Origin of the sequence: Photorhabdus sp. S10-54, from assembly GCF_963878145.1 — a bacterium.
GTDB classification, from domain to species: domain Bacteria; phylum Pseudomonadota; class Gammaproteobacteria; order Enterobacterales; family Enterobacteriaceae; genus Photorhabdus; species Photorhabdus kayaii.
The window spans coordinates 57672-115342 of record NZ_CAWNXG010000010.1; the positions used below are offsets into that span (position 1 = coordinate 57672).

The 57671-nt window shown below is 40.7% G+C and carries 51 protein-coding genes and 1 pseudogene (2 of these 52 cut by a window edge); 11 read left to right on the top strand and 41 right to left on the bottom strand.

Annotation, left to right across the window (positions count from 1 at the left end; translation table 11 throughout):
- From AACQ83_RS07765 to AACQ83_RS07780, 4 genes are all read right to left on the bottom strand, one after another.
- A protein-coding gene (locus AACQ83_RS07765) for a Tc toxin subunit A (protein WP_158537763.1) crosses the window boundary here: on the bottom strand, positions 1 to 437 show its beginning. The gene continues 2452 nt to the left of window position 1, outside the view; only the first 437 of its 2889 coding nucleotides appear in the window; it begins with the start codon at positions 435 to 437; its stop codon lies beyond the left edge, outside the window.
- Between the two features lie 134 nt (positions 438 to 571).
- A complete protein-coding gene (locus AACQ83_RS07770) occupies positions 572 to 2893 on the bottom strand; it encodes a COG1470 family protein (RefSeq protein WP_112877062.1) in 2322 nt (773 codons plus the stop codon).
- A 390-nt stretch (positions 2894 to 3283) separates the two neighbouring features.
- A complete protein-coding gene (locus AACQ83_RS07775; protein ID WP_112877063.1) occupies positions 3284 to 4258 on the bottom strand; it encodes a threo-3-hydroxy-L-aspartate ammonia-lyase in 975 nt (324 codons plus the stop codon).
- A 112-nt stretch (positions 4259 to 4370) separates the two neighbouring features.
- Positions 4371 to 4997, bottom strand: a complete 627-nt coding sequence (locus AACQ83_RS07780; RefSeq protein WP_112877064.1) for a TetR/AcrR family transcriptional regulator — start codon at positions 4995 to 4997, stop codon at positions 4371 to 4373.
- 352 nt (positions 4998 to 5349) lie between these two features.
- Here AACQ83_RS07780 and AACQ83_RS24575 point away from each other — a divergent pair, with 352 nt between their 5' ends.
- From AACQ83_RS24575 to AACQ83_RS24585, 3 genes are read left to right on the top strand one after another with little or no spacing between them, the layout of a single operon-like run.
- Complete coding sequence (locus AACQ83_RS24575; protein ID WP_445260524.1) at positions 5350 to 5493, top strand: Tm-1-like ATP-binding domain-containing protein; 144 nt, start codon at positions 5350 to 5352, stop codon at positions 5491 to 5493.
- A 4-nt stretch (positions 5494 to 5497) separates the two neighbouring features.
- Positions 5498 to 5770 (top strand): Tm-1-like ATP-binding domain-containing protein, encoded by a 273-nt coding sequence (locus AACQ83_RS24580; RefSeq protein WP_445260525.1) that lies wholly within the window; start codon positions 5498 to 5500, stop codon positions 5768 to 5770.
- Positions 5721 to 6008, top strand: coding sequence for a Tm-1-like ATP-binding domain-containing protein (locus AACQ83_RS24585; protein ID WP_240000732.1), 288 nt, complete (start codon positions 5721 to 5723; stop codon positions 6006 to 6008). Before AACQ83_RS24580 ends, AACQ83_RS24585 begins: the two co-directional genes overlap by 50 nt.
- Positions 6009 to 6356: 348 nt before the next feature.
- Here the strand turns inward: AACQ83_RS24585 and mtr are convergent, their stop codons facing one another.
- The 3 genes from mtr to tnaC form a co-directional block, all read right to left on the bottom strand.
- On the bottom strand, positions 6357 to 7601 hold the full coding sequence (gene mtr / locus AACQ83_RS07790) for a tryptophan permease (protein ID WP_112877065.1): 1245 nt from the start codon (positions 7599 to 7601) through the stop codon (positions 6357 to 6359).
- A gap of 79 nt (positions 7602 to 7680) precedes the next feature.
- Positions 7681 to 9081 carry a tryptophanase gene (gene tnaA, locus AACQ83_RS07795; protein WP_112877066.1) on the bottom strand — a complete coding sequence of 467 codons (1401 nt, stop codon included), beginning with the start codon at positions 9079 to 9081 and terminating at the stop codon, positions 7681 to 7683.
- Positions 9082 to 9203: 122 nt separating this feature from the next.
- Positions 9204 to 9302, bottom strand: a complete 99-nt coding sequence (tnaC, locus tag AACQ83_RS24590; RefSeq protein WP_112877067.1) for a tryptophanase leader peptide — start codon at positions 9300 to 9302, stop codon at positions 9204 to 9206.
- 1516 nt (positions 9303 to 10818) lie between these two features.
- Here tnaC and AACQ83_RS07800 point away from each other — a divergent pair.
- The 6 genes from AACQ83_RS07800 to AACQ83_RS07825 all read left to right on the top strand — a co-directional run bounded on the left by AACQ83_RS07800 (position 10819) and on the right by AACQ83_RS07825 (position 17605).
- Positions 10819 to 12159 carry an MATE family efflux transporter gene (locus AACQ83_RS07800; RefSeq protein WP_112877068.1) on the top strand — a complete coding sequence of 447 codons (1341 nt, stop codon included), beginning with the start codon at positions 10819 to 10821 and terminating at the stop codon, positions 12157 to 12159.
- 901 nt (positions 12160 to 13060) lie between these two features.
- On the top strand, positions 13061 to 13837 hold the full coding sequence (locus tag AACQ83_RS07805) for a HisA/HisF-related TIM barrel protein (protein WP_112877069.1): 777 nt from the start codon (positions 13061 to 13063) through the stop codon (positions 13835 to 13837).
- Between the two features lie 2 nt (positions 13838 to 13839).
- A complete protein-coding gene (locus AACQ83_RS07810; RefSeq protein ID WP_112877070.1) occupies positions 13840 to 15021 on the top strand; it encodes a phosphoribosyltransferase in 1182 nt (393 codons plus the stop codon).
- Positions 15022 to 15046: 25 nt separating this feature from the next.
- Positions 15047 to 15709, top strand: a complete 663-nt coding sequence (locus AACQ83_RS07815; protein WP_112877071.1) for an HAD family hydrolase — start codon at positions 15047 to 15049, stop codon at positions 15707 to 15709.
- 190 nt (positions 15710 to 15899) lie between these two features.
- The gene (locus tag AACQ83_RS07820; protein ID WP_112877072.1) at positions 15900 to 17159 is read left to right on the top strand and encodes an adenylosuccinate synthase; all 1260 of its coding nucleotides are present in this window, start codon (positions 15900 to 15902) and stop codon (positions 17157 to 17159) included.
- Between the two features lie 17 nt (positions 17160 to 17176).
- The gene (locus AACQ83_RS07825) at positions 17177 to 17605 is read left to right on the top strand and encodes an NUDIX domain-containing protein (RefSeq protein WP_112877073.1); all 429 of its coding nucleotides are present in this window, start codon (positions 17177 to 17179) and stop codon (positions 17603 to 17605) included.
- A 245-nt stretch (positions 17606 to 17850) separates the two neighbouring features.
- Here the strand turns inward: AACQ83_RS07825 and AACQ83_RS07830 are convergent, their stop codons facing one another.
- The 17 genes from AACQ83_RS07830 to AACQ83_RS07910 form a co-directional block, all read right to left on the bottom strand.
- Complete coding sequence (locus AACQ83_RS07830) at positions 17851 to 19011, bottom strand: hypothetical protein (RefSeq protein ID WP_112877074.1); 1161 nt, start codon at positions 19009 to 19011, stop codon at positions 17851 to 17853.
- A 147-nt stretch (positions 19012 to 19158) separates the two neighbouring features.
- Positions 19159 to 21801 (bottom strand): fimbria/pilus outer membrane usher protein, encoded by a 2643-nt coding sequence (locus AACQ83_RS07835; RefSeq protein WP_112877075.1) that lies wholly within the window; start codon positions 21799 to 21801, stop codon positions 19159 to 19161.
- A gap of 81 nt (positions 21802 to 21882) precedes the next feature.
- Complete coding sequence (locus tag AACQ83_RS07840; RefSeq protein ID WP_112877076.1) at positions 21883 to 22629, bottom strand: fimbrial biogenesis chaperone; 747 nt, start codon at positions 22627 to 22629, stop codon at positions 21883 to 21885.
- A 91-nt stretch (positions 22630 to 22720) separates the two neighbouring features.
- Complete coding sequence (locus tag AACQ83_RS07845; protein WP_240000733.1) at positions 22721 to 23386, bottom strand: fimbrial biogenesis chaperone; 666 nt, start codon at positions 23384 to 23386, stop codon at positions 22721 to 22723.
- 102 nt (positions 23387 to 23488) lie between these two features.
- Entirely contained in the window at positions 23489 to 24016 is a 528-nt protein-coding gene (locus AACQ83_RS07850; RefSeq protein ID WP_240000734.1) for a fimbrial protein, read from the bottom strand.
- A gap of 44 nt (positions 24017 to 24060) precedes the next feature.
- Positions 24061 to 24759 carry a fimbrial biogenesis chaperone gene (locus tag AACQ83_RS07855; protein ID WP_240000738.1) on the bottom strand — a complete coding sequence of 233 codons (699 nt, stop codon included), beginning with the start codon at positions 24757 to 24759 and terminating at the stop codon, positions 24061 to 24063.
- A 138-nt stretch (positions 24760 to 24897) separates the two neighbouring features.
- Positions 24898 to 25455: a fimbrial protein gene (locus tag AACQ83_RS07860; protein ID WP_112877080.1), complete on the bottom strand. Its 558-nt coding sequence runs from the start codon at positions 25453 to 25455 to the stop codon at positions 24898 to 24900.
- 914 nt (positions 25456 to 26369) lie between these two features.
- The gene (locus AACQ83_RS07865) at positions 26370 to 26675 is read right to left on the bottom strand and encodes a helix-turn-helix domain-containing protein (RefSeq protein ID WP_112877081.1); all 306 of its coding nucleotides are present in this window, start codon (positions 26673 to 26675) and stop codon (positions 26370 to 26372) included.
- Between the two features lie 29 nt (positions 26676 to 26704).
- On the bottom strand, positions 26705 to 27520 hold the full coding sequence (locus tag AACQ83_RS07870) for an MrpH family fimbial adhesin (protein WP_112877082.1): 816 nt from the start codon (positions 27518 to 27520) through the stop codon (positions 26705 to 26707).
- Positions 27521 to 27547: 27 nt separating this feature from the next.
- Positions 27548 to 28093, bottom strand: a complete 546-nt coding sequence (locus AACQ83_RS07875) for a fimbrial protein (RefSeq protein ID WP_112877083.1) — start codon at positions 28091 to 28093, stop codon at positions 27548 to 27550.
- A gap of 11 nt (positions 28094 to 28104) precedes the next feature.
- Positions 28105 to 28596 carry a fimbrial protein gene (locus AACQ83_RS07880; protein ID WP_112877084.1) on the bottom strand — a complete coding sequence of 164 codons (492 nt, stop codon included), beginning with the start codon at positions 28594 to 28596 and terminating at the stop codon, positions 28105 to 28107.
- A gap of 14 nt (positions 28597 to 28610) precedes the next feature.
- A complete protein-coding gene (locus AACQ83_RS07885; protein WP_112877085.1) occupies positions 28611 to 29201 on the bottom strand; it encodes a fimbrial protein in 591 nt (196 codons plus the stop codon).
- Positions 29194 to 29787 carry a fimbrial protein gene (locus AACQ83_RS07890; protein ID WP_112877086.1) on the bottom strand — a complete coding sequence of 198 codons (594 nt, stop codon included), beginning with the start codon at positions 29785 to 29787 and terminating at the stop codon, positions 29194 to 29196. Before AACQ83_RS07890 ends, AACQ83_RS07885 begins: the two co-directional genes overlap by 8 nt.
- Positions 29788 to 29811: 24 nt before the next feature.
- Positions 29812 to 30561, bottom strand: a complete 750-nt coding sequence (locus AACQ83_RS07895) for a fimbria/pilus periplasmic chaperone (protein ID WP_112877087.1) — start codon at positions 30559 to 30561, stop codon at positions 29812 to 29814.
- 95 nt (positions 30562 to 30656) lie between these two features.
- A complete protein-coding gene (locus tag AACQ83_RS07900; protein ID WP_112877088.1) occupies positions 30657 to 33212 on the bottom strand; it encodes an outer membrane usher protein in 2556 nt (851 codons plus the stop codon).
- Positions 33213 to 33231: 19 nt separating this feature from the next.
- Positions 33232 to 33780, bottom strand: coding sequence for a fimbrial protein (locus AACQ83_RS07905; protein WP_112877089.1), 549 nt, complete (start codon positions 33778 to 33780; stop codon positions 33232 to 33234).
- 83 nt (positions 33781 to 33863) lie between these two features.
- On the bottom strand, positions 33864 to 34403 hold the full coding sequence (locus AACQ83_RS07910) for a fimbrial protein (protein WP_112877090.1): 540 nt from the start codon (positions 34401 to 34403) through the stop codon (positions 33864 to 33866).
- A gap of 683 nt (positions 34404 to 35086) precedes the next feature.
- Between AACQ83_RS07910 and AACQ83_RS07915 the strand changes: the two genes are divergently transcribed.
- Positions 35087 to 35659, top strand: a complete 573-nt coding sequence (locus tag AACQ83_RS07915; protein ID WP_112877091.1) for a tyrosine-type DNA invertase — start codon at positions 35087 to 35089, stop codon at positions 35657 to 35659.
- Between the two features lie 396 nt (positions 35660 to 36055).
- On the opposite strand, the gene AACQ83_RS07920 is transcribed toward AACQ83_RS07915, so the two are convergent.
- The 7 genes from AACQ83_RS07920 to AACQ83_RS07950 form a co-directional block, all read right to left on the bottom strand.
- Positions 36056 to 36652, bottom strand: a complete 597-nt coding sequence (locus tag AACQ83_RS07920) for an AidA/PixA family protein (RefSeq protein ID WP_112877092.1) — start codon at positions 36650 to 36652, stop codon at positions 36056 to 36058.
- A gap of 39 nt (positions 36653 to 36691) precedes the next feature.
- Positions 36692 to 37273 (bottom strand): AidA/PixA family protein, encoded by a 582-nt coding sequence (locus tag AACQ83_RS07925; RefSeq protein ID WP_112877093.1) that lies wholly within the window; start codon positions 37271 to 37273, stop codon positions 36692 to 36694.
- A gap of 470 nt (positions 37274 to 37743) precedes the next feature.
- Positions 37744 to 38340: an AidA/PixA family protein gene (locus AACQ83_RS07930; RefSeq protein WP_112877094.1), complete on the bottom strand. Its 597-nt coding sequence runs from the start codon at positions 38338 to 38340 to the stop codon at positions 37744 to 37746.
- 39 nt (positions 38341 to 38379) lie between these two features.
- Positions 38380 to 38961 carry an AidA/PixA family protein gene (locus tag AACQ83_RS07935; RefSeq protein ID WP_112877095.1) on the bottom strand — a complete coding sequence of 194 codons (582 nt, stop codon included), beginning with the start codon at positions 38959 to 38961 and terminating at the stop codon, positions 38380 to 38382.
- A 536-nt stretch (positions 38962 to 39497) separates the two neighbouring features.
- On the bottom strand, positions 39498 to 40088 hold the full coding sequence (locus tag AACQ83_RS07940; protein WP_112877096.1) for an AidA/PixA family protein: 591 nt from the start codon (positions 40086 to 40088) through the stop codon (positions 39498 to 39500).
- Between the two features lie 36 nt (positions 40089 to 40124).
- Entirely contained in the window at positions 40125 to 40646 is a 522-nt protein-coding gene (locus AACQ83_RS07945; protein ID WP_112877097.1) for an AidA/PixA family protein, read from the bottom strand.
- 956 nt (positions 40647 to 41602) lie between these two features.
- Positions 41603 to 43180 carry a phosphoethanolamine transferase gene (locus tag AACQ83_RS07950; RefSeq protein ID WP_112877098.1) on the bottom strand — a complete coding sequence of 526 codons (1578 nt, stop codon included), beginning with the start codon at positions 43178 to 43180 and terminating at the stop codon, positions 41603 to 41605.
- A gap of 672 nt (positions 43181 to 43852) precedes the next feature.
- Between AACQ83_RS07950 and AACQ83_RS07955 the strand changes: the two genes are divergently transcribed.
- Positions 43853 to 44467: a plasmid pRiA4b ORF-3 family protein gene (locus AACQ83_RS07955; RefSeq protein WP_112877099.1), complete on the top strand. Its 615-nt coding sequence runs from the start codon at positions 43853 to 43855 to the stop codon at positions 44465 to 44467.
- 990 nt (positions 44468 to 45457) lie between these two features.
- Here the strand turns inward: AACQ83_RS07955 and AACQ83_RS07960 are convergent.
- The 10 genes and pseudogenes from AACQ83_RS07960 to AACQ83_RS08005 form a co-directional block, all read right to left on the bottom strand.
- Positions 45458 to 46119, bottom strand: a pseudogene (locus tag AACQ83_RS07960) (transposase); the annotation flags it as partial.
- Positions 46120 to 47193: 1074 nt separating this feature from the next.
- Positions 47194 to 47868 carry a type I-E CRISPR-associated protein Cas6/Cse3/CasE gene (cas6e, locus tag AACQ83_RS07965; RefSeq protein ID WP_112877100.1) on the bottom strand — a complete coding sequence of 225 codons (675 nt, stop codon included), beginning with the start codon at positions 47866 to 47868 and terminating at the stop codon, positions 47194 to 47196.
- Positions 47855 to 48601: a type I-E CRISPR-associated protein Cas5/CasD gene (cas5e, locus tag AACQ83_RS07970; RefSeq protein WP_112877101.1), complete on the bottom strand. Its 747-nt coding sequence runs from the start codon at positions 48599 to 48601 to the stop codon at positions 47855 to 47857. Before cas5e ends, cas6e begins: the two co-directional genes overlap by 14 nt.
- 10 nt (positions 48602 to 48611) lie before the next feature.
- Positions 48612 to 49646, bottom strand: coding sequence for a type I-E CRISPR-associated protein Cas7/Cse4/CasC (gene cas7e, locus AACQ83_RS07975; RefSeq protein ID WP_112877102.1), 1035 nt, complete (start codon positions 49644 to 49646; stop codon positions 48612 to 48614).
- Between the two features lie 20 nt (positions 49647 to 49666).
- Complete coding sequence (casB, locus tag AACQ83_RS07980; RefSeq protein WP_112877103.1) at positions 49667 to 50248, bottom strand: type I-E CRISPR-associated protein Cse2/CasB; 582 nt, start codon at positions 50246 to 50248, stop codon at positions 49667 to 49669.
- Entirely contained in the window at positions 50248 to 51852 is a 1605-nt protein-coding gene (gene casA / locus AACQ83_RS07985; RefSeq protein ID WP_112877104.1) for a type I-E CRISPR-associated protein Cse1/CasA, read from the bottom strand. Before casA ends, casB begins: the two co-directional genes overlap by 1 nt.
- Before the next feature lie 14 nt (positions 51853 to 51866).
- Positions 51867 to 54584: a CRISPR-associated helicase Cas3' gene (cas3, locus tag AACQ83_RS07990; RefSeq protein ID WP_112877105.1), complete on the bottom strand. Its 2718-nt coding sequence runs from the start codon at positions 54582 to 54584 to the stop codon at positions 51867 to 51869.
- 520 nt (positions 54585 to 55104) lie between these two features.
- Complete coding sequence (locus tag AACQ83_RS07995; RefSeq protein WP_240000735.1) at positions 55105 to 55377, bottom strand: hypothetical protein; 273 nt, start codon at positions 55375 to 55377, stop codon at positions 55105 to 55107.
- 382 nt (positions 55378 to 55759) lie between these two features.
- On the bottom strand, positions 55760 to 56314 hold the full coding sequence (locus tag AACQ83_RS08000; protein ID WP_112877106.1) for a dihydrofolate reductase family protein: 555 nt from the start codon (positions 56312 to 56314) through the stop codon (positions 55760 to 55762).
- 631 nt (positions 56315 to 56945) lie between these two features.
- Positions 56946 to 57671, bottom strand: partial view of a hypothetical protein gene (locus AACQ83_RS08005; RefSeq protein ID WP_112877107.1) — the 3' portion only. It continues 306 nt past the right edge of the window; the window shows 726 of its 1032 coding nt (coding positions 307–1032); its start codon lies off the right edge, out of view; it ends in the stop codon at positions 56946 to 56948.

Below are 57671 nucleotides of genomic sequence, written 5' to 3' on the forward strand. Positions count from 1 at the left end.
CGGCGCTCATCTATTTTAATGGCCTCAGCACCCGCATTGTATTCAATATCCATCGCTAATTTATAAATCTCTGCTAAATAAGCAACCGGTGAATTATTTGCTTCCGGTGCGCCATTTGGACAGTATTGCTGCCAATTATCTTGAAATAAGGATTGATATTGGGGACCTTCTTTTAATGAAAGAGAAGAATAACTCCTGGCATATGTATTATGAGTGTAATGCTGCTGGCGAAATTTACGCGCTATTTGTATAGCATAGCTGTTTGCTGTATCATAAATATCTTCTGCCTGATGATTTGAATTATACTTATCTAAAAATAGATTACGGGGTATTCTTATAATATCAAAAATAGATTTACAATCTGATTCAATTATCTTATCGGTAAAGTTATATTTATTACCTAATTTCTTTAGCAACGGGCTGATATCATTATTCATAGGATCGCCTTTATTCATCGGAAATATATAGGATGGATGTTTTTTTCTAAAAAATAATAGATTAGAGAACAGAGATGCAATAAATAATAAGAAATTTATTGCATCATCTGGTGGTTATTAAAAGTCGTTAACTATTAACTGATTTTCGGCTCAAGTGTAATCAAAGCATATCCCGCACGATTGGGTTTATTTTTATGTGTCACTCTGAGTAAAACAATTTCTGAACAAGTAATATCACTTGGTGCAGTATAAGTTGCAGTATACTTTTCGATGTCATTACCAAACTCATCTTTTATAACTTCTGGCTCACCTACCTTAATATTTCCTCTTGCAGGCATAAGGCTCCATTCACTTGGAGAAGTCAAATCATTACCCATAGAAGAGAATTTCGTTACTTCATCGGGTGTTAATAACTCTTTACTATAACTCGGATCAATCTTGAATTCTGCTATAGTACTTTTACTAATAAGCAGAATATTAACTTTATCTAAATCACCATTATCAGCAACAGCCGTCACCGTAACCATATTATATCCGGCCGGAAAAGAGGCTGGAGGCGTATATTTGCCATTCGCATCAACACCACCATAACCAGTACCCGTTTCCACACTCCAATTCACTTTCTTATTGCCATAAACAGTAAAATTGACATTCTTATTAACATCATTTTCATTAATAACAACAAAAGAAGGGCTAATCGATACTGAGGAAGGCAACAGAGTGACAACCGCTGAAGCTTTAGCATTTGTGCTTGAGTCTGTCGCAGTAATTGTCACAATTTGACTATTCCCTTTTATCTTAGTCGGTGCCATGTAATCTCCTGTATTTGCATTAATACTCCCCAATTCTGCTGGAGTAATAGACCAATTTACCGTTGCATTGGTATTAGTTGTAAATTTATGCTTAGTTTTCACTGGCATAGTTAATTGAAGATCATTGATTTTAAAAGCGGTTGATGTTGGAGAAATATCACCAAATAGCACCATATCCCCAGGCACATATACTTTATCAAATTCAAGATAATTGCTTTCAGGGAATAAAAGGTGATTAACGGCAAATAGACTAATGCTATCTAATTCAACCTCTGCAACTTTGGTTAATTTATTTTCAACAACACCTTTAACAATTTCTGCTGTTTTATCAATAAACTCTGATTCAAAATCAGGGCCTATAAGCCCTCCCCAACCAGATGAGCCTTGTTTGTCATATTCGGTTCTCATTCCATAATTTGATTCCAACTCAATTTCATCATTAGAGATAACTTTAGGAGTAATATCAATTGAACCGTCAACATAGAAATCAATTTTTTGTTTAGAATAATGACCACTTATTAGACTATTTTCCAAAACACCGACATTTTGAGTAAAGTGATAGGGCTGGCTATTATTACCTACTCCAGAAAAAATGATTTTTTCTTTTCCAGGTTTAATATACATTCCAGAATAAGGGATTTTTACCTTTTCTGGCCAAATACTAGTGGTACCATTATATTCAACCAATCCTGTCCATACTGTATAATGTCCTCTTTTATATTGTACAGGCTCGTCACTTTCAGAATATCCGTTTGTTATATTCAAATATTTGGCTGAGTCATCTTTCTGGCTATCAATCTTGACCAATTCTAAATTTACACCCGTTGAGCTAGGTAATAAATGTTCATATTGAGGCTTAAGAATATTCTCAAAAAGTATCTTATTACTGATAATTAATACCGCAGATCGATTATCCGGTATCAAATAAGGGAAATTATTTGAGCTAGTCGGTAATACCCCACCGTTAGGATTATAGTTTGTTGCAATAAATAACAACACCGCCCCATGACCATAATTATCAGAACCATATAAATTAGCACCGGGTGCAGGTTGAGTTCTAATCTTAAACATTTTTGGAACCAGTCCAGCCGTATTATCCAGCTTTAAAATACCTAACTCATAAGTTACGTCATTATCTTTGAGCCAATTACGGAAAAACTCCCTGACTTCGGCTGGCGCATCGTCAATAACATTGACTACCCCCAAAGCTCCTGTTTTAAACTCCACGACAACTTTTCCATCATTACCAACAGAACCTGTCGCCGCAATCAAGTCTACGGTTATTGTCATATGGTAATCATTATTCGGCGTAATTCTTTGATAATTCTTTACTCTACCATCATCATAAAGTTCTATTATCGTGCCAGAAATAAAATTTAATTTTACCGTTGCCTGAGAACGTTCAATTGATGAATTTTCAAAGGAAATTAACGGCACTCCCAATATCAAGTTGTCAAATTTTATCTTTTTATTTCCGCTTTCCCAAAAAATAGGTGAAAAATGTGTACCTTCACTCACTTTTCTCACATATTGCTGTTCAAAAAGCATATTTATTTTAGTTCTATCATAGGCAGCAACAATATCCCATCCAAGAGTCTTCGTTTTACCGTTAAAATCATTAATAATGCTATTTTCTGTGATCATATAGTCACCTATTTTAGACGTCATAAAAAATTTGTTATTAGAGGAAGCGTATTAGACAATAGCTGCCGCCATCATATTAATTCAATAATATGAAAGTAATCACTAGAATAATTTATATTTGTGCTCTATTGCCAACTTAGACATAAGTTGAATGAAAAATATATATTATTCAATTTACCCTGATAGATTAATAATCAATTAGGATATATATGATAAGCATAACATATATTAATGAAAATATAATACAGGGAAATATTAACAAAAAACATGTAACGGGTAATATATAATATTAGCCATATAATTAATATTCAAATACAAAAGGCAATAATTACACTATAAAACATAGATTATAATTTCTGCGAATATCAAGAACCCCTTCTGCGTGACTTATTACGTCTGAGGTTGTTTTGCCAGCAACGAGCAGTAACGTTCGATATCCACATTACCGCCACTGACAATAATCCCTACCCTCTGGCCTCGCAATAGTTCACACATTTTGCGGGCAGCTGCAAAACTCAAGCAGCCAGTCGGTTCGACAACCATTTTCATTCTTTCCGTATAAAAACGCATTGCATCCACCAATTCTTCATCAGAAACAGTGAAAATATCATCAACATTTTTCCGAATAATATCGAAAGTATATTGCCCAAGATGTTGAGTTTGTGCGCCATCAGCAATAGTTTTAGGCGTATCGATGTGAATAATTTTGCCCTGACGAAATGATTGCTGAGCGTCATTACCGGTTTCCGGCTCTACACCATAAATTTTACATCCAGGAGAGAAATGGCGAGCTGCAAGCGCACTTCCTGAAAGCAGCCCTCCTCCACCAAGACAGACAAACAACGCATTCAGTTCACCGACCTCTTCAAACAACTCTTTTGCCGCAGTTCCCTGTCCGGCAATAATATGCGGATGATCATAAGGAGGAATTAAGGTCAATCCCTGCTTTTCTGATAATTCACGGCTAATTTGTTCACGATCGTCCGTATAACGATCATAAAAAACAATTTTACCACCATAACCTCTGGTCGCCGCTACCTTAGCCACTGGCGCATCGAACGGCATGATGATTGTCGCCGAAATATTCAGTATACGAGCCGCCAATGAAATCGCCTGAGCATGATTACCCGATGAATAAGTCACAACCCCATTGCGGCGCTGTTCATCATTAAATTGTGATAACGCATTAAAAGCACCACGAAATTTAAAGGCTCCCATTCGCTGATAATTTTCACATTTAAAAAATAACTTGGCTTCTGTCATTTCATCAGCAGTGCGGGAAGTCAGGACCGGAGTACGGTAAGCACAAACTTCTATTCGCCGGGCAGCAGCAATGACATCATCATAAACAGGAATATTTTTCATAGGAATAACCGCAAGTTATATAAAATATCAGACAAAATATCCACACCAGAAAAATTCGTCAATAGTAAAGGTTGTGACTAAATTGACTTACTACAATACCTATAAACAATACCTATAATTCAGAATCTCTGTACGCTTGATTAATTATCGCTTTTGCCATCCATTTAGTGATCTCAATAATTTCCGCATTATCCATCTGCCAGATATCTTTCATCACCAGAAAGACCTCGGAGCCATAAATTAGGGAAAAAGATCGAATGACATTTTCCAAAGTATCCGGCGGAAAATGCCCTTTTAATGGTTCAACAACCATGGCAAGGATATCTTTACGATGCCCACGTACCAGTTTCTTTTCCTGCTTACCCTCAGATAAACATCCCTGAGCCCATTGTTGCAAGGAAACTAACAGGGCAGCACGCAACGCGCCTTCGTATTGAAACATTCGAGGATAAGCAAAATCCAACAACTCAGCAATCCGCTCCTCGGTCTTTTCACTAGCAGGCTGCCAAGTGAGGATCGGCCCAAGGCTGGCACCAACAATCGCATCAATTAAATCACTTTGTGTCGGAAAATAGCGGTATGCTGTTGCCCTGGAAACACCAGCATGCATTGCCAATTCAGAAACCGAAGGTATCGCTCTCTGTTCAAAAAGCTCCAATGCCGCATTGATTAGCAATGTATAAGTTTTTTTCCGAGTACCAGTAAAATGAGTTTTCGTCTTCGAATCTATCATTGCCATAACTCTTCACCATAAAAATCGCAACATTAACACTTATGGTTAAAATATTTTCGCTATCATCACTCTACTCAACCATCTACAAAACGACCAAATTAATTCATTTTATTTATGTATTAAATGGGATGACAATCTCAATTTGGTAATACTACAGTGATACTTAAGTCTCATCTTGACTATAATCTGTCCATGAATGAGTCGTCAGCACTAGGGAAGTATTCACAATTATACCCTATGGATTTCAAGATGCATCGCGACGGCAAGGGAGTGAATCCCCGGGAGCATAGATAACGATGTGACCGGGGTGAGCGAGTGCAGCCAACAAAGAGGCAACTTGAAAGATAACGGGTATATAATGAAAAAAAGCCAAGGCTATGTTTATATCGCTACTATTTTTGATACCAAGCGCGCAGAAATTTTCTACGTCAGGGATCTGATCAAAAAAGCGGGCCTTGCCGTTCGAACTGTGGATTTGTCTACTCAATCTGACTCACCGTAAAGAGGTGCGGATATTACACAGTCCAAACAGTAGCAGAGCATCACCCGCAAGGCAAAGAAGCTGTTTTTGTGGTGATCAGGGGAAAGCCGTTTCCGCAATATCAGTCGCCTTCAATCTTTTTTTATCAAAACAAACTGATGTTTTAGCAATTCTAGGTCTGGGAGGCTCCTGCGGGACCGCACTGATTACACCGGTAATTTTACCGTCACAATTCGCAAGTAACATTAATGCGCACCATACAGGAAGAGAACCGACAAATGGAAACCTGGATTGCTGAAAAACTTAATCAGTGCGAAGGAAAAGTAAAATTTATTATTCCAGAAGGTGGTTTTTCCGCTCTGGATATTAAAGATGAGCCGTTCTATAATCATGATAATAATCAATCACTTATCCAAGATTTTGCAGCTACATTGATAGAAACGGAAAATAGACAACTAATTAAAAGCCCTCATCATGTGAATTCACCTGATTTTTGCCAACAAGTGATTAACGAATACCGGCAAATGATGGTTTAGCACCAGCGGTAATACCGTTGCAAAAACAACACTGACACTGAAAGATTATATACAACTAATTAATGACTAGGCAAAAAGTTGCCAAAAGAGGGCATTCTAATGCTATTGTTCTATCAGTGATGAACTTACGACGTGTCTGTCAGGACGTTGTACTAAAATAAATTAAAGCAGTTTATTATTCGTGTTCTAAAGGGAAGCCATAAGAACTTCCTGTTAATAACCCTGCTGTAAGATGTTAGGAGTTAACAAACTAAATTAAAACATAAACATACCGGCTTTGTTTTCTCCCTTTCGGAGCTTATTTCCGTCAACACCAGGCTCCTGCGGCCCCCCACCGCAGGAGTTTTTTTATGAATAAACAGGCAATAGGTTAAAATTTGATAAGATATGAGCAGCAGCATTTAGTACGCCAAACAGCAAAATTAAGCCGATCATCACATTGCCTCCCCACACTCGATACATAGGGCTACCAAATCGTTTACGGGATGCTCTGGCAAGTAATGCGGGAACGATAGCAGCCCAAACGGTTGCAGCAAGGCCAGCAAAACCAATCGCATAAATAAAACCATTCGGATAAATCATTCCACCAACCATTGGCGGAAGAAATGTCACTAATACCGTTTTAAAGCGCCCTAGCTTGGTATCGTCAAACTTAAGCAGATCAGCTAGGTAATCAAACAACCCAAGCGTGACACCAAGGAATGAGCTGGCAACCGCAAAGTTAGAAAAGAGAGTCAATAATAAGCCCAGAGCAGAACTGTTCAATCCTCCACTTAATGATTGAACTAAAACATCAATATTGCCCCCCTTTGCTATGATTTCGGCAAAATCAAGCCGGGAAATATTTCCCATTGTTCCAATCAACCAGATCAAATAAAGCACCAAGGCCATTGATGTCCCAATAAACAGGCATCTCTTTATTTTTTCTGGCTCTTTTCCATAATACTTCATCAGGCTAGGAACATTGCCATGATATCCAAAGGAGGCCAGACAGAAAGGTAAAGTCATTAATACATAAGGCCAGTAAGTCGGATTTACTTCAATTGTATTAAATAATACCGCCGGTTTAACGTTATAAACCAAACCGCCAAACGTCATAAAGAAAGTTAATACCTTAGCACCAAGAATAATCGATGTTATCCGACTGACAGTTTTAGTACTTAACCAGACAATAAATGCAACAACAAGGGCAAATAAAAAACCAGCAAGCCCAGGTGAAAAATCTATCGATACTTCTCGCATAGCATGTTGAATAATCGATCCGCTCGCGGAAATATAAGCGTAAGTCAGTATATATAAAACAAAAGCAAGGGTAATACCATTAATGATATTCCAACCATTGCCTAATAGATCTTTTGTTATAGTACTGAAACTTGAGCCAATTCGATAATTAAGATTGGCTTCCAATATCATTAATCCTGAGTGCAACATGCAAAACCAGGTAAAAATCAAAGTGGCAATTGACCAGTAAAACCATGCTCCTGACATGACAACCGGTAAAGAAAACATGCCCGCACCAATAATCGTTCCACCAATGATCATGGCGCCGCCAAATAGAGATGGAGACGATTTTTTTATCGGCAAAGTAGCCATATATGTTACCCTAGCGTGGCTTTATATGATAGGAAGTATAATGGAGGATGCCCTTAAACAAGAAGCATCCCGATTTTTATTATTTAATTGGTTTTAATCTTGCAACGAAATGCCGTAATACGGATGGCTCATAAGTAAACGTTAATCCTTTAATCTGAGGAATTCGCTCCTTCAAGGAAATAAAAGCTTCTACAACATAATCCATATGATCATTAGTATAGACGCGACGAGGAATCGTTAATCGCAAAAGTTCCATTGGTGATGGTTTCTGTTTTCCGGTTGTTGGATCACGCCCCAATAACAAAGAACCAATTTCCACACTTCTTATTCCCGCCTCCAGATATAATTCATTATTCAGTGCATGAGCAGGGAATTGTTCCCCCGGAATATGCGGTAATAATAATTTAGCATCAACAAATACAGCATGACCACCGGTTGGATATTGAATAGGAATACCTGCATCTCTTAATCTATTACCTAAATAAGCCACCTGATTAATACGATATGCCAGATAATCCTCATTCATCCCCTCTTCAAGACCAATTACTAATGCCTCCATATCGCGTCCGGCGAGACCGCCATAAGTCACAAATCCTTCCATTGGCACACAGCGGGTACGCACTTCATTAAAGAGATCTTCATCATCACGAACACAACAAAGACCACCAATATTAACCAAGGGGTCTTTTTTAGCTGACATTGTTAACATATCGCCATATTGATACATCTCCTTGACGATCTGTTTAACGGATTTATTTTCATAGCCCTTTTCTCTTTGCTTAATAAACCAGGCATTTTCACAGAAACGGGCTGAATCAATTACCACAGGAATATCATGTTGCTTTGCAATCTCATATACGGCTTTCATATTAGCCATAGAGATTGGCTGACCACCAGAGCTATTACAGGTAACGGTTGTAATAATCGCGACAACATTATCAACGCCATGTTCTGCTATCGTTTTTTTCAATTCATCAATATCAAAATCACCTTTCCAATCATAATAGGTGGTGGTATCAAAGGCTTTTGGTGTAACAACATTAATCGCTTTCGCGCCATTTAATTCCACATGAGCCGCAGTCGTATCAAAATGGAAATTAGAAATAAAGACCGGATGCGTTGCACCACCTTGTGCTTTTTTACGGGCAATTAATGTCGGAAATAAAATCTGCTCTGCTCCACGCCCTTGATGGGTTGGAATAGTATATTGATAACCAATCAGTTCATTAACTTTATCACATAGACGATAATAGTTACGGGAACCTGCATAAGCCTCATCCCCCATCATCATCCCCGCCCACTGGCGATCGCTCATTGCTCCGGTACCAGAATCTGTCAGCAAATCAATATAAACCACATCACTGGGCAATAGGAATGGATTATATCCGGCTTCTTCCAATGCTTTTTCACGTTCGGCACGAGTAGTCATGCGAATATTTTCTACCATTTTAATACGGAAAGGTTCTGGAATACGTTTCATATATATATTTATCCAATAGTTGGCTATATTTCATTATTCAAGCAAATTTCCAAAAACAGACAGAAATACGCCAAAATAAATGTAATGATTAAAATATTTAATTTTAAATATAACCAAAACAACTAATCAGGGATAAAATGAGAAATACGGTGATCGACATTAAACCATGCTTGCATATTACAAGAACAAATAAAATAATAACGTAAAAATATATAAATCATAAAATGAATTTATTCCCTGATTAAAATCAGCCATTAAGATATAGATAATATTTAAATTATCCGTGACCAATTCCACAAAAATAGAAAACATCAGAAATATAATTTTCTATATAGATTCAACTTAATGAATCAGATAAATCAATAAGAAAAACAGATAATAAATTGATTTTAATAAATATATACCTTATGGATTTCAAGATGCATCGCGACGGCAAGGGAGTGAATCCCCGGGAGCATAGATAACTATGTGACCGGGGTGAGCGAGTGCAGCCAACAAAGAGGCAACTTGAAAGATGACGGGTATAACAATACAATTAACCATATCAATTAAATAAATTACTAACACAGAAAACTACCCCATAAGGGCTTAAAAGAACAAGTTAAATAACATAAAAATTAATAGAATTATTTACCAGATTTTTACGGGAATAAAAAATAGCTTTATTAGACTAAGAGCCTATCCCAATAGGCTCTTAGTCAATTAACATGAAAAATATAAACCTTGATAGCTAAAATATACCTCACAATTTACTCTATTTTTAAATCATATACCCTATGGATATAAATCACTTTATAAAATCCCGCCCTTTATTAAAGGGTGGAAAATAGGAAAAAAAGAGGCAGAATTCTGCATAACGCAATAATGTTAAACAATAGTATTACACAATAATTATACTAACTGAATATTAATAGAATTCCATTTTCGATTAGCTATTTTTTTCAGATCCAATAGACATTGGATAATTAGAAGCTAAATGATTAGGCGTTTGAGAACCGATAATACATGTTGCAGTATGAGATGAAAAAATAACACATTTTGCCGCACATATAGGAAAGTGCGGGTACAATATACAAGCATGGATAGATGTAGAAAAAGCAGAAAAGAAAGTCAATGTTAAAAGGGCCAAAATTAACTGGTGTTGTAGCCTATTTATCATCATATCACCTCGTTGAATGGTATATTTTCATTTCCCTATATTCGATTCCTTTAAATTAATTATAGAACAAAATTTAACCACAAAAATTTTTCTATCACTTCGTTGATAAATCGTTTAAGTTATTATAAAAAATTGAATGATCAAATTTGTCCCCCATAATCCAACAAAATTATTCATCAATATCAAACCATAAATAATATTTAAATAAAATTACCTAATGATTTATTAAACACATAAGGCATCCATTGGCTGATAAAGTTGGTATCTCATAAATACTAATAATATATTAAAATAATTATTTTAAATATTTTTAAAATTTGGCGTCTAAATTTTTTATCAATTAAGATAATCATTTAAATATCTTAAGTATTTACGACTAAATGTATTTACTTACCTATTGGTTTGCACTCCCTGGCAAAAAATGTACCGGCAGTATCGTAATGGCAAAACCAACCTGATGTTCATCTTGTCTCTGTTAACGGATAAATAAACCATGTACAATGCCTGAATATTTCCTGAGTACGCCGCCATCTCAAGAAACAATTTAATTTACCTTTTTCAATAAGCAGGTTTTTCAAATGCATCAAACTGATGTTACTGAGCGCTCGCTCTTTTCGCTAAGCTGGCCGATTTTTATTGATATTCTTCTCCATCTGGCCACTTTATTAATTAATACTTATATGGTGAGCCATGTTTCTACTTCTTATCTGGCTGCTATGGCTGTAGGTAATCAGGTATTTGATCTGTTTATCACTATCTTCAACTTTATCAGTGTTGGTTGCAGTGTCGTTATTGCTCAATATATTGGTGCAGGCAAACGGGATAAAGCCAGCCAAGCGATCCATATTTCTATTGCATTCAACTTTTTGCTTGGGTTTAGCTGTGCGCTGATTACTATCTTCTTCGGCTATAAGCTCTTATCTATCATGAATATGCCGGAACATCTGATGGAAGATGGTTTTAACTATCTGCACATTCTGGGTATCTGTCTTATCCCCGAAGCTATTTCGATTATTCTGGCTGCTTGTTTGCGGGTTTATGGGAAATCAAAACCGGCAATGTATGTTACTTTGATTGCTAACTTGCTGACAGTGCTAGGTAATATGATCGTCCTGTATGGTTTCTTCGGATTACCTAAATATGGTCTGGAAGGTGTCGCCTGGTCTACAGTCTTTGGCCGGATTGTTGCCGTGATCCTATTATTCTGTCTGCTCAGTTATGGCCTGCGGATCAAATTTACGCTGGCAGGTTTCCTACGCTGGTCACAGGGTATGTTGGGCAAAATCTTATATATCGGTTTACCCGCTGCGGGTGAAAACGTAGTGTGGATACTGCAATATATGGCGGCCATAGCATTCATTGGACTGATGGGTGAAATTCCACTGGCAGCACAAACACTCTATTTCCAGCTATCACTGTTTGTGATGTTATTTGGCATTGCCACCAGCATTGGTAACGAAATTATGGTTGGCCATCTGGTCGGTGCAAAGCGGTTTGAAGATGCTTATATTCGTGGCATTAATAGTCTGAAAATCGGCTGTATCGTCACTATTGGCGTGGTCACTGCTTTCTGGCTGCTCAGAATGCCGATTCTGCATTTTCTGACGCAAGATGAAGCCATTATCAAACTGTTGTTACCACTATTCTTGCTATCCGTTTTTCTGGAGCCAATCCGTACCGCAAATATTGTTATGGTGAACGCATTGCGTGCTTCCGGTGATGCTCGTTTCCCACTTTATGCAGCCATATTCTTTATGTGGTGTATTGCTATTCCAGTGGGGTACTTTTTAGGGATCAAAATGGAAATGGGCATTTTAGGTATCTGGATCGGTTTCTTCTGTGACGAATGGTTGCGTGGACTCACTAATATCTGGCGTTGGAAATCTAAAAAATGGCAAACTAAGCGACTCGATATTTGAATGATTAAAATAATTGTTCAACCAGTCGCCTTAACGTAGTTTCTTCCCGTTAAACTCCCACAACAAGAGGTACCCAATAGGTGCCTCTTGTTAATTTAAAGTCATAAATAAGCACTATCGCCAACGTCCAAAATAGTCAGTCATTAAAGAAAACCAATTCTCAGAGGTTTCTCAGAAGCTGACTGGTACTATTATTGAATAATAACCTCAGGTTAATAAGCGAAATTCTACATGCTAAATGTTGCGATCAATATCATTGTAAATATACAACCATATAGAATCACCGATAAAATTATATTATAAATTATTTTTACCAACAATAAACCATTTTATAAAAACCGCCTATGCAACATGCATATATACAATATAAAAAATAATTCCACAGAATGAATAGTATGTAATTACATATTAATCATCGTTACTATTTTAAACTCTCGGTAATTATATTTCCATTATAACTAAAATTAACCAATCTAATAAACTCAATCATTAATTACGTTTATTTTATATAAATCAGAATATATTATAATAATTACCTAAAAAAAAAGATTTATATTATTCTAAATAATTAAAATATTAGATAAATAACACGAAATTTTCCCTATCAACATTAGCGGAATTCATTTCCGACATTCTCTATTCACCTCCCCCTAAATTAACTCTTCTTAAGTAAAAATAAGATTAATTGGCTGAACAAAGTTATCCAAATTGTTATATTTAGCTAATAACCTTATTGAGAAATTTTTTCTTTTCACTATTATGAATTAATGAATGGTTATTAAGCTCATTAAATTAACCCCTCTATTCCTGGGCATATTTATTGTGTTACAACTTGTAATTTCATTAATCACAAATGTTATTAATTTTCAAATAATTAATTAGGATCATTTAGGTGCGTTCAATGACAAGTAAGGAAACATTTGAGATATTTCCCTCTGTGGATATTGTTGACGGAATAGCAATGACATCGAATTCCGCAATTCGATTAACCCGAGGTGAAAGCCCAACATTACGGAGACCTTTAGGTACCCCGGCAGAAGTAGCACTAGCCTGGCAAAATGCCGGGGCAAAATGGATTCATGTTGTTGATCTTGATGCTGCGTCAGGGCGTGGCTCAAACAGCCATCTTATTGCCGATGTCCTGGCTGCGGTCGATATTAACGTACAAGTCTGTGGCGGAATCAGAGATGAAACCATCTTGCGCAAAGTATTAGCAACTGGATGCCAGCGAGTTAATTTGGGGACCGCAGCATTAGAAAATCCAGATTGGTGTGCCCGAGCCATTGCAGAATATGGCGATAAGATCGCCATTGCTCTGGATGTAAAAAGCACATCGGAAGGTTATCAACTGGCAACACATGGATGGAATGTCAGCAAAGGTAATCTCTGGGATCTCCTTGAGCGCCTCGACAAACAGGGTTGTCAGCGCTACGTCGTAACCGATGTTGAACGGGGGGGCATGATGAGTTCGCCAAATTTCACGCTATTACAGGAAGTCTGCACGAAAACGTCATCACCCGTTATTGCCGGCGGTGGAGTATCAAGCCTGGATGATCTCCGCGCGTTAGCAGATCTGTCCACTATCGGTGTTGAAGGTGCCATTCTTGGTCAAGCTCTACATATTGGTAAGGTTCCTCTCGAAGATGCCCTTGCTGCAACGCAATCATCGAGACACTAGATATGCCTGAATATTTATCTCCTGCTTTGGATCTTCGCTCTATTGGTTTACTGGGCGAATTGCGTGGCGTACCTGAAACACGCTATTTAACGAAAGAAGTGATGGCGTTGCCTGGCTTACTCACAGAGAAGCCAGCATTCGTCGGTTCCCGCGGTATCGCCTATTACGAACAAAAACCGTGTCACGAGCTACTGATGACGGCGAAATATTACACAGAATACATCTCTCAACTTGAGTGTAGCGATAAGCTGTGTACTGCCCCATCAAAATATATATTGGCCGATCATAGTTTGGCAAAATTGCTCAGAATTGTTGATAGCTTATTAAGTTCTCCACAGACGGTTAACGAAGATATTGTGCCATTCATCGATGGGATCAAAGAGTGTGCAAAAATCGTCAGTTCAACGCTGATGGGCACACCATTTACTTTTTCACCCTCGCCAATCCATGACCTGAAATTGCCGTTGGCTACGGAACACACCGTGCCCAGACCATTTATTGAAGGAGATAATCATCTGTTAACTTTGGCCGCAGCCCAAATTGACAGATGCTCCAACTCCTCTGTCGTTGGCATCATGTTAGGAGGATCAGCGGCAGCCGCAGTCACAGCCGCAGCATGGAATAGTGAGCTCAATTTAGTGAAAGTTTCACGTTACGATGATACGTCTTGCAAGAGCAATCATCTCTGGGGGCGCAAAATTCCATCAGGGCGAACCGTGACAATTATTGATGATAATTGCGGAACAGGCGACACCTTACGTCAGGCAATCGATCTGGTCATGGCCCAAACCGGACAACGTCCAAAGGCCCGAGCCGTCGAACTACATTGGGAAAAATTATTACGTACTCGCGTTTATGGGCATGCTGATCGTGTATTCAACCCTGAAACTTTAGATGTCTTGACGCCTTGGTGTTTCAGACATCATAAGGTCCTGAATCGCTTAATTGATCAGCCTTTCTCTGATGATAAATATGCTCATACGACCACAGCGGATTGGGTTGCCTATTCATATAGTTTATTGTCCGTCCTTCATGACACCCTGACAGACTCAACATGGGCAGCCAAATTATTGCGTTTTTTATTAAATCTAAAAGCACAAACACCGCTGAATTATGAACAGCCAATTGATGCATTTAAGGCCCTGGCATATCAATGTCCTGAATGTTCAGCTCGAAAAAGTTAGTTTGGAAAAAGGGGATTAACTGATTATGACAACAGCACATATTATTTGGGATTGGAATGGCACATTACTTAATGATGTCAATGTTTCATTGAGTGCAACCAATTTCGCATTGGCGGAAATTGGTATTGAACCACTGACGTTGGAACAATATCGGGAATATTATTGTGTTCCAGTACAAACTTTCTATAAACAAGTGATTGGCCGTGAACCTTCATCTTCTGAATGGTCAGTGATCGGAAAAACATTTAATTTTCACTATCGGCCAGGTATTCAGAAAGCCAGTTTAACGGAAGGTGTGAGTCAGCTCCTCGCTTCCCGCTATGAAACAGGGGCAACTCAGTCATTATGTTCACTGATGGAGCATAATGAATTAGTCCCTATGCTTGATAATCATGGTATTGGCAAATTCTTTACCCAAATAGATGGTAGAAATACGCCATTATTGATAACCGGCAAATCAGAGCAGTTAGCTAACCATCTCAAAAAACTCAATGTTTCTCCTGAGCAAAGTGTGGTTATTGGAGACGCTACCGATGACGCAATCGCCGCATTAGCAACAGGAGCTCATGCCATTCTTTATACCGGCGGAACCCACAGTCGTGTCAGTCTTGAAACTGCCGGTGTTCCCATTGTTGATACATTAAGAGAAGCCCTATTAATAGCGGATTCTTTGGTCCGTCAACAGTAATAAAGAAGCTGTTCAACATAATCCGATAAGATAAAGGATAATTTATAACGGTGTACGAATAGATATTTAGCACATTAGTTTTAAAAGAACAGCTTAGTATTTAAAAACAGATTATTCATTTAAAAAATCATCAAAGATAATGATTTAACTACTACTCAAACTAAATCAATAAATAATAAGGAATAGATTTATGTTAACTGCTGTAGTTGGACTCCAATTTGGAGATGAAGGTAAAGGAAAATTTGTTGACTATTTATCTGGCAACATTAATAACATTGCTAGATTCAATGGCGGCGCTAATGCGGGTCATTGTGTGCAACATGGTGATCTAAGAGGCTCATTTTCTCAATTACCGGCATCACTCAACAAAAAGAATTTATATATCTGCCAAGGTGCTTTAGTCAGTCTTCCTGTGCTGGTTAAAGAAATCGATTTTATACAAAAAGAAAAAATTGATTCCAATATATTTATCGACCCACGATGCCATATCGTCTTACCATTACACTCTGAGTTAAATAGAGCATCAGAAAAATACAAAGGTAAACAGAAGATAGGTTCAGTTGGTGTCGGTGTGGGAGCCTGCGTTGAAGACAAAGCCAACCGTCATGGCATTCGGCTTATTGATACCCTTGATAAAGAAAAATTAAGAAGTAAATTAGAATTTCTTTGGAATATCAGGGAAAAGCAGATTAACCATGTTTTTAATGAACAAACTACGTTAGATTTTGAAGAGATGTTAGAAACAACGCATCAATATGGCAAGAGGGTAGAACCTTATTTCACGTTCACTAATGAAGTTATTGGTGATTTACTTAATTCTGGAGAAGATGTTTTACTTGAAACATCACAAGCCACGTTCTTAGATAATAGTTTTGGCACTTATCCCTATACCGTGGCATATCAGACATTAGTGCAAACCTGCTTTGCCATGATAGGGATACCGGCACAGAAAATACATATTGTCGGTGTGATGAAATCCTATATGATCCGTGTCGGTAATGGGCCATTCCCCACCGAATTATCGACAGAACAGGCTGATTATATTCGAGAACGAGGAAACGAGTATGGCACCGTTTCAAAAAGGCCAAGGCGTTGCGGCTGGCTGGATTTATCCCTGATTAAACACGCAGTGAAACTCAATGGCGTAACAGAACTCGCTATAACGAATGTTGATGTTCTTGCTGATTTACACGAAATAAAAGTCGCTATTGCCTATGAAATGAATGATAAGCTCGTCTGTTGCGACGACGCATTATTGCAGCTCGATAAAGTCAAACCTATCTATAAGACATTTAAATCCTGGAGAGCACTTAACTCATCATATACACATTTAACGGAATTACCTATTGAGCTGATTGACTTCTTATCTTTTATTCAAGACTATGCTGGAGTCCCAATCAAATATATTTCCTATGGGCCAGACAGAAATCAGACATTAATCATGAAATAAAAACGGGGGAGAAAATAATGATTAACTATGTAACAGGGTTTATGTTTTCTAAAGATAAAAAACATGTATCCCTGATTTCAAAATTACAACCCAGTTGGCAAAAAGGGAAACTTAACGGGATTGGTGGAAAAATAGAGGCTGGTGAAAACCCTCAACAGGCAATGGCAAGAGAGTTTGCTGAAGAAGCCGGCATTGCAACACGTCCTGAAGAGTGGCGATTATTTACTGTCTTAACCCGCCCTGACGTTTATCAGGTGAATTTTCTCTATATGTATGATGATCGTGTCTATTCTGTCAATTCTATCGAGAAAGAGATCGTCAATATCTATGAAACAAATTCATTACCCGATAATGTGATCTACAATTTACGTTGGTTAATTCCAATGGCGGCCGATGAACATTTACGTTTCGATAAAGAAATAGAGATAACAGAAATGCGAGGCTAAATACGATATAGCAAATACTGTATCTAAGCACTATGCAAACACAGAAGCACCTATACCCAATGGATTTCAAGATGTATCGCGACGGCAAGGGCGTGAATCCCCGGGAGCATAGCGAACTATGTGACCGGGGTGAGCGAGTGCAGCCAACAAAGAGGCAACTTGAAAGAATGGGTATATACCTGAAATAGGTGCTTCTGTGTAGCAAAAAACAGCAGCATCCCTCGACGCTGCAATAATCGCAACAACTAAGCCGACGGTTCGATGAAGTTAACATCCGACCATACTGAAATAACCGCGACAGCTCTGGCTTGCCCTCCGGCACCGTCAGTCTTCAACAGGATCGGCTCCACAGACAGTTGCGTTGAGGCGGTATAACTATCGTCCCCGAACTTAACGTATCTCGCGTTCTCCCCTGTACCTCGGTGCCCGGTACTGAGTGATAAGGATTTATTGGCAAAATCGAAGAACGCGAAGGCAACCTGATCTATTGATGAAGCCAGCGCATTCGGTTTGCCCGGCACGAATGGTCCATCGATCCGGTAGAGCAGACGTGAATTTTGGAATACCTCATCATCGCCAGAACAGGTACTGCTTATCCCTATCTGTCTGGCCGGCGCCAGGGAGTCTCCCACCCGTTTACCCGCTCTTTTCACCGTTCCCCAATCCACCGATGAAGGCGTCAGGACAACCGCACAGGTAGACGGCTTTTTAACTGGTGAAAGAATAACCGTAGTCCACAGGGGTTTCAGCATCCCGTCAGAACCTGAGATGGCCGCGGGAGTCCAGCCGATCGCGCCCACTGACAAATGACTTCCACCCAGTTTCACATTGAAATTGCCGTCATTGTCCGGGTAAATCTCCCCTGTCACAGTACGAACACTGATATCAACCAGACCGTTAGCATCGGGAACACAGGGAATATTAACACCGGCATTCCCCCCGGCCAGATTGGCTGAACGATAGGTACCGGATGAACCATGCGTCTGGCAAGAGAGTGAAGATTGTCCGATATCAACCATAAAGTCACCAGGCAGCCCCACCCGGACGCGACCCGATAACAACGAAGAGGTTGATGAGTTCGCTCCAGACGCCGCCGTGTAGACCATAAACTGCGTTCCAGCCGGAACGCGACAGGTTGTTGACCAGTCAAGAGGACCACTGGTGGTATAACCCACTATCTCATCCCGTGAATAATCACGTTTATCTTTGTTGTTTGGCATCATGGCATAGCCGGTTACGGTGACATTGCTAAGCTTACTCATCAGTTCAGCCTCGCAGTCCTGATAAGTCTCTGCCGCCTGGAGGGGCAAAGCGGTCAATAAAAAGAGCAGTGATACCCCCAGGCCCATGAGGGTTGGAACGGAGTTTTCTACATTACCGCCCCACAAACGTTCAGTGTTTAACATTCTTCTTCTCTCCAAATTACTCATCTGTTCAAATCGCTTATTTCACTACCGGGATAACTTCACTTCTGGCGGTGCCCCGGAGGCCAAAGCGAGACAGGTGATATCTCACCGGGCGCGCCTGTCACGGCGCCCATATAAAGGTAATGCTTACAGACACACGGCATCGGCCTGCACCAGTTGACCGGGAGTATCGGACGACACCTGATAACGCGTGGTGCATTGTTGATTTGCCCCGTTTCCCCATTTAACTTTCACACGACCGGCAGAGGGCATGCCGCTGAGATAAACCCGGCCGTTATCGCCCACAATGCCGCCGCCGGCCTGAGTGGCATTCCCTTCCAGTGTCGCGGTGGCGCCAAAAGGCACCGGTTTGCCATGATGGGTCAAAGTCAACAACAACTGGCTGCCTAAACGAACCTGATAATTGGCCAGCGTCACTGCCCCTTTGGTCGGATAAACGTTCCTGCTGGTCTGGTCAATATCCACCCCGTCCGGCAAGGTGGATGGATCAAGATTGATGGTGTTTTTGTGATATACCGAGCCGCCCGGCAGTACGGCGTAGCCGCGCCAGTCAGTCTGCACATTGCCGTTACTGACCGTGACCCCTTTCGCGCCGGGCGCGCGGACTAACACCGCTTCACCACCCAGTGAGCGTGACAGCGTCATGCCGTAAGGATGGATTAGCAGGGCGCCGGAAGCCCCGTAGGTGACATGCTGGCTGTTTGCGCTGTCGTTGTAGCCCAGATTAACACTCCCCTGACTGCCCTGATAACCCAGAGACAGGGATCGGCTGTTTTGCTGGCCGCTGTTCCCCCAACCTTGCTGGAGGTTATAATTCAGGCGATTATCCCATAACATGCCGCTGATGCCGGTCTGCTGAGTGGTGTTGCCTTGTGAGTCACGCGAGACCGTATAGCGGGTGTAAACGCCCTGTAATGCCGACGATGACCCAAAGAGACTGAGCGGGACCTGCATATTGAATGACACCTGACGGTTCTCCGGCCAGTGGCCCGCCCCTTTTACGCGATAAATGTTATAACTCAGGTTATAGCTGATCCCCATCAGCATGGCGTTGTAACCCAGACTCAGATTGTTGTCGGTACGGCCATTCCAGTAATCATTGCGCGTCCCGGAGGCGTAAAGACTGCCCCAGCGTCCCAGTGTCTGACGCAGATTGACCTGCCAGGTGCTTTGACGCCGGTCAAGCGCCCACGGCACCTGATAGTCATTCAGGCTGTATCCCATGCTGTTAACATCACCGAAACTGTAATAATGCTGAGTGGAATAGCGGTAGGCAGCCAGATCAATGCCGGTGCCGGTACTGATCAAGTTTTTGGAGTATTTCACCCGATAAGATTGGCCCTGTTGCTGGTTATCTTCCTGCCCCTTAACCCCTTGTAACCGGGCGCGGGCAAACGTCACATCCGCAGACAGGGCGCCGAAAGCCCCCAGTGACACGCCCGAGCCTAATACACCCGACTGGTAGTTGCCTGCGACCAACCCACCGCCGTACAGGGTGATATTGTGTGGCAAACCATAAACCAGCGTGCCCAACGCAAATACCGGGGAACGGCTGCCATCAGTGAGGTTGCCGCCGTGATATTGACCGGCCGTCAACTCATATTTCATGCCGCCGGGCCGCTGCATCACCGGAACAGATGAAGAAGCGAGGGTGGAGACCCGGGTCTTGCCATCTTCCTCTTTGATGGTGATCGTCAGGTCGCCCGCGCCCCCGGTGGTGTACAGATCATTGAGACGAAATGGCCCCGGCGCTACCGTGGTTTGATACACGGTATAGCCATTCTGGGATACCGTCACCTGCGCATTGGAGTTCGCCACACCGGTTATCGCCGGGGCAAAACCGCGCTGACTGTCAGGCAACATAGCATCCTCAGAAGCCAGCTTCATGCCCCGCAACGGGATGCTGTCAAAAATATCCCCACCGGTATAGGTTTCACCGGCGGTGAACTCGCTACGCAGTGACTGGATATCACGTTGCAGGTAGGTATTACTCACCTGCCATTGGGTCTGCGCGGAAGGAGAAAAACCGGCGGGTCCCTCGTTGCGCTGACGGTTGTAACTGTAAGTTTGTGTGCTGCGCAGACGCCACGGGCCCAGATTCAACCCATTGCGAAAAGAGGCGAACAGATTGCGGGAGCGTGATCCGCCGCCGCTTCCCTGACCGTCATAACGCCCTTCTGAGCCGTTCACGTTGTAGTTCATCAAAAAGGCTGGTATCCCGTTATCCCACAGTGACGGATCGACCATCCCGGAATGGTGGGGCTGCATGGCGACCTGCGGGACGCTCAAATCCAGACGCAAACGGGCAAAATCCAGGGTCGCGCGGGCATGAGGGATCTGTTTCGTCAGATCCGTAATGGAGCTGTCGCTTTCTTTTCCCTGAAAAGCCGGTAACCCACGGGTATTAACCCCATACTCTTCGAGCTGCGCAACGGTTAATATCGGTTGCAGATGGCCGTTGACCAGCCTGAATTCAATCTCGCGGTTATCCACCTTATTCTGGTTCATGTAGACATCCACCAGATAGCGTCCCGGTGCGACATACCCCGCATTTTCATACGCCGAGAGATCGACATGACTGTGTTCACCGTCAGCGCCCATCAGGAACGCGGGATTAAAGTATTCCCGCGCGGAGGCGGATAGGGTTGTCGCCGTCAGTGAACACAGCAGACATACGTATACCGGACGGGGCCGGAAACTGCCCGGTTGACCGGACGCGCGTTGGTTACCCGCCCGCAGCGCAGACGGAAATAAAATGTTTATTGCCATAGCTCATCTCTGCTTCTAATTAAGCCAATGCTGTTAATCTTGAGGTCACTTTGCCGGTACACCGTCCGCAGGGCGGATGGGTCATAACGGGACGTGGCGATCCTGACTGTCGCCGGGAAAACGCCAGACCAGTGGTCCCGGTGTCCCGGCGGTAAATGAATAGGTTTGCATGCCTTTCGGGGGCACCATTGCCTGACGGGTGTAGTCATCTGCCTGTTGACTGCCGACTTTCAGAACAGAAAAGGTCAGAAAATAGGGCGTGGGATTGTCCACCCGCAACTGCGTCCCTTGAAGGGAAAATTTCACCTGTTTAGCTACCGTGGCGTTATCCCGTGCAGGGATCCCCTGAGGACGATAAAACAGCCGGATATTCATCTGTAGGGCGACCTGCACCTGCGACGCTTTGCCCATCTGACGGCTGAATGCCGGTGCCTCGGCGATATCCGGTACAGCGACGCCCGGGATAGCCCGCAGCGAGACCACGAAGGCCGATTCCCGATCCTGCAGTAACTGCCCGCCAAGCTGGCGAATACGGAAGGAAAATTTCCCCCCCGCCTCGACCCGCTTTAACGGCGGCAGGACAACAAAAGGCGGGACTGACCCGGTTTTGGTGTCAAAGCGCCCGGTATCCGGGTCCATCGGGCTGACAAATCCCTGTACCAGATAGCCTTGTTCGGTGTGATTGGTCATGCTGAGGGTTACACCCCCCGGGCTATCTTTGGCGACATAAGACAGCCGCATGGGGGAGAACGATAGTCCCTGATTCTCCGCCGCCTGCGCCTTGAATAGATTCCCTACCAACAGAGCGAAACCGAGGGAGGAAAACATTAACCCCCAGTGTGTCCGCCCATGCTTGTTACTGACTCTCTTCACTCTCCACCTCCATAATTCTCCACCTCCATAGAAAACAAGGGTGGATTTAATGCGCTACCCTAGCGGTAAATAGGTTTGAAGCCCCGCCGTAATCATTAATCATCGACCAGCTCACTGATTTTTTGCCCACCAGCCCGGCATAGGTCACACAGTCCTGCGGCGCTATCATGGAGGGATAGCGGTTCAGATCGAGCGCCTGTCCGTCCAGCGTGAGGCTGTCCAGTGACAGGAAATAAGGGGTGGGATTGCACGCCTTAATGCCATCGGGTTGCGATTGGAAGCGAAGCTGTCCATACGCCTCTTCCGGCAACATCGGCAGGTCACGCGGTCGCCAGAAAAACTTGATCCGCATCCCCACGCTCATCGACGCTTGCTCCCGAACAGGCTCATCCGTCACCGACGGAGTCGCGGGGATAGCGTTCATCTGCACATACCGGAGCGATTCCCGATCCATCGGAAAAGGGGGCCGATTAAACGTCGGCAAAATACGCAGGCTGTTCTGACTGTTGGCCTCCAGCCTGAACAGCGGCGGCGTCACCACAAACGCCGGTGCGGTTTTTTCCTGATCTCCCGTGATCCTCACCTGCACCAGCCACGCCTGAGATGTGGTGTTGACCACCGTCAGCGTTTGCGCCCGTTCCCCCTGGGTAAAAATCACCCGGGTTTTATTCAGGCTGATACCGGCTGCCTGACAGGGTGCTGTGCCGGTCATCCCTAACCCTAGCCAGAACAATAGTGGCACCAGCCTGTATCGCGTTGTGCGTAACCGACCTTTTTCCACAACGCCTCCTGAAACCTGTTACTTGAGCTGCACTCAGTGATAATCAAATTGAAATTGAATGTGCGCGGTCAATTCACCGGGGGTCGGCACCGCCGCGCCAGATTCATGTCGCATATCCATCAGGAAAGTGATTTGACTGTCTTTGGCGGCGTTACCCGGTTGGGCCAAGTCCACATAATCGCCATTTTTCAGGTAGCTCCCCAACCCGCCTCCCGGCGCTTGATAGCGCAGGCCAAATCCTACGTTTCCCGCCACAGAGGAAGACTTATCCCGAAATAACGTCGGGTAATCTTTCGGCGTGGGGCCGGCTATTTTAATGGCCGGGGTACGGCCCGTGCGGGCTGACCCGGCACAGCCTGACAACGCCAGCGTAATGGGTTTGCTGCTCACAGAATCAATATGTCCCGCACTGTTCTGCACCTCGGTAAGCGGTACGGATGAAAACTTCACAGTGGATGACTGTACATTGAGCTCACAGGTTGGCTGTTCTAGTGTCAATGCCAGCGTCAGCTCTGCCGTGTTGGGGCTCGCTCCCCCGGACAGCGGGGCGGTACAGAGCAAACTGGCCAGGGTGGTCTGTCTGATAAGGGTCCACGGTTTTAACATTACGGTATCTCCCCCTGATAGGATGATTCTCCGCCGAGGTCATTAATCACCGTCCAGCTCACTTTGGCCGGGTAATGTGCCCCTTTGAGCGGTAAAGCCAGAGCAGAGAAGGGGGATACCATGTTCTCTTTCTGTTGCTTCGTCATCAGCTCCTGTCCGCCCACTTTCAGGGAGGTAAAAGTGATGTAATAGGGTGACGGGTTGGTGACTGTCATTCCCTCGGCTGTTGGTTTGAAGTGCAGGGTGCTAAACCCTTTTTCGGCAGAAATCGGTAGCCCTTGTGGGCGATACATCAGCTTAATCGTATTGGCTATAGCAATCTGTACACCCCCGGTGATTTGTTTGCGAGAGGGATTGTCGGATTCGGGGCTTAACGGGATGGCCTGCGCGGTAAACCAGAACAGGGATTCCCGATCGGCAGGTAGGGCTTTACCAGTTTTGATAATGCGCACCTGATTCTGTGTGCCTGGCTCTAGACGAAACAGGGGCGGTGTCACCACAAAAGGAGCGGTTTTCTTCCGCTCAGAGTCGGCACTGACCGCTACCTGCATCAGATAGACGGCTTCCTTACTGCTATTTCGCACCGAGGTTGCCGCTGCGTGGCTGTCAGCCGGGTATATAATGCGGGTAGTATCAATACTGATTCCCCCAGCCCTCGTGGCAGTGATCGAGGAGCCTAGTAGACCGGCCACTATCATCGCTGTCATCAATCTTTTCATTGATCCACCTGAAAGTGTCTGTGTTGGTATTGCGTAAGCAAGAATTGGACTTCCTTGTCCAATTCCACTGCTATGCTGTTCCTTGCGCCTGACGGCGTTGATTAGCTGTAAATTTGATTATCGAGTAACAAGTTGAAATGTCAGTGGTACACTGACACTTTTTCCAGCGTTAACAGTGTTAGGGTCCTTAGCAACCAGCCCCACGGTAAACTCTTTTTTTGCATTAGCAAAAGAATCACCTGTATTAGCGAATCCAACTTTTTCGTTCTGTTTCAGAAGAATGGTTTTACCCTTTGCTACCAGACCCACGGCTAGACTACCGGCAGGGGCACCAGACTTACCAAAGTATCCATCCCCATCCATGGTCTGTGTCCCCGTAATTTGCAAATCAACGTTTTGCTTCATGTTGCCTGCTTGATCGTGCTCGGCTGTACAGCCTGTTAGTGAAACAGAGAAATCCTGAGGCTTGACTAAGGCGCCGGCTGTGGCAAAATCGGCCTTTACAGCAGGGTCTAGTTTGATGTCGGTCTTGTCGATTACGACCGCACAAGTCGCCACTCCTACAGAACCTGACACGACCATCGATGCACTATCACCAATCCCAGCAGCATGTGCCGCCCCCATACCTAGAAACATTGCGGCTAATACGCTGGTTTTTAAAATTTGCTTTTTCATTTCATCTATTCCTTATCTACATCTATTTACATACATTTTGCCTAAAACAACATCACGACAGATTAAACAGTCAGGCCGCCAACGCGGTGTGTTTACTAGTCATTTAGAGTTATTTTGTTCGGTTATTAACTAGATGAAATATTTACAAAAAAATATTCACGTCACGAAATGACTTCTGACTTATATCGTTTGGTTTGAGGATTTCAGCCTTTATCATCGGGAAATGAATATCAAATCGCTCAAAAAACAACCTTTAAACGACCTACAATATTCATAATGTAAGAAATAATTTCTCTTTGAAATCAAAAAATTAAGTAATTTTTTACAAAATAATACAAAAAATACCTTTTAAGTTATGAAATTTTCCGTATACTGCCCCGGCAGTTGAAGATAACCGAACAAAATAACTCTAAATGTTCGGTTTTTTATCCTACATCAGAAATTGATGTCATCGAGAACTGCGTCGCTACCTTGAGTAACATTTTTCTTTGCGTTCCCTCCCCCTTATCACTGTCCAAAAACCAAACTCCCCGGAATCGAGAAAAGAATAAGTTAATTATTCTTATGCGTTTTCGATATTGAGTGCGATTGACTAAGCCTGATATTGGGTTCGTTTTGAGTGCTCATCTTCAACGCACGCTGATTGAAACTGCCCGTCATTGAGCAGGCATATTGAGCAGTGAAAATAGTTCTTATTTCAACGGACAAACTGACTGTTACATGATTGAACGACTATCTGAATTCTAAGAACTTTTTCAAAAGATGAGATGGATTAAGAATGGGCTATTTATTGGCGGTAATAACGTTGTGGTAATAACATGGCAGACAGAGACATCATAAAAGTGACCGTTCCGTCGGTCACGAAACTCAGTCATCAACTGGTTTATAGATCCCCCGATTGGAGCCGAGATCAGTTAACATCCAAATTTACCCAATGTAGCCTCCGCAATAGGGATATATTGGTCTGTTAATTTATTGATGCTGTTATTGGTTGCAGGATAGTTACAATCAAGGAAAAACCAGTTTATCGGTGTCTCCAATATTGAAGCGATCTGCACCAGATGGGATAAATTAATTCGGTTTATCCCTCTCTCATAACGTGAGAGTTGTTGCTGACTAATACCTATTTTTTCCGCCAATTTGGCGGCAGTCATACCCAACTCTTTCCTTCTTTTTTGAATACGCTTCCCTACTAATAGATGATCTTGTTTCATTTTCATCCCAGCCTTTAAATTAAAAAAACACCTTTTTATGGCATCGCCAAAATTATTGCCCCTGATCCTGAGAAAGGTCCTGCCTCTACTCTGCCATTTTTTTGTAAAATTGATTTCACTGTAACGGGTACATTTCCGCCAGCCGGTACAAACACAGCAACACCATCTTCACCATTTTCCTCATTTAATAGCAATTTAGCTTTCAAGCTACCATCACTTCTTAAAGGTACTAATCCCCTATCAGGACCCGTCGCTGTAACGATAATCTCTATGTCTACATTGCAGGTCACATTGATATTTTCCGCTCTGGTTGCGCCTTCCAGTTTTGCCTCATCAATACTACCGTAATTAAGTTCAACGGAGCCTTCTCTGACCTGACAAAATCCTATCGGTGGTGGTGCAACGCCACATAAAGATCCAGGTAATAATCTTCCATGAAAACCATTTTGATCGGTTTCATAAAATAGCCCGACACACTCCTGATGCGATCGAATCGCAGGGCCGAAATGTTTTGCAACGCCGGTGATCGGAAAACTGGTATATTTCAATATCTCCGCCTGAACTTGTTTCATTGTCTTAAATCTTTCCACGCGAGTATTAAATAGCCTATAGGGCTGCCCTGAATAACCATCAGCAAAATGGCGATGGTTAACCGATATCCAACATGCAGAATAACCATAACAAGGATTTGGCGTAAAATCGTTTTCTGGGTCCCAACGTTCAATGACAAAAGTATAATAGGCATTTGTAGGAATCCCTTCGGATTTAGTGATATATGAAAATATCGATGCAGCCGCACTTGATGAAAACAGCAATAAAAGTACCAAGCAAACAGAAAATAACTTTTTCATTTAAGCTACCTAATAAAACTGTGCAAATTAGTCATAATTTAGATTAAATGTCGCAATCGCATGAAATGCGCCTCGCTTAATCGTCTGGTTAGCTAGTGCAATAGGTTCTGCCTGCACATATGCTTGCAGTGCAATCAAGTTTTCACCCTCTTTTAACGGATAGGCATCTCCCTGTTTATTCAACGACAACCGTTTGCCTTCTGCCGTTTCTATACCAATGGCAATCCCAGCGGCTTGGCTCCCAGCACTTAACGCTAATAAGCCCGGCAATTGCGTATTTTCCATGCCACTGAATGTCAGTTTAATCGATTTGCCCACACTCATATCGCAACCAGATAATCTGAGCAGAAAAGGTTCGCTATGGGTCCTACCATGCAGATACAAATATTTTTCAGAAATTGTTGCAAAATCGAGCTGGATATCTTCATCACCCGATTTAATCGTGCAAGGTTCTTTAACCAGCGCACCGTGAAAACGCATATTATCCGCAGCCTGTCCCCCTTGATGACTATAAACCGTGGCAGCAATAACCATAAAACCAACACGCAACACGAATAATTTTAAATATTTCATTAAGTTTCCTTTCACTGGTATTCCGCCAGCAATGTCGCCGTCACTTCAAATGCCCCTTCCGGCAACGTACTTCCTGGTTTTTTCACCGGCACCGCTTGTATTACCGGCTGTTTCTGTGATGTCACCGGAATACGCTCATTAAGGGTGAATGCTTTACCATCCAACGTCAGACGAATGCCTAAATCCGTAATATTGGTTTGCAACGCAGCGGCATCAAATGAGGTTGGTGGGCCAATCACTGTCAATCCTAAACTCCAACCTGAGATATTAGGCGCACATACCAACTGGTAATTCACGGGCTTGGTATAATTCACTCCGTCCACCTGATAGATGCCAACATTGTGACCAAAATAGACATCAATCATATTACCGTCATTAATAACGCAAGAAGGCGCTTCAAGCAGTGTGCCGTGAAACCACATATTATCGGCTGCCCGTCCCGGCATCACACTGATTAATCCCAAGCACGCACCCCAGAAAACACGATAGATCAAATAGTTCATTGCATGTCTCCCGTTCACTGGTATTCAACCATCATGGTCGCACCCGCGCCAAAGTCGCCGCCTTGCAATACCGCAGCCATATCTTTTACCGGCACCGCATGTAATTCAGGAAAATCAGGATAGTTAAATTTCATCCAGTCATTGACGGGCAATTTTCGTCCGTTATGAATGACAGCGATACCAAGCCCAGTGTGATTGGTTTGCAACACCGCTGGATCAAAACTGGCAGTGTTACCCGATATCATCATTTTCATTGCATTAGCTGGCATTTTTTCACATTTCACGGTGTATTTGACGGGTTGCATATAATTAACCCCATCAATCCGAGTAATCATCACGTCGCCAAAATCTACATCGATAGTATTGCCATTATTAATCACACAAGGTGGAGGTGCGATAACCACGCCGTAAATATTGACCGGTGTTTTACCCGAAAAATTGCTGACAGGTCTTGCTGCTATATTTCCCCTTTTTGTCAGCAAATCAGCCTGAGCATTTACACTTAACAAACAGCCAAGCAGTAATACACTCCATTTTTTCTGCCTGCGATACTGTCTTTTTATTCGCAGAGAACACAGAGAAAGAGAACACAGAGAGTTAGTCATAATTCACCCTGAAATCCACCACCGCGCGATATTGCCCAATCCCCAGCGCTCTCGGTGTCCGCACTGGCGTCACGTAATATTCCAGGCTGTCCTGTCCCGCTGCCACAAAACGTGGGCGTCCCCGCTCTCCCAACCGGATATCATTGTTAGCGGTATCTGTTATCTGTAACCCCAACCCGGTGATACCGGTCACCCGCACCAGATGTGGATAATCGCGATCCGCCGGCGCCACAAAACTGACTGTCACCACCGGCTGTAACTGATTCCACGTCAGATTGCCGGTCCGACTGTCACCTACGGCCCCTTTGGTTCTGAGACAGTCACGAAACTTCAATGTGAACGGTATCGGTGTCCCTTTATCACCTGGCTCGCGTAAGTCACTGTTTGGCGTGCTCCCCAAATTCACCTCCTGCCATGCAGAGGTCATGTCCAGTCGACAAGCCGCCTCAGTCAGCCCACCAAACACATGCAGTTCGCCGTGCAAACCTTCGATATCTGCTGCTCGCTTTTCCACCGCCTGGCTCTCTATCACCGGTATCAGCCAGATCGCCAGTGTCAGTCCACAGCCTATCCGCTTGATGTTCATCGTCGTTCCTCCCGGCTTCGCCCGTCACGACGAACGTTTGGTCACCTGACAATGGTTGCCTGCACAACTAAAAGTTAATTGCGGCCGGCCACCATAATCATTGACATACGTCAGTACCGGCGCACTCCCTAATGCCCCTGCACTACCACTCAGCACCGCATTACTTTTGGGCGCTATCATAAATGGCTTAAAGTCTGCCACCGTTTTACCCTTAAGCTGGCTTGCTGCATCCACCACGGTGATGTAATAGGGTGTCGGGTTGTTCACCTGATACCGGTCCCCCTGACGCGTCAAAGTCATCTTCTCTTGCCACGGATTATCCAAATCGGTACGGCTGGCAAAAATGGCTTTCGGACGATAGAACAGTTTGATCCGGGTTTGTAGCGCAATCTGCAAGGTATTCGGTTTCTTGCTGCGTGGCGGAATTTCACGCAAATTAAAATAGAACAAGCTTTCCCGATCCTGTGGTAACTGCGCGATTGTTGGCAATGACTGTATTTTCACCTGGCTCTTAGCGCCCGGCTCTACCCGCTGCACCGGTGGCGTCACCACTAACGGACCATTGATTTTGTTACCCTGTTCATCTTCTATCCATCCCTGCGCCAGATACGGCAACTCTTTGTTCTGGTTGCTAATATCCATACTGGTGGACTTATCCTCACCGTTAAACACGATCCGGGTACGATCCAGCGCAATCGCCGCCATTGCCTCACTGATCACCGACAGACTTAGGATAGCGATCGTGACTACATTGATTGTCTTCTTCAATTTCATGCTCTCAATTACTCATTCTTAGAATAATCATTACAGGTCACCGCGATACACTTCGGTGACAGCAACAAGGTTTTTACTCTGCCAGTCAATGAAAGTTATGGCTGTTTATTGCCGTCGGCTAACTGGCAGAGCAGTAATAACGAAGCCATCTCTTCTACTTTTGGTAATTGATGTGGCAGCTCAATCACACATTGCAATTCCCCATCCCAACGCACATCCAGTTTCTCTCCCGGATTGATCCCACTCAAATAGGTGTTCCCACCATCACTGACAATACCGATCTCCCGTTGATCCTTATTCAGTACCGTTGCCCCAAACGGCGGCGTGCTACCATCCGGCAAGCGGATCATACCCATCGCTTTTTCACCGGATATCACTTGGAATTTACGATAACCTATCGCCCCTTCCGTCAGCGTCGCTTGTTGTACCGACCGGATTGCCTCCACATTGTCCGGCAGTTTGTTCAAATCAATACTCGCACTGTTACGGTAATAGTTGTTCACATCAGAGATCACCGCTTTACCGAACATATTGGTATGGGTAATCGCGCCAAAGCCTTTCACCGGTACGCCACCGACACCATCGGTATCCACCATCAAACGGGTGGTACCCGGCATATTAATGCGATGCAATGCCGCGCCTTTCGGCGTCACGGTCATCCCCCCCTGAATAGAAAGCGCTCCCGTGGTATAACGCCCATCCTGATAACTTGCACTGGTCGTTAGTTGAGCACGATCGCCGTAATGGGTTAAATAACCGTTAGCCGCAGCCTTGCCATCAATACTGGTGCCAGCCGCTAAACGATAGTTACTGTTTTCATTAATTCGGTCGTAATAACCTACCGTGTGGGAGTTACCTTCCCGGTTGACCATTGCGTTATAACTGACAGTTCCTGAATTACCCCACGGCAGGGATAATGTCATATACATCCCGTCGTCGTTTTTACCTTCATATTTATTACGGTAAGCAGACAGATTCAGGTTAATATTCTTATAACTTCCAATATCAAAATAACGTGATATCGATAAGTTATAGCGATCGTTATTCGAACGGTTCCAATAAGTCTGGTGGCTGTAATTTAAGTAGATACTGGTACCAATATGCGTAAACTGCTTATTCAACATAATGGTGTAAAGTTCTTTATTACTCTCCGCATCACCATCGTGATAACGGCGATCCAGATACTGGCTCATGCTCATAAAGTCACGTTCCGAGAAACGGTAACCGGCAAAAGTCACCTGACTGTCATACTCCTCAAAACGCTTGGAATAACTGAGACGATAAGAGCCACCAGTCAACGTTTGGTCCTCAGCCGGTAAATGGGCGCGGGATTCAGTGACATCAAAGGAAAGAGCGCCAAAAACCATCAGATCACGCCCAACCCCCAATGACAACGCGTTATAATTCCCGGCCCCCAATATCCCACCGTACAGCGACCAACCATTGTTTATTCCCCAGGAAAACTCACCAATACCAAAGCCCGATCCCTCACTGTGATGTTTCCAGTTAGTCGGCTTACCCGCCGCCAGTTTGTACTGAACCCGGCCCGGACGAGTTAAATAGGGAATATTCGCAGTATCGATCTGAAATTCCTGTAAACCGCCATCCTGCTCCTCTACCCGCACATCCAGTTTGCCGCTCACTGCATCATTGATGTCCTGAATACGGAATGGACCTGGCGCAACTTGGGTCTCATACAACACCCGCCCCTGCTGACGAATAGTCACTCTGGCATTGGTTTTCGCTACCCCCGTCACCTCTGGCGCATAGCCTCGCAGGTTCGGAGGCAACATATTGTCATCCGTCACCAGACTCAAACCGGTAAAACGGAAGCTGTCAAAGATATCTGAATTAAGGTAATCCTCACCCAACGTTAGCTTAGCCTGCCAATGTGGTATTGCCCGGTACAAGTAATAACGGCTCCAATCCCAGTTTTTTTCTGTGCTCCCTGCCCGCCCCGTGACGTGGTTATACTGTGATTGCCAGTCTGCCCGCAGGCGCCACGCCCCCAAATTTATCCCAGTCGTACCATTAGCACTGACATTCTGATTTGCACTTCCCTTCGCCGGCTTAGAGATCTGAGCATTGACGTTATAATCAAACATCATTCCGAAAATCCCCTCATCCCAACGTGACGGCGGGTCCCAGTCTGGTGAGTTATATTCGAGATAGGCTTGAGGCACACTCAGGTATAACGTGTCACTGCTCAGATCACCGCGCACTGTCATGCCAGGCAGCGTTTTAGTCTCCAGACACTGGTTATTGTTCCACCAGGTAATCTTTGATTCCCATTCCGCCCGCAGCCCCAACTGCTTGACCAGCTCAGGCGGCAAACACGCCACACTCTCCTTCGGATCATCCGGTGGTACCATAAAAGTCACAGGCATCTCCGGCAGTTCGCTTTTATTCAGACGCACCGTCATCTGATAATTCCCCGGCATGATATAACCCGCACGGGAAAACTCTTTTAAATTAATCCGAGAACGATCCTGAACATCCAACACGTCCGTATTAAATTCAATTTCCTCTTCCGCATACACCGCATGAGTACCCATTAAAGCAAGCAGTACCGAAACAATAAGAGGTTTCAGGACACACCGAACCGAGACCACCCTGTCATATTCAGTGGTCAAACCCAAAAACAAAGCCATAACATTCCCAGATCGATGATTAGTGATAATCCAGCCTGAACCGAACCGTGGTTCGATACTGCCCCGCTTGCAATAACTGGTGATTGCCCACCAATCGCATCACGTAATTAAGCTTCATCTGCTCTGCCTGTAAGTCCCCCACCGGTAGTGGAGTTCCCGGATACGCCTGATTGCCGTATATGTCTGTAATTTGTAATGCCACTCCTTGAGCCACACCAGATAACCGGAAATTGTTCCCATCCGGCACGCCATCAAACATCACCTGAAAGTGGCGCCAATCGGGTTTACCCAAGGCGGCAGAAGTCAGTACACAGTTAATCAAACGGATGGAAAAGGGGCGCACGGCTCCCTGTCCATCATGCATCATCCGGCTTACCGGGATTGTGGCTAACTCAATCGTCTGGTCACGGCTACCTGCATCAATCGCACAGGCCGTATCAATGATGGTGCCTTGCATGCTAACGCGACCATATCCTTGCGTTCCTTGTGGAGCAGCCGTTTCAGCTTCAATAACACAGGAAAACATTAACAGGCAGGGCACTACAACAACGGCAGAATATCGGCTCATGACTTCTCTCCAGCTAAACTTATTCAAAACTTTTGATTAGGAAACGCCCGCCTCCTTGTAAGCGTTTCCGTGCATGAAAAGACTTATTGGTAAGTCAGCTGGAAGTTGGCAATGCCGGTGAAATTACCCGGAACAACGGCATCAGGTGAAGTATCACCCTGAAGATAGGCAGCAAAATGCAGATCATTATTACCATCATGCAGAGCTACAGCCGGTGAGGGGGTACCTAGTTTGATTTTGTTACCGCCCGCATCAGTGATCGCAATACCCGCACCTTTAGCAATTCCTTCGATACCCAGCAAACCATCACCGCCGGCGATGCTAGATTTGGCGCCAACAAACGTCGTGGTGACTGTACTTATCGTTTCAGTCGTACAGTTATCTAAAGAAATTTTGAATGGCGTGGAAGAAGAACGGCCACCGTTTTTCAAAGATGCGCTAGAAATAGAGCCCATCGGTACTACCTGATCAACCGTTTCCGGGGTGATAGAACAAGGCGCATCAGTAATAGACCCGGTAAAAGTCACCGTTCCGTGACCTTGGCTAGGATTCGCTGCATTTACCGAACCGGCAGCCAAAGCCACACCTAACCCCAGGGCCATAACCAATTTATTCAATCTCATGTGAACTAATTCCTTGAATTTAAGGATAAAATACCCATAACCATAAAAAAATAACCGTGCAGGACTCCAGCCCCATGCACCTAATATTCAGCGCAAAATAGTTTAAAAATCTCGGATTAATATTTTCTAAACCAAACAAAATGCACCAAACTGTTTTTTTCAGTCAAAAAAACTAAGAATGCATGATATTTCGGAGTTAATATTCTAAAAAAGACATTAATTTGAACTTATAATCTAATTAATGAATTAATATTTGATTGAATTCAGATGAACCCACTAATTTTTTACAATAATTTGATGGTAAAGTATGAAAAATAGTAAAAAATAATGAAAAAAAGCCATATATTATAAATAGTTAAAGATTAGCAATTTGGAATTACACAAAATTTGACTTAATCAGTCGTTTTATAGGAACATATTTACAGTTTGGTGCATTCTGTTTAGTTTCTTTTTGTTGTTAAATAATTTCCAAATATATAATTGCAAAGCTTACAAGCTGATATTTTCTATTAAAAAATGGCTATTTATAACTATCTAAAAACGGTATTTATAGATTTTTGCCAAAATAAATAGAGTTATCAGCTAATAATTTTATAAAAGTTCTATTAATTGATATATTCCGGTAGATTAATATTATTTCTCTACCTATAACTATCCGCCCCAATTTCACAGGAATTATTTTCATGAAGAAACGTAAGTTTTTAACCAGATATGAAATTAATGCGATTTTAGAAAAAGCACGTCAAGGATATCATGCCGAGCGAGATTATTGCATGCTACTAATGTGCTTCATTCATGGATTTAGAGTGAGCGAGTTATGCAATCTAACGTTATCCGATCTTGATCTTAACTCAGAAATTATTCATGTCAGACGATTAAAAGGGGGATTATCAACAACACATCCACTAATACCAGAAGAAATTAAAGCTTTAAATCAATGGCTTAATATTAGAAAGAGTTGGAGAGAATCAGATACAGAGTGGGTCTTTTTATCACAAAAATCAGGTGCTATTTCACGCCAACAAGTTTATGGTTTATTAAAGCGTTATGGCAAACAAGCATTAGTCAATATTTCACCTCATCCACATATGTTAAGACATTCCTGTGGTTATGCTCTCGCTGATTTAGGAAGAGATACACGCCTTATTCAAGATTATCTCGGTCATCGAAATATATCCCATACCGTTATTTACACCGCAAGCAATGTAAAACGATTTTTCAAAATATGGGAGGCTCCTGCAAAAGGACTCGATTAATTTCAATATCTCTTTTCTATGTAAGACATGTAGTATGAGAAACTATTTCTCTCTAAAACAAAAAAATCATCCAATCATTCGATTATAAAAATCCTTGTCCATATACTGATGAGGGTTTTTATCCGATAAAATGGTTATTCACATTATAAGATCTACCCATTATTTCTTATAATTACTTTTAAAATAATTTTCTTGGAAATTAAAAGATAAAACAATTAAATAAAAACGTGTATTCAATGAGAGTTTTAATAAAAAATTCCATTATTACATGAATGGATACTTTCTCAGGAATGAAGAAAATAAAATCACTGGAAATTATACCCTGTTTTCCAGTGATAGCCTGCTGACTTTTAATATTTCATGGTTGATTTATTAAATTTTCAAGTAATGTTAAATTTAATCAACTATTTGGATATTTGGAGAATGAGCGAGATAGCCAACAAGATTACCAATATTGTCTTTAACATTCCATCTTTCAAAAATGGATATATACCATGAATACTTGGCTGTACCTGGAGTACGTAATTTAGATCCTTGATTGAAAATATTACGAGTTTCCAGCACTACAGGATAGTCTTGGTTAGTCCCTAACGTTGCCTCTTTACTTGGGGCCGCAACTTGAGATACAGCCGAAGTTAGAGTTGGTGGCGAAACTAGTGATTGGGCACCTACTCCTGCCATATGATATAGAAATACCTGATCATCAAATTGAGCCGATAAAGTTGAAGCCCGCCATCTAATTATATCCCCTACCTTACCTTGAATTAAAAGTGTACCTTGAGCATTATTTTTGGGAACATAGATATTATTTTGAGAGGTAATGTAATAAATGTATTTATCATCCATTACCGTTGGTTTGCCAGAGTCCTTACTAATAGAATTGCCGAGATCATTTGTGATAGCTTTTACATCAACAATAGCAAGAACATCAATCAGTTGTACACCAACAATGGACCTTGCATCATCCAGTTCTGTATATTCAATATTATTCATAATACTATTCCTATTTTTATATATTAGTTTTCTAAGTATTTAGTCATCTAGAACTCTAATGAAAGGATCATGACAGACATATCCAATGAGTTGTTTTTTACGATATATTTTTATATACCAAGTATATTGACCGTACCCCTCTCTTTGAGCCGTTGATTGATGATAATATCGTGTTATTAGTCCACCATGACTTTCTCCATCTCTTTTATATACCACACTATTGATATTATTATTATCAGCCTTAGCCAAATAAGGAATAGAAATATCACCATAATCAAGTTGCGGTAATGTTATAAGCGTAACATCATTACCGCTAATCGCGGTTCCTTTCATGTGGCATAAAAGTACTGTATATTCAAATTGCTGTGTCAAAGACATTGGCCTCCATCTAATGTCATCAGCAACATTGACTGTTATCTCCAATTCTCCTTGAGCATTATTTTTAGGAGCATAAAGATTCCCAGTACTTGTTATATAATAAAAGTAATTATTAGATACCACTTTCGCAGTTTCTAATGTTTGTGATTTACTTAAATCATAATGACTAACGATAGCTTCTGCATCGACACAAATCAGAATATCCACAACTTGATATCTAGAACTCTCTATAGCGTCACTCATTATCTATTCTCCTTCACAATAAAGTGTTAGATTGTTTAACAATCATCTTTTATATTAATAATTAAGATCAAAAAAACCACTAATATAAATCATAGTTTTTAAAATAAAATTACTTGTATTTTTACAATAAATTTTCAACATATAAATGAAATTCATATTAATATTGAATCAAAAAATTATTATTTTTAGTATTAAATCACAATTTGTAAACATGAGTAATTCAACATTTTCTTTTGCGTTAAAGTGATACTTTCCTGATATTTAACTACGCTCCCGGGGATTCGCTCCCTTGCCGTCGCGATGCAACTTGAAATCCATAGGGTATATATCATTTAGTTGAATAATTAGATGACGATTAATCATCGTAAATAAAGTAAAATCACTGGAAATTATACGCTGTTTTCCAGTGATTACTTACCAACTTTTAATATTTCATGGTTGATTTATTAAATTTTTAAGTAATGTTAAATTTAATCAACCACTTGAATATTTGGAGAATGAGCAAGATAACCAACAAGATTACCAATATTATCTTTAACATTCCATCGTTCGAAAATGGATATATACCATGAATATTTGGCTATACCTGGAGTACGTAATTTAGATCCTTGATTGAAAATATTACGAGTTTCCAGTACTACAGGATAGTCTTGGTTAGTCCCTAACGTTGCCTCTTTACTTGGAGCCGCAACTTGAGATATAGCTGAAGTTAGAGTTGGAGGCGAAACTAGCGATTGGGCACCTACCCCTGCCATATGATATAAAAATACTTGATCATCAAATTGAGCTGATAGCGTCGAGGCCCGCCATCTAACGATATCCCCTACCTTACCTTGAATTAAAAGTGTACCTTGAGCATTATTTTTGGGAACATAGATATTATTTTGAGAAGTAATGTAATAAATGTATTTATCATCCATTACCGTTGGTTTGCCAGGGTCCTTACTAATAGAATTACCGAGATCATTTGTGATAGCTTTTACATCAACAATAGCAAGAACATCAATCAGTTGTACACCAATAATGGACCTTGCATCATCCAGCTCTGTATATTCAATATTATTCATAATACTATTCCTGTTTTTATATATTGGTTTTATAAGTATTTAATTATCTAGAACTGTAATGAAAGGATCATGACCAATATATCCGATGAGTTGTTTTTTACGATATATTTTCATATACCAGACATACGAACCACGCCCCACCCTCTGCGCTGTTGATTCATGATAATATCGTGTTATTAGTCCACCATGACTTTCTCCATCTCTTTTATATACCACACTACTTATATTATTATTATCAGCTTTAGCCAAATAAGGAATAGAAATATCACCATAATCAAGTTGCGGTAATGTTATAAGCGAAACATCACCACCGTCATCAGCTTGTAATCTCATGCGGCATAAAAGTACTGTATATTCAAATTGCTGCGTCAAAGACATTGGCCTCCATCTAATGCTATCAGCAACATTAATAATTACCTCCAACTCTCCTTTAGCATTATTTTTAGGAGTATAAAGATTCCCATTGCTTGTTATATAATAAAAATATTTATTATGTACTGATTTCGCCGTCCCTAGTGTTTTTGATTTACTTAAATCATAATTACTAAGAATAGCTTCTACATCCACACAAATAAGAATATCTACAGTTTGATATTTCGAAATCGCTATAGCGTCGCTCATATCTATTCTCCTTCACAATAAAGTGTTAGATTGTTTAACAATCATCTATTATATTAATAATTAAGTTCAAAAAAACCACTGATATAAATCATAGTTTTTAAAAATAAATTATCTATATATTTGCAACAATTATTCAATATATAAATAAACTTCATGTTAATATTGAAATGAGTAATTATTATTTTTAGTATTAAATCACCATTTGCAAACATGAGTAATTCAACATCCTCTCTTAAGTTAATATTATATTTTTGTGATATTTAACTGTAAAATTAATTTTTTATTGTTATTTATAATAAATTAACAATAAAAACATGTAGTAAAAAAAATAAAATACCGAATAATTAATTTAACTATAAATTTCTAGTTTAATAATAAAATGAAAATAAATTTGATATATTTATTAAGTAATATGGCAGTGAAACTTTTAATTTTTATATTAAATGCAATTCTGCCTATCCTTGGCGTAACACGTATATTAATTCGACAAATTAAAATACTAAGTTACATTAGCTGGTTAAATGGTTAAATTACAATTAATCCTCAGAAATAACGATACTCGTTAATGGCGTATGATAGCAATAACCAACCAGCTTATTTAAGTCATCATAGATAGATATATACCATGCATATTGAGTTATACCTGGGCTACGCAGCGTAGATTTTTGATAGTAAATATGTCTTTTTTCATAGATAAAATCGGATAAAGGCGCTTGTGGCAATTCAATAATATCTTCTTCTGGAGGTATTAGCGCTTTTTTAAGCTTAGGGACAACAACATTAGTTAATGTATATACCGTCATTGGTTGAGAAATGCAATCATTAGCATCCTTTTTTTCCATACGATATAAAAACACCTTATGGTTAAATTGAGCAGATATGCTAGAAGATTGCCACCTAACTACATCACCTACCTTACCTGTAACCTTAAGTGAATTTGTAGCGTTTTTCTCGGGAGAATACGCTTGATTCTCAGTGGTAATATAATATAACAAGTTATCATCAATTTTAGTCGGCTTTTTATAATCCTGGCTCAGACTGTCAAACTTATTTAAGATAGATTGCACATCGATACATATTAAAATATCTATACTCTTAGAAAATTCAGCATTATCAGTAGTATTCATAATGTTATCCCTATTATCTTATATTAATTTTGTAGTTTACAAAACGTGAATAAAAGAGCTATGAGAAATATACCCAATTAACTCAAGGTTATAATGTATGCTTATTATAAAAGTCAATCTTTCTCTACCTGATTTCTTACCTTCTGATTCTATACAGGATTGTGTTACAGATTCTACTCCATATTTAAACGGTGTACCGGGTAATTGATTATCATCTTGTTCTGGGTAATTGACCCTTGTTACTTCTTGAGTATATTTTATCGGTGCTATCGCTTTATAGCTATTTTCTTTAGTTTTTTTGTATAAGTTTACTGAATGTATCAACTGTTGAGTTAAAGATATTACTCTCCACCTGATAGTATCGCCAACACCCATTTTTACTATCAATTCACCCGTAGCATTGTCTTTAGGTGTATAAGCATTTTCATTATTAGTAATGTAATGAAAATATTTATTATCTACCATTGTAGAGTTGTCTGGATTTGCTCCCAGTTTATTATAATCATTAATGATACCATCAACATCCACACAAATAAGAACATCTACAGCTTCATTCATTTTTGTACCCCTTCATTGGATTAAGTTGCACTAAGAGTCCTCTATCATTCTAATAATTAACTACTAAACCTGAAATAACTACTGGTATAAATCACAGTTTAGATAAGAAAATTACTTATATATTTATCAGAAGTCTTTTTAGATACAGCCAAATCCCACCGATAATTTATTGTTTTAAAAAAAGAATTTATATCAAACTAATATCATGACGATATTAGTTCATAAACAGATTAGTATTCTTTTAAGATGTCGTTGTTGGTGATATTTAACTTGATCTCAACGAGATTAACCTTATCGATATTTTTTATATTAACAAACTCTACATTATGACCTTCCTTATATTTTACTTATATACCCGTCATCTTTCAAGTTGCCTCTTTGTTGGCTGCACTCACTCACCCCGGTCACATAGTTATCTATGCTCCCGGGGATTCGCTCCCTTGCCGCCGCGATGCATCTTGAAATCCATAGGGTATATATAACAGCAAATTATCATTTATTTTATTGATTCAAAAGTTTGACACTATAATATATTCTTCGATTCATTATCAATATTATAAATTATTTATATAGCATCGAATAAATATTCATTTATCATACACCTCCCCATATAATATTGATGTAGATGCTCGTCTTGTAGCGAAGGTTTGTAAGCTTTTAAAAAATTCTCAGCGTTTAATTTATTCCCTCTGGTATTAAAGATACGCTTTCCTATATCTAATCACAAAGTGTATTTTTTTAGCTAAAGCAGCACCAAAGAAGCAAGCTATATTATTGGAATCAGCCTAAGAATAACAAAATACCGATAACATAAGATGAAACATTATATCTCATCAGCACTCAACTAAAGTGTGGACGATTGTAAAAGGGATCTCTTCTTTAGAAGAAATCCCTTGTGTCATTTAATTTTACTCAATGATTAAATCATCACTATAATAATTAATTAACATAAATTATCAATTGATATTCTTCGACAAGAATTGTGTATCGGGAAGATCTTCATTTAATTCATCATAATCTTTAACTTCATTTTTAAAGGTAACAATCTTATTTTGCCCACTACATTGACTATTAGACATCATATTACAATCATCGGGAATATTCTTTTCTCTTATTCCAAGCCACTCAGAAAATAGAGTCAGAAAATGCAATCCACTTCTTTGTGCCGTTATCTCTTCACGATAAGAATAATTACTGCCAGTAATAAAAAACGGCACCTGAAAACTCTGTTTATTTTCATCATCATGTGTCAGGTTTTCCTGATCGGTTCCTTTATCAACATAAGAAAGCCCATGATCCGAAAAATAAAGCATCGTCCATCTTAAATGATGATTATTAGCCTCAGACGCAATTTCAGAAAGCAATTTATCTGTATTAGATATACTTTTTACATAACAAGAAATTTCTTCCGATTGTAAGAACAGATCATATTTTCCATTCGTTCTGACGCACGCCTGTGGGTGAGATCCCATCAGGTGAATAACAATCAGTTTCTTCTTCTTTTCTGGTATCAATGCTTCTTTAATATAAGGCATCAATTTATCATCAGGCAAATAACGCCGGTCATCAGAACTGCCACTTTTCAGGAAGTGGACGCTATCTGCCTGTTGTCCAATCAACGCAACTGGAGAATCAAAAGCACTCTTCATCCCCTGATTAGATATCCAATAAGTATAAAACCCGGCTTTTTTCGCCAATGTTATGACACTATCATTCAAATTGATCGCATTCTCACCTTTCAGAGCCAGTGAGTTAGTCAAAGATAACTGAGTCGATGCTGCTGATGAGATGTAATTTGTAAATATCTTGCCATTCGCCTTGTCCAGCCACGGCGTATTGTTATAAGGAAAACCATACGCATTCATAAAGTCCTTTCGAACACTTTCACCAATGACCATGATATAGGTTTCATATTTATCCTCTTTTACCACCGGCTGCCAAGAGTCTTTCTGTTTTATTATTTCAGCGAACCTCATTCTTTCTGAATTAACTTCTTTATAGCTCTCAACGACATCACTAAAAAATCTAACTTCGGGTAATCCTGATGCCAATAGATTAAAGTCAGGATTGAAACCGGAATTTATATATCCTTTTACCGGTGACCAGAAAGCTGACAATACAAAAAATAGTGATAAAAATATTGTACTCTTTCTCTTCAGCGTCGCTTTTATCTTAAAAGATAAAATCATTAATATAATAATAGCTGACACCACTAAATAGGTAAAAATAGGCAGCCCGCTGATAAATTCGAACGCTTCATTTTTATTCGTATAAATTAAAGATCCCACTGAATTTATATCGGGATAACCATAATTCAATCCAACAGGAGAATAGATCACGCCAACTAATCCAATCATGAATACAAAAATATAATATATATATTTGTTAAAATTAGATAATAATATCAGAATTGAAAAAGCGCTAAATACATATATAAACTTTAGCTGATATCCAAGGCTTAAATGGGCCAATGAAATAAAACCAAATAAGCATATCAAAGTGAAATTTTCTTGGATTTTTTTACTCAACAGCATACTTACTCGTTTCCTTTAATCTATGCAATAAAACACCAAAAATTCATAACCTTTTCTTATTAATAGGAGTGGTTTTACAATAAGAAAATCCGTGATTAATCAACTACTATCCATGATACAACTTCAAGCAGCACCATTCAGATTGCTACACTGAGCTATTAAACTAACGCATAAAAAAACACCTTACTCATTTATCTGTAATTTAGTTAAGGATTTCCTGAGTCAGGACAGTTATTAATCTTCTATATTTGATTAACGGTATGTAAATAATATGCGTTTTTTTTGTTAATAGCAAAACTTCTGAATATATCGATCCTGCTCGTAATTTTAAACTATACTGAGTAAGTAACTTATGCACGAAGGCATATATCCGAGGAAACTGATAACTAACTGAAAAATAGTTAAAATATCTACCTTAAGCACTGTGTATCTTAAAGAAACATTATCCTCTCAATCGATATTCAGTAAAGAGAAAACGAGTCAGGTCAAGTTATCCGTTGTTAAAAGCTATTATGAACATTAGCCGCTGAAATTGATGACATGGCCCAAGCTTTTCATACAAAGCTAAACATGCTGGCATTCCAGTAAATCCAGCCAGGAAAATCCAATAAAATATTGACAATAGATGGCACACATGGAAAGAATCATCTCAAAACCATTAGGAGGTTAGTGATGAATGAAAAATTCTATCAATTAAAAGTAACGCTCACAGACTCAAAACCCGCTATTTGGCGGCAATTTGTCGTTCCCGCCTCTATTTCATTTGACAGGCTGCATGACGTGATACAGATCATTATGGGATGGCAGGATAGTCATCTACATGAATTTCGTATTGGCAAATTGCGACTAACAGAAATGCCAGAAAGCCCATCTGATGGCAAGGAAGAAGATTTATACCGTCTGGCTGATCTGATTAAACAAAAAGGGCGATCTTTTACCTATCTCTATGATTTTGGTGATGAATGGGAACACGAAATTACTTTAGAAAACAGTGATTATCCGGCAAATGATCTTCCGCTTCCTTTTTATTGTCTGGATGGTGCTCGCGCCTGTCCCTTTGAAGATACCGGCGGGATTGATGGTTATGAAGATTTAATCGCAATACTGAATGATCCTTGCCATGAGGAATATGCAGAAACGCGGCTATGGATAAGCGAATTACTTGATTTGGATGAAGATGAACATTTCGACTTCGAGCAATTTCCCATTAACAATATTAATGCTTTCTTGGCGCTCTATTATCGCTGGTCACGAGATCGTTACCATCTCTTGTGGGATTGGGAGTGAATTTAACAAAGAGACAAATCTATCATCATTGGGAAAAGTTTCAGATGAGTCACTATGACAAACATCGTGACTTGATTTGAATTAATTTTTCCCATGGAATTAGATGATACTTAACTCAGTATCGAGTGCAGTTTCTGCGGTATTTTCAGATTAGCCCTATCAAGCTGCACTGGTATTTAACACCATTATCATCACTCATTTGATATTAAATACAGTAACTATCACAGCAGGTATTACTATTGCCGGCGATTCTTATCAATCAATAGGAAATACAAACCGCATGCAAAAACGAAGCATGCATATAAGATTCTCTTCTTTCACCACTCCTTTCCGGCTGCATTAACAAAGTTATTAAAACAACGACTAAATAGATAATGCCATTAATCATCATAACAGATTGTAATAAAAATATTTTTTAACTAAAGATTAATATAATGACTTCGAGATAGCTTGATTTTATATTGAATTTATAACACTTTCTTACAAATTTATATTTTTGTAAATTTGAAAAAAACGCTTGCTATCTGATGAATGTTTAATTACTAATTAACCTCCATCATATGGACTATATTTAAAAAAATTACCTCCCTGTTCCCCTTATTCCTGGGGATTAACTGATCAGGATTGATTTCTGTCTTCCTGTCATCAACTCGCCATTATTCACGCGATAAGCGCTGTTTTTATCGGTGATGATGGGATTTTTACTACATTATTTCTTTAACAAAAGAATTGATTATTTCAACTCTGGGCAAAATATGAAACCCCTGTGGGGCCACACTAATCGTCTCACAAACATATTTCCAGATAAAAAACTTATAGCTGTCATTCCGCACCTCATTCCTGATTTAAAAACAGTGTGATCTTACGCATACTTTATATCTTTAATAGCGCCAATGAGATTGACGGCGATCGCGCGTTTTGAGCTATTACTTTTATTTGCCGGAAAGTGACTATGTCCATACCTGAGCCTGTCATTAAACGTCTTGATCACCTGGGTTTGTTGGTCCTGTTCATAAACCCGCTTTCCGGATCAGTGGGACTAACCTTCGTCTTTCTCTGCCGTTTCTTTAGGGCTGGCTTCAGGCTTTTTTTCCGGCTGCCGCCCGGTCTTCAGTGACGGCTTTATCCAGTGCGTCAAAATAGGCACCGGGGGGAACCGGCCGCATGACATTCTCCGATTTATGCGGATTGGCGCTGGCTTTCAGGTGGGTGCTGTCGGTATAGAGTACGCGTCCGCCTACGAATCCTTTGGCCATCGCCTGTTCAACAATGTGGTCAAAAATCTGCTGGAAGACCGCAGTATGATTGAAACGACGGCGGCGGTTCTGACTCAGGGTTAAGGCATCAGGGACCTTCTCTGTCAGTCCGAGGCGCAGAAACCAGCGGTAAGCCACATTAACCTGAATTTCCTGTACCAGACGGCGTTCACTGGGGACGCCAAACAAGTAGCCGAGTAACATCATTTTAATCAGCATGACCGGATCGATAGCAGGACGGCCATTATTGTGGCAATACAATGGGGCGACTCATTCGCGGATAAATTCGAAATCAATGGCGGCATCGATTTGACGGACCAAATGATTTTTAGGAACCAGTTCGTCAAGCGAGAGCGTTTCTGGCGGGAAAGTCTGGAGAGGGGGTGTTCTTAGCATGGCGGCAAGCTCCGTTGAATGAACGGAACTTAATTAAAACAAAGTGCCGGATAAAAAACCAGCACTTTGTCAACAATCTGAAAGCCCAAAGGGCTGTCCCCGTAAAAACGGGGAACATTTCTACTTCAACTATCATCATGAAACCTGAATCTGGTTTATCCCCATCAATTCAAGGAACTCTGACCTTTTACGTCAATTATCTTTCCGGATGACGGTTGATCCCCGTAGATTACAGGGATCAAATTGCAACAGATGGAGATAGTTCTGTATTTAGCGGTTTACCCCCGTAGAAACGGGGAACAAGTCCATCTCTGCCAGCTCAAACGCTAACTGTTCGGTTTATCCCCGTAAGTACAGGGAACACGCTTCCAAATCCAAAACACAACAGTATCAGTTCGGTTCACCCCCGTGGACACAAGGAACACCAATTACTACCGACTCTATCACTGTTACTGTCCGGTTTATCCCCAGAGAGATAGGGAACACCAAGGAAGCCAATGATCAGTGTCATTTTCGTACGGTTTATCCCCGTGAGTACAATACAGGGAACTCATCCTTAGCTATATAACTATTTGGAGCACTGCTAGGTCCATCCCCGTAAGTACAGGGAACATTTAGTGAACATAGTAAAGCATCACTCATGCCGCGGTTTATCCCCGCAAATACAGGGAACACTTAAATTCTCTCTTTGACGAGATTTATCGAGTTTGGTTTACCCCGGTAATGACCAGGAACACTCACTAACACGATATCCTACCACTAATTATAGCGGTTTATCCCATTAAACACAGGAAACATATTTTTCCCTGTGCAAATGTATACCAAAATTCGGGTTTATCCCCACAGAGGTGAGGAACACGGTAATTATTTTATCAATATTTCCGAGAGTAACGACCACGCCTTACTCTACAGGATGATATTAGTTAGCAATATCACTTTTTACCATGCTTTTGAAACATAACACGAACGCCTAACAACAGCGAATTTGCTACCTTTAACATCAATATCCTCATACAACAAAGAATATTGCATTACGATCTTCAACAAAAATAAATTTAAATGACATCAATGCCATTATACTGTTCTGATTAACATCAATCCACATCCCATCGCTTTAGCACGACCAAAGCCTTTTGCATACTGTTCCAAATATAGCTCACCGTTGGTAATCGTCAGAAGCCCTTGAAAATCAACACTGGAAAATTGTATTTTTTGCCCCTGCTTTTTTACACTTCGATGCTGAGTATAACCTTCAATATCCAGTAAATCGTCAAACTGAATACCCCACTGCTGCATACGACGATGATTTAACAGCCAATTACGGGCAGCATTCTCCATCATAACTTTTATTTTCCCCTGTTCCGTTTCACCTTGCTGTTTTGCCTGAAACTTAGCATGCATCAAGACATCATGACGCTGACGTTTTCCAGAAGGATCAGTAATACAGATTGTTGGATTAACGCGTAATTTGAAAGCTAAACGCTGCCCCTCCTTCAATTGAGGATAAAATGCTTTCGTTTCCACCTCAAACAATGGTGACTGAGTTTGAGGTGAGGTTTTAGATAAAACATAGAATACAGGTAATCCCATTATTCCGATCTCTTCCCGAAATAGAAATTGCCGTTTTTCGTCTGCTGAAAACAATTTCCATAACAATTGATGAGAAGTATAAACGCCATTTGCACCCAATTTTGCTAATATATTTGCTGTTTGACTCGATTGCCGAAGCACAATTTTAGACAAATACATCAACACCCTCCTCGATAGAAAGTTGATACATAGTACGTTGCCGGAATTGCCAACGCCCTCGGTTAATCGGCTCATCCCAAGGATGGCTGATTAAGATATTTGAAGAGATAATTTCATCTTTATTTCCCTCCCAAAAATAAGTCACAATACCGTTTGCGCCTAGCCACAACTTATCTTCGCTATCAGAATGAATCAACGGTGGAAAAGAGATATCCAATGCCATTTTTAATGCCGATGACGTAATGAGTTTAGGGCTGAGAGGCAAAGCAAGCGGGCAAGATTTACGTCCAAGATGCAAGATAAATACGGGTTTAAGTAAAGCATCCCGGAATTGTTCAAGCGTAAAACAAGCGTGTTCAGTTAATGTAATAGCAACGATCCAAATACCATCACAACGATAATCACGATTAGACAGGATGGTATTAAGTTTATCTGACCTTAATTCACTTTTACGGTTCTGATGAACCACATTATTATTGTGCGTCGGCACCTGTGTCGTATGATAATCACGCATTAAAGAGCTAGGAACTGTCTGCTTAATTGCAATTAACACACTTTTTTGTAATTTTGCTAATTCAGACTCATTATCTCGTCGAATACCTAACGCTGCTCCTAATAACCCCAAAATCGCAGAGCGACCAGGATACAATTCCGTTGGCCTCTCCCCCCCAACCGCAGGTTGTCCCCAACTTGCCATCGGGCCATATAATCGGAAGACTAAATATGCTTTCATTCTGCCCCCATTACTGTGCAACAAATTCAAGCAGCTCGGTCAAAGTTCCTTCCCCTGTGAATGTGTTGAATTTATAGCGGGCATCGGCACAAATACCGTAAACCAGATCAATATTGCGCATTTGGCTTTCTAATGCATCAATTGCCGATGAACCTTGGTCGCTGTCGTTAATGGGCTTTAAAAATGCAACAGATAAAGAACGAGGTTGTTGTTCGCCTTTCTCAGCGAGAGCAAAACTGGCATAAGCACGAGAAGCAAAACTATTTTGTTTACCCGTAGGCGATATTTTCACAGCGGCTTCTGTTAATGCTTTAATCGCTTTATTAGCAAGGGCTTCATCACCATCCAAATTTTTTATTAATTGCGTTTTATTAATGCAGATATAACTGTAAAACAGCGCGGCGGCAAAACCCAATTCCCCTATATGGGCCGACCCCGTATCTTCCTTACCATCATTTAAATCATCCACCGCTGTAAAATAATCATCTTCAATAACCACACTATGTACACTAATAGCATGAGCGACCTGACAGGCAGCCTCGACGTTAAATGCCGGACTTGAAGCTAACATCCGACCAAACAAAGCAATATCCACCGCGGTTTGCTTAGTTTTTAATAAATTAAGCTCTTCAGCCGTTGGTGTCCGGTTTTCTTCCGTCAGCACCGCAATCAACGACATGACAGATTGTTGCTCTTCCGGGCTGATATGTGCCAATTGTTCAATTTCTAAAGCATCTTTTTTCGTTTTTCCAAAAACACCAGCAATAGTCGTAGCCAATGCTCTAGCAGATTTTTCGTTCACGCCAGCATTGATCAACGTTTCAAACACCTTGATACCAAGTCGCTTGGTGCGAATACCCATATTCTCTGATAGCACCTGTTCAAACAATTCAGAAGTACGCCAGTGACGTTTTAAACTTTGAGAACTCACGCGTAAACGTTCAAAACCGCCCATTTTCGCTGTCTTAGGCCGGCCTAAATCATCACGATTCAGATTAGATGGCGCATAGGAAGTTAATAGGTGTAATTGAATAAACTGACTCATAATAATCATCCTAAACTCAATTAATAAAAATCCGATAAATCAACTGATTTACCACTAGCAGCACGGTAATAATCCATAACCCACCTCACTTTGATACGCCTATCCGCCTTACATGGCTGTAATTGTCCATATTCAGCAAACCACTCCTCAATATCCCGCGCTAAAGCCAAAACAGAAATATTGCCTTTGATTTGCTGCAAAACCCGACGTAATCGACGTAATAATTCATTCGGTGTTTTAGCATTTTGTAATTGTGAAAATCTTAATTCACTGACCACCGGTTTATTTCCTCCTCCTTTCTTACCCGCCGCTACCGCCAATTTGATATCACTGTTGTTTTTAACATAAACTAATGCCACCGCCATCGTGGCCCAATATTCCAATTTTGCCGGATTATCTGATAAGCTAATTTCATCAGGTAAGCTGAGCCATAAAGCCCGAAAGCCTTCAGTTAACATGGCCATCTCAACACTTTCACAGCGTTTTAACTGGGCTCTATAAGTAGAAGGCGCTGGAATAATACCTTTCTCTTTTAGCTGTTTTGGTGACATAAACATACTTTGCCACCAATGCAATAATATGATTTCACTCTTACTGTCCATTACACCTCCTCTTTCCCGGAGTGAATATGATGATTAGTGATAAATGTTTTGATCTCTTTTAACGCTTTTTGTCCATATAACCCGATAATTAACTGCTGACGCGCTTTCATACGTTTCGCCATTGAACGCTCATTACCTAATTCAGATAAAGCAACATATTCATCAAATAAATCTCTACAGAGATAACGCAAGGTATTGAGCCAATGTTTGGCCTGTTCTGGTGTCAGAAACGGCACATCGGAATTTGCATTATTGATAAGTTGATGCACCACAGAAAAGAATAGGGATTCACTTTGTTGCCAAAAAGTCAGGTCAATAAAGGAAGTGTCTCCTTTCACATCAATGGGCTTTTCAAACCAAGCCGCTTTTATTTGATTCCGGCATAGCCAAATCATATTGATTGCCAGTTTTTGCAGCTCTTTGACTTGATATAGAATCTTTTCCTGTTGTTCAAGTAAGACAAAAAACAACGGCACAGTGACAGAATACCAACAACGTGCTTTCATATTATCCATATCGTAGCCAAATACCCACAGACAAGGCATTGCCCTTCGGAGTTCAGCAAAATGACCACATAAAGAATAAAAATGACTCACAACCGGCGCACAACGCTGTCCTCTCTCATGGCTGGTAAATACTAAAGCATCCCAAATTTTATATGTCACCCCTCCCGGTTGGCCTTTAATAGATAAGGGTTGTGTTGGTTTTTTAGTATCCCATTTATAGGGCGTTAACGGATGGGTCCAATTACCGGTATAATTGCCGCCATAGTTTTGTGTCCGATATTCAGAGACAGTGAACTCAGAATATTTACCTGAAATTTTGCAAATATTCTCACCCTTTTCCACTACAAGACGTATACGTCTCGGCATTGCCCAATACATATGTAAGGGATGTACATCCGTAGCATGAATTTCTGTCCCTTCATTAACACTCACTTTTGTTGGCGCTAACCAAGGAAAAACCTGAGCACTGGTTAAATCAGGTTCCGAATAATGCCATTCACTTCGACTAATAACGTTTAACCACAGTTTTTGCCATAATGTGGCATCCGTTTGTTGCGGCACCACTAACGTGGTTAATGGTCCCCCACCTCGTAATCCTACTCGATGTCCCACCCCTCCTGACGGTGCATTAATTTGTAAGGTAAACAGTGCCAAAGTTGCCATTTCAAGAGACATCACATCTCCGATGCCACGTTTAATGAAATGATCCGTATTAAGTCTTAAACCATTCGCTCCCGGTGCTTCAATTAACAATCCAGCTACAGTGGTTGATTTTACTGTTTGCAGCGGATCGAAATCCTGCATAAAAAGAGGCCCTATACCGGTAACATTAAAAGCATGTATCACTTTATTAAAAGTTTGTTGTAATACCTTCTTATCAGGTGATGTTTCATACAGAGCATGCCATTGATATTTATCTTCCGGCGCAAAAACGGTTTGTAATAAACCAATGGCAAATTGGCAAGCTGCTCCTTGAAAATCAGCTCGCGGTAAAGCAAAGTCCATAACATCATGATCACATATCGCATTAATGGGCAGTACTTTTTCACTGCCATCACGTAACCGAAAGGGCAACCACGGGTCCTGAACTAAGTTCATAACACCTCCTGCTTTTATCTTTCACAAAAACCTATTGTTGAAGAATAAGTAAAATTCGGATCTTGATCTGGCAACCAAGGTTGCAAATATCTAATTTGGTAATATCTCTGCTGCAATGCATTGAGAGCAGGTATTAATTCTGTTGGAATTGGGGCTAATTTATCCGCATACTTATTTCTGGATAATTTAATCGTACTCAGTGACACTGAAAATTCGTCTGAATTTACCCAAGGTACAAGTTGTCCTGAATCACCTTTTTTCAGTAATAATACCTCAACGGTTTCAATATCACTGTAGCGAGCATTAATATCTGAATCATCCTCATACCAATTATCAGCACTTCGATCACAATAACCATATAATTGCCACTGTAACCAATAAGACTTAGCTTTAGCTGCCTGACTTCGCTCCTCATCAATTAATTCATTCTCTTGATGTTTCAACACTTCAAGCGTTTGCTCATAAGCATGACCATAAACCGCGTCAATTAATTGACGCGTTTCCGCAGGCATACGTATAGCACCCAGTTTTCTCAACACGCGCATGGTTAACCACAAACGCGCAGGCGAGCGATAAACATATTGTGTGTTACGAAAATTATGGCTTAGCCAATCTGATCCAGGTTGCTCCCTCCATTCAGGCGCATAGATACACAATATTGGTGCAGGGCGTGAATCTTTAATACCCCACCGATAAATACCATCACTATCGCGAGTATGGCGATGCAAACGCCCAGCTCGCTGAATGAGATCATCAATAGGACAAATATCTGAAATCATGACATCGGCATCAGTATCTAAACTCTCCTGGAATATCTGTGTGGTAATTAATGCTTTGCCCCGCCGCAATTCACCATGACTATTTTTATCAAAAATAGTCAATACACGATCTTCAATCTCTTTTCGGTGTTGCAATATAAACTGGCTATGAAATAACAGACAACGCTCAGGTTCAGTAAGTAAACTTCGCAGTGTCTGATAAGCCTCAATAGCATCATCTACTGTATTTCGTATCCAAACAACACATTGCCCTTGTACAATGGCGGCTAATACCTTTTCAACACAACTGCCAAAGCTATTTAAGAAATCAACTTTGACTTCCCGGCTAACATCTTTTCGGCTTGATAACGGTTGTTCAATAACGGGCAATGTGGCATTTAAACTTATTTTGGTTGCTAAAGGAAAATCGGTTTTTTGCAATAATTGAGAACTCAATCCGCCAACATTTAGCCAAATATCCGTTAAACGTTGACGCTGTTTAAAGGTCAATGTTGCTGTCAATAAAACAGCTGAACCACCCTGATAAAGATGCAGCGCTAATAAATTTTCCAGTAAATTAAACATAAATTCATCAGCCGCATGAACCTCATCAACGATTAATACTTTACGATTAAGCCCAAATAATCTTAATGATTGATAGCGCCTTGGTAATACAGCCAATAAAGCCTGATCAATCGCTCCGATTCCGGCAGGCGCTAACAACGCCTGCTTACGTGGGTCAGCTAGCCATTGATTACACTGCGCTGAAGCAGCGATATCTGTTTTACCATCGTTTCTATCTGGGTGACCTAACGCTAAAACGGGTTCACGAAATTGATTATTCATCCCCCACGTACCATGAGCTAAAACGATATTTGGTTTACCGTCATCCTCTATCGAGAACATTTGCTGGTAATGTTTAGCAATCCGGCTAAATATTGCATTAGAAGACGCCATTGTAGGCAAACCGAAATAAAAACCATCAGCGGCTTTTGCCTGCATCAAACGGTGTGTAAGAGCAAGAGCCGCTTCTGTTTTACCAGCTCCAGTAACATCTTCTAAAATAAACAACTGAGGAGAATCATCTACAGGTATTGATTCGGCCCACTGTTGCAATGGTGTTGCAGCAAAACCGTAATATTTCTGAATGGAAATAAACGGTTTGATTACCGGCGTTCTACCTAAATTTATCGCCATAACCGCTTTTTTTGCCATTGCTTGAGCATGTTTCCAATAATCTGTTAACGGCATAGGTTTAGATTGATAAGTAAAATAATGGCTATCAGAACCAATCCAATCCGCCAATATTGCAATACCAGCAAACTGCCAACTCACTTGTTCTAATTGCCGTCGCCACTCTTTGGATTGTAATTTTTCAATGGGAAACTCAGGTTGAAATAATTCAACCAAATGATGTGCAAAGAGTTTGGCAGCATTAAAATTATGAGGTTCAGTAAAATGTTTAATCGCTTTATAGCCTGTTTTCTCAATTGGCCGGCCGTGATGCCCTAATACACAATCAATGAATACCATTAAGGTATCAAACATCTCTCGCTGTTCTCTTTGTTCAGCGCCTTCAATATTAACAAGTCTATTAAGTAACCCCGTTTTGATATTTTCCCAGAAATACAATCCTATACGATCATGACAAAAATAACGGCCATCATACTCTTTAGGGCAATCTGGTCGATGCAGACCTACTGCCAAACCGGGAAGTAATTTTTGAAAAGCAGATGCAAATTTACCAATATCGTGCAAAGCCAATATAAAAGAGACCATGCTTCGTAACTGCTGTGTAGATAACGCTAAAAAGTTAGCAAGATCTCTAGTTAGCGACCTTTCTAAAGAGAGCAACTGCATTCCTACCGCAGCAACATCTAAACAATGGTAAGGAAGTAGATGATAATCTGCACTATCAATCTCTAAGACTCGCTTCGCCTTACCCCAGTATTGAAAATAAATCGGCATTTCCATCTAAAATCCTTACTTAAACATCTCTTTTACCTATTTTTAGAACATAATGCGAAAATTTAGATCAGAAAAATACTAGTTTCTGTTTTTTTAGGATAATTCTGTATAAAAACTCACTACCTAAACAGATGAATTTTTGTCCTACTTCTGAGCATAAGCCAGAATTAAAGTGACATCGTAGTGCAAGGCGCAGTTTGACTGGGTAGCCAACCTATATTCATCTATCTGATAAATAAAGATAATTATATTTTAAGGTATGTACCCGTTTTACCAAAGGTTCATTTACACTGATAACCCTGCGTATATGATGTCAGGCTAAGGTGAGATGAAAGTACTGATGGGTGTTTAGCGATGTCAATTACAATTATTCCACAAATCGCTTTTAATCCTTATCTGTATAAATTTAAGCTCTGATGCGACGGCATAACAAAAGAGCTAATTAATAGCTTATCTAAGATAATGATGTAATTAATCCAGAAATTTTTTATGACCATGCGGCAATTCAATAGCGTGAATACAAAGACTATCGGTGTTTTCGCTTCCATTTTTCAAATTGTGGAGGTCGGAGGCCATACCTTGCCAACACACCTTCATATAATCGCCGTAGTTCTTCAATAACCAATGCCTTTAACGTGTCACGCTCAGATTGGCTTAATTCATCGGAAATTAATTTATCTATAACGTCAATTGAATCCGTCTCCGGCGTGGCAACTACCCGATAAACGATCTGCTTAATCACATTTCGATATTGTAATCTTAACGGATCTGGTGTGGTGATTCCCTGCGTGACAGCCAAATATTCTCGGGCAGAACGCTCATAAGCCCATAGATAAAGATCCCGTAGTAATTCAACTCAGGTCATTTCATAAATACCAAGCATTGCACGGCTATATGCCTCTTCCGGTATATCGACAAAAGTTAACGGACATAGATTTGAACGAATCAACGGAAAATTAGCTGCCAGGCGGGAAGTTCGCTTATTTACATCAGCAATAAGGCTGTAAATACGGTAAGTGGATCATCCCCAGTAAGAATACTGGCACGATTATGGTGCAATTCAGATAATCGCGCCACTTTTATGCCATCAATATGGCGCGATTAATGTGGGCAATACATCTGACTGTAGCGTTAAACCTGTTTAGCTGAAAACAGGACAAATGAACATGACGGCAGTAATCTTATTTACGGAGTAAGATTGCACCAACTATATCCAGCAAACTTTCAATAGCGCCGCTACGTAAGAAACGTTGCGTCTTAGGTATGACATGTACTTTTTCACTTACAGGAAGAACCTCAACACCCTCACCTAAAAATACCGGAATCGTGGTTAAGAATATTTGTTGTAATTCACCAGCCTCAGCAAAATATGCAGCGGTTTTACCTCCCCCAACTAACCAGACATCTTTACCATTAGCCTCTTTCTTCGCTCTGGCAGCAATAGCTCTTACTGTTTCATTGGTTATGGTGATATTCAACCCTTCAGGCGTTGACAGCGCCCTATGAGAAAGAATAAAGGCGGGAACATTTTTGTATGGCCAATCATCCGGTGAATTTGTCATTATCCATTCGTATGTTTTTGCTCCCATAATCACAGCACCAATACCTCGATAAAAATCATCATAAGGTGTTGCATCATCCCCAAGCATAAACTCATACAACCAATCCAGTTCATTGTTTTTATTAGCAATATAACCATCTATTGTCGCAGCGACGTAATAAATTAATTTCGGCATTATTACCTTCCTATTAAACACGATGTTAAAACGCTATACACCCGGATTGATGATATACCCGTTATCTTTCAAGTTGTTGGCTGCACTCACTCACCCCGGTCACATCGTTATCTATGCTCCCGGGGATTCGCTCCCTTGCCGTCGCGATGCATCTTGAAATCCATAGGGTATATACCCTTCATCCTTCAAATTGCTGCTTTGTTGGCTGCTTTCACTTACCCCAGTCACATAGTTATCTATGCTCCTGGGGATGCGTTCACTTGCCGCCGCGCTGCAACTTGAAATCCATAGGGTATAGTTAAAATATTTTCAAACTTCCGTCAAAAGATAACGCGTATTTTCTAAGAAATTATACTTTATAAGATATATATTACCACACATATTCACTTCCGTTACTTCATATTTTCTCCAACACAATACATGAAAAAGTAAAACACTAAAACATTGCTTCCATACCCTAAAACCTAAATTCCATCATTCAATATCACTTAGTTACAGATATGAAAAACCCAAGAAATTAAAATAAAAAGTAAAACAAACAACTTAGCCAATAAAATAAGACCAGATACAAAAAGATAATATCTATTAGCACTTTAACACTTGATGATGAAACATAGCTCATCCATAAAAGCTAACTTTCATCATCTATAATATTGTTATAGAAGCGATATTCAGGAACTTTAGCTTCATTAATCGTGCCAATTCTTACTGGCAAATGACCATGCGAATGACATAATAATTTTATATAATTCCAATACTCCCTCTCTGTTTCTATATGCTCTATCAGTGGATCAAAAGCACTATCATAAAATTCAACATTTAATTCTCCATCATCATTACCTCCATTAATATTTCTACTATTATTTTCTTGTTGATTAATACACCCTTTATTATCCTTTTCGTGATTCATATTTCCGCGATCTATAATTTCTAACATCTCCTTTATCATCTCTAAGCTATGGCAAGCTGTTTGTGGTGAATTGTAGAATAAACCATCATTAAAAATAGCTTCCATCAATTCATAAAACGCAAACGAGGTTGTTCCCTGTATATATTTGATATTTCTATTATCATATATACCAAAACATTTATTATTCAAAATATCCGTATTATTATCATCATAGCCAATTAATATTTGTCTGTCACTGGCAATAACTGGGATATTTTTAATTTCATGGATATATTCACTGATACTGTAATGTTCTTTATCGCCTTTTCTATAACCCGATGCCATACAAACTGATTCAATATTAAAATATTTTGTTGGCGTATGTTCACGATTAAAATATTCAGACAGTTTTTCATTATCTTTCATATCTTTTCGCTGATATACCCGATGAACCGATGTGATTCTTTG

What these genes read in the sequence shown, in the direction of transcription:
- AACQ83_RS07770 (WP_112877062.1), bottom strand. Translation starts at nt 2,893, where the DNA reads ATGATCACAGAAAATAGCATTATTAATGATTTTAACGGTAAAACGAAG.
- AACQ83_RS07775 (WP_112877063.1), bottom strand. Translation starts at nt 4,258, where the DNA reads ATGAAAAATATTCCTGTTTATGATGATGTCATTGCTGCTGCCCGGCGA.
- AACQ83_RS07780 (WP_112877064.1), bottom strand. Translation starts at nt 4,997, where the DNA reads ATGGCAATGATAGATTCGAAGACGAAAACTCATTTTACTGGTACTCGG.
- AACQ83_RS24575 (WP_445260524.1), top strand. Translation starts at nt 5,350, where the DNA reads ATGAAAAAAAGCCAAGGCTATGTTTATATCGCTACTATTTTTGATACC.
- AACQ83_RS24585 (WP_240000732.1), top strand. Translation starts at nt 5,721, where the DNA reads ATGCGCACCATACAGGAAGAGAACCGACAAATGGAAACCTGGATTGCT.
- mtr (WP_112877065.1), bottom strand. Translation starts at nt 7,601, where the DNA reads ATGGCTACTTTGCCGATAAAAAAATCGTCTCCATCTCTATTTGGCGGC.
- tnaA (WP_112877066.1), bottom strand. Translation starts at nt 9,081, where the DNA reads ATGAAACGTATTCCAGAACCTTTCCGTATTAAAATGGTAGAAAATATT.
- tnaC (WP_112877067.1), bottom strand. Translation starts at nt 9,302, where the DNA reads ATGATTTATATATTTTTACGTTATTATTTTATTTGTTCTTGTAATATG.
- AACQ83_RS07800 (WP_112877068.1), top strand. Translation starts at nt 10,819, where the DNA reads ATGCATCAAACTGATGTTACTGAGCGCTCGCTCTTTTCGCTAAGCTGG.
- AACQ83_RS07805 (WP_112877069.1), top strand. Translation starts at nt 13,061, where the DNA reads ATGACAAGTAAGGAAACATTTGAGATATTTCCCTCTGTGGATATTGTT.
- AACQ83_RS07810 (WP_112877070.1), top strand. Translation starts at nt 13,840, where the DNA reads ATGCCTGAATATTTATCTCCTGCTTTGGATCTTCGCTCTATTGGTTTA.
- AACQ83_RS07815 (WP_112877071.1), top strand. Translation starts at nt 15,047, where the DNA reads ATGACAACAGCACATATTATTTGGGATTGGAATGGCACATTACTTAAT.
- AACQ83_RS07820 (WP_112877072.1), top strand. Translation starts at nt 15,900, where the DNA reads ATGTTAACTGCTGTAGTTGGACTCCAATTTGGAGATGAAGGTAAAGGA.
- AACQ83_RS07825 (WP_112877073.1), top strand. Translation starts at nt 17,177, where the DNA reads ATGATTAACTATGTAACAGGGTTTATGTTTTCTAAAGATAAAAAACAT.
- AACQ83_RS07830 (WP_112877074.1), bottom strand. Translation starts at nt 19,011, where the DNA reads ATGTTAAACACTGAACGTTTGTGGGGCGGTAATGTAGAAAACTCCGTT.
- AACQ83_RS07835 (WP_112877075.1), bottom strand. Translation starts at nt 21,801, where the DNA reads ATGGCAATAAACATTTTATTTCCGTCTGCGCTGCGGGCGGGTAACCAA.
- AACQ83_RS07840 (WP_112877076.1), bottom strand. Translation starts at nt 22,629, where the DNA reads ATGTTTTCCTCCCTCGGTTTCGCTCTGTTGGTAGGGAATCTATTCAAG.
- AACQ83_RS07845 (WP_240000733.1), bottom strand. Translation starts at nt 23,386, where the DNA reads ATGACCGGCACAGCACCCTGTCAGGCAGCCGGTATCAGCCTGAATAAA.
- AACQ83_RS07855 (WP_240000738.1), bottom strand. Translation starts at nt 24,759, where the DNA reads ATGATAGTGGCCGGTCTACTAGGCTCCTCGATCACTGCCACGAGGGCT.
- AACQ83_RS07860 (WP_112877080.1), bottom strand. Translation starts at nt 25,455, where the DNA reads ATGAAAAAGCAAATTTTAAAAACCAGCGTATTAGCCGCAATGTTTCTA.
- AACQ83_RS07865 (WP_112877081.1), bottom strand. Translation starts at nt 26,675, where the DNA reads ATGAAAATGAAACAAGATCATCTATTAGTAGGGAAGCGTATTCAAAAA.
- AACQ83_RS07870 (WP_112877082.1), bottom strand. Translation starts at nt 27,520, where the DNA reads ATGAAAAAGTTATTTTCTGTTTGCTTGGTACTTTTATTGCTGTTTTCA.
- AACQ83_RS07875 (WP_112877083.1), bottom strand. Translation starts at nt 28,093, where the DNA reads ATGAAATATTTAAAATTATTCGTGTTGCGTGTTGGTTTTATGGTTATT.
- AACQ83_RS07880 (WP_112877084.1), bottom strand. Translation starts at nt 28,596, where the DNA reads ATGAACTATTTGATCTATCGTGTTTTCTGGGGTGCGTGCTTGGGATTA.
- AACQ83_RS07885 (WP_112877085.1), bottom strand. Translation starts at nt 29,201, where the DNA reads ATGACTAACTCTCTGTGTTCTCTTTCTCTGTGTTCTCTGCGAATAAAA.
- AACQ83_RS07890 (WP_112877086.1), bottom strand. Translation starts at nt 29,787, where the DNA reads ATGAACATCAAGCGGATAGGCTGTGGACTGACACTGGCGATCTGGCTG.
- AACQ83_RS07895 (WP_112877087.1), bottom strand. Translation starts at nt 30,561, where the DNA reads ATGAAATTGAAGAAGACAATCAATGTAGTCACGATCGCTATCCTAAGT.
- AACQ83_RS07900 (WP_112877088.1), bottom strand. Translation starts at nt 33,212, where the DNA reads ATGGCTTTGTTTTTGGGTTTGACCACTGAATATGACAGGGTGGTCTCG.
- AACQ83_RS07905 (WP_112877089.1), bottom strand. Translation starts at nt 33,780, where the DNA reads ATGAGCCGATATTCTGCCGTTGTTGTAGTGCCCTGCCTGTTAATGTTT.
- AACQ83_RS07910 (WP_112877090.1), bottom strand. Translation starts at nt 34,403, where the DNA reads ATGAGATTGAATAAATTGGTTATGGCCCTGGGGTTAGGTGTGGCTTTG.
- AACQ83_RS07915 (WP_112877091.1), top strand. Translation starts at nt 35,087, where the DNA reads ATGAAGAAACGTAAGTTTTTAACCAGATATGAAATTAATGCGATTTTA.
- AACQ83_RS07920 (WP_112877092.1), bottom strand. Translation starts at nt 36,652, where the DNA reads ATGAATAATATTGAATATACAGAACTGGATGATGCAAGGTCCATTGTT.
- AACQ83_RS07925 (WP_112877093.1), bottom strand. Translation starts at nt 37,273, where the DNA reads ATGAGTGACGCTATAGAGAGTTCTAGATATCAAGTTGTGGATATTCTG.
- AACQ83_RS07930 (WP_112877094.1), bottom strand. Translation starts at nt 38,340, where the DNA reads ATGAATAATATTGAATATACAGAGCTGGATGATGCAAGGTCCATTATT.
- AACQ83_RS07935 (WP_112877095.1), bottom strand. Translation starts at nt 38,961, where the DNA reads ATGAGCGACGCTATAGCGATTTCGAAATATCAAACTGTAGATATTCTT.
- AACQ83_RS07940 (WP_112877096.1), bottom strand. Translation starts at nt 40,088, where the DNA reads ATGAATACTACTGATAATGCTGAATTTTCTAAGAGTATAGATATTTTA.
- AACQ83_RS07945 (WP_112877097.1), bottom strand. Translation starts at nt 40,646, where the DNA reads ATGAATGAAGCTGTAGATGTTCTTATTTGTGTGGATGTTGATGGTATC.
- AACQ83_RS07950 (WP_112877098.1), bottom strand. Translation starts at nt 43,180, where the DNA reads ATGCTGTTGAGTAAAAAAATCCAAGAAAATTTCACTTTGATATGCTTA.
- AACQ83_RS07955 (WP_112877099.1), top strand. Translation starts at nt 43,853, where the DNA reads ATGAATGAAAAATTCTATCAATTAAAAGTAACGCTCACAGACTCAAAA.
- cas6e (WP_112877100.1), bottom strand. Translation starts at nt 47,868, where the DNA reads ATGTATTTGTCTAAAATTGTGCTTCGGCAATCGAGTCAAACAGCAAAT.
- cas5e (WP_112877101.1), bottom strand. Translation starts at nt 48,601, where the DNA reads ATGAAAGCATATTTAGTCTTCCGATTATATGGCCCGATGGCAAGTTGG.
- cas7e (WP_112877102.1), bottom strand. Translation starts at nt 49,646, where the DNA reads ATGAGTCAGTTTATTCAATTACACCTATTAACTTCCTATGCGCCATCT.
- casB (WP_112877103.1), bottom strand. Translation starts at nt 50,248, where the DNA reads ATGGACAGTAAGAGTGAAATCATATTATTGCATTGGTGGCAAAGTATG.
- casA (WP_112877104.1), bottom strand. Translation starts at nt 51,852, where the DNA reads ATGAACTTAGTTCAGGACCCGTGGTTGCCCTTTCGGTTACGTGATGGC.
- cas3 (WP_112877105.1), bottom strand. Translation starts at nt 54,584, where the DNA reads ATGGAAATGCCGATTTATTTTCAATACTGGGGTAAGGCGAAGCGAGTC.
- AACQ83_RS08000 (WP_112877106.1), bottom strand. Translation starts at nt 56,314, where the DNA reads ATGCCGAAATTAATTTATTACGTCGCTGCGACAATAGATGGTTATATT.